Source organism: Xanthomonas melonis (assembly GCF_020783655.1).
GTDB lineage: Bacteria > Pseudomonadota > Gammaproteobacteria > Xanthomonadales > Xanthomonadaceae > Xanthomonas > Xanthomonas melonis.
Genome location: NZ_JAJGQH010000019.1, coordinates 56,726 through 106,048, shown reverse-complemented (window position 1 = coordinate 106,048; position 49,323 = coordinate 56,726). Strand labels below are relative to the sequence as shown.

39 protein-coding genes and 1 other RNA gene (1 of these 40 running past the window's edge) are annotated in these 49,323 nt (G+C 64.8%); 17 read left to right on the top strand and 23 right to left on the bottom strand.

Annotated features, from left to right (window positions below; all coding sequences use genetic code 11):
• Positions 1 to 22: 22 nt before the first annotated feature.
• From LL964_RS18190 to LL964_RS18125, 14 genes are all read right to left on the bottom strand, one after another.
• Positions 23 to 529 carry a hypothetical protein gene (locus LL964_RS18190; RefSeq protein ID WP_146092437.1) on the bottom strand — a complete coding sequence of 169 codons (507 nt, stop codon included), beginning with the start codon at positions 527 to 529 and terminating at the stop codon, positions 23 to 25.
• A 35-nt stretch (positions 530 to 564) separates the two neighbouring features.
• Positions 565 to 1,173: a hypothetical protein gene (locus tag LL964_RS18185; protein WP_146092438.1), complete on the bottom strand. Its 609-nt coding sequence runs from the start codon at positions 1,171 to 1,173 to the stop codon at positions 565 to 567.
• An 80-nt stretch (positions 1,174 to 1,253) separates the two neighbouring features.
• On the bottom strand, positions 1,254 to 1,550 hold the full coding sequence (locus tag LL964_RS18180; protein WP_146092439.1) for a hypothetical protein: 297 nt from the start codon (positions 1,548 to 1,550) through the stop codon (positions 1,254 to 1,256).
• A complete protein-coding gene (locus LL964_RS18175) occupies positions 1,535 to 2,074 on the bottom strand; it encodes a hypothetical protein (protein WP_146092440.1) in 540 nt (179 codons plus the stop codon). Before LL964_RS18175 ends, LL964_RS18180 begins: the two co-directional genes overlap by 16 nt.
• A gap of 75 nt (positions 2,075 to 2,149) precedes the next feature.
• A complete protein-coding gene (locus tag LL964_RS18170; protein WP_146092441.1) occupies positions 2,150 to 2,476 on the bottom strand; it encodes a hypothetical protein in 327 nt (108 codons plus the stop codon).
• A 67-nt stretch (positions 2,477 to 2,543) separates the two neighbouring features.
• On the bottom strand, positions 2,544 to 3,005 hold the full coding sequence (locus LL964_RS18165) for a hypothetical protein (protein ID WP_104588668.1): 462 nt from the start codon (positions 3,003 to 3,005) through the stop codon (positions 2,544 to 2,546).
• Positions 3,006 to 3,101: 96 nt separating this feature from the next.
• Positions 3,102 to 3,296, bottom strand: a complete 195-nt coding sequence (locus LL964_RS18160) for a KTSC domain-containing protein (RefSeq protein ID WP_228329492.1) — start codon at positions 3,294 to 3,296, stop codon at positions 3,102 to 3,104.
• Positions 3,297 to 3,355: 59 nt separating this feature from the next.
• Positions 3,356 to 3,739, bottom strand: coding sequence for a hypothetical protein (locus LL964_RS18155; RefSeq protein WP_228329489.1), 384 nt, complete (start codon positions 3,737 to 3,739; stop codon positions 3,356 to 3,358).
• Between the two features lie 59 nt (positions 3,740 to 3,798).
• A complete protein-coding gene (locus tag LL964_RS18150) occupies positions 3,799 to 4,008 on the bottom strand; it encodes a hypothetical protein (protein ID WP_167395434.1) in 210 nt (69 codons plus the stop codon).
• A 187-nt stretch (positions 4,009 to 4,195) separates the two neighbouring features.
• Positions 4,196 to 8,062, bottom strand: a complete 3,867-nt coding sequence (locus tag LL964_RS18145; protein ID WP_104588670.1) for a LamG-like jellyroll fold domain-containing protein — start codon at positions 8,060 to 8,062, stop codon at positions 4,196 to 4,198.
• A 186-nt stretch (positions 8,063 to 8,248) separates the two neighbouring features.
• A complete protein-coding gene (gene pelA / locus LL964_RS18140; protein WP_104588671.1) occupies positions 8,249 to 9,277 on the bottom strand; it encodes a pectate lyase in 1,029 nt (342 codons plus the stop codon).
• Positions 9,277 to 10,251, bottom strand: a complete 975-nt coding sequence (locus LL964_RS18135; protein WP_104588672.1) for a pectinesterase family protein — start codon at positions 10,249 to 10,251, stop codon at positions 9,277 to 9,279. Before LL964_RS18135 ends, pelA begins: the two co-directional genes overlap by 1 nt.
• A gap of 12 nt (positions 10,252 to 10,263) precedes the next feature.
• Positions 10,264 to 13,458: a TonB-dependent receptor gene (locus tag LL964_RS18130; RefSeq protein WP_104588673.1), complete on the bottom strand. Its 3,195-nt coding sequence runs from the start codon at positions 13,456 to 13,458 to the stop codon at positions 10,264 to 10,266.
• A 245-nt stretch (positions 13,459 to 13,703) separates the two neighbouring features.
• Positions 13,704 to 16,487 (bottom strand): TonB-dependent receptor, encoded by a 2,784-nt coding sequence (locus tag LL964_RS18125; protein ID WP_104588674.1) that lies wholly within the window; start codon positions 16,485 to 16,487, stop codon positions 13,704 to 13,706.
• A 284-nt stretch (positions 16,488 to 16,771) separates the two neighbouring features.
• Here LL964_RS18125 and LL964_RS18120 point away from each other — a divergent pair, with 284 nt between their 5' ends.
• Positions 16,772 to 17,794 carry a sugar kinase gene (locus LL964_RS18120; protein ID WP_104588675.1) on the top strand — a complete coding sequence of 341 codons (1,023 nt, stop codon included), beginning with the start codon at positions 16,772 to 16,774 and terminating at the stop codon, positions 17,792 to 17,794.
• Between the two features lie 365 nt (positions 17,795 to 18,159).
• Here LL964_RS18120 and fabV read toward each other — a convergent pair whose 3' ends face one another.
• Positions 18,160 to 19,368, bottom strand: a complete 1,209-nt coding sequence (gene fabV / locus LL964_RS18115; RefSeq protein ID WP_104588676.1) for an enoyl-ACP reductase FabV — start codon at positions 19,366 to 19,368, stop codon at positions 18,160 to 18,162.
• 283 nt (positions 19,369 to 19,651) lie between these two features.
• Here fabV and LL964_RS18110 point away from each other — a divergent pair, with 283 nt between their 5' ends.
• The 3 genes from LL964_RS18110 to LL964_RS18100 all read left to right on the top strand — a co-directional run bounded on the left by LL964_RS18110 (position 19,652) and on the right by LL964_RS18100 (position 23,547).
• Positions 19,652 to 23,002: an nSTAND1 domain-containing NTPase gene (locus tag LL964_RS18110; protein WP_104588677.1), complete on the top strand. Its 3,351-nt coding sequence runs from the start codon at positions 19,652 to 19,654 to the stop codon at positions 23,000 to 23,002.
• Positions 22,999 to 23,409, top strand: coding sequence for a hypothetical protein (locus tag LL964_RS18105; RefSeq protein WP_104588678.1), 411 nt, complete (start codon positions 22,999 to 23,001; stop codon positions 23,407 to 23,409). The genes LL964_RS18110 and LL964_RS18105 overlap by 4 nt, the downstream gene beginning before the upstream one ends.
• Positions 23,410 to 23,471: 62 nt before the next feature.
• Positions 23,472 to 23,547, top strand: a non-coding RNA gene (locus LL964_RS18100) — sX9 sRNA.
• 733 nt (positions 23,548 to 24,280) lie between these two features.
• On the opposite strand, the gene LL964_RS18095 is transcribed toward LL964_RS18100, so the two are convergent.
• Positions 24,281 to 24,808 (bottom strand): hypothetical protein, encoded by a 528-nt coding sequence (locus LL964_RS18095; RefSeq protein ID WP_104588679.1) that lies wholly within the window; start codon positions 24,806 to 24,808, stop codon positions 24,281 to 24,283.
• A 363-nt stretch (positions 24,809 to 25,171) separates the two neighbouring features.
• On the opposite strand from LL964_RS18095, the gene LL964_RS18090 reads away from it, so the two are divergent.
• Positions 25,172 to 26,542 carry a hypothetical protein gene (locus tag LL964_RS18090; RefSeq protein ID WP_104588680.1) on the top strand — a complete coding sequence of 457 codons (1,371 nt, stop codon included), beginning with the start codon at positions 25,172 to 25,174 and terminating at the stop codon, positions 26,540 to 26,542.
• A 194-nt stretch (positions 26,543 to 26,736) separates the two neighbouring features.
• Positions 26,737 to 27,897 carry an FMN-dependent L-lactate dehydrogenase LldD gene (lldD, locus tag LL964_RS18085; protein WP_104588681.1) on the top strand — a complete coding sequence of 387 codons (1,161 nt, stop codon included), beginning with the start codon at positions 26,737 to 26,739 and terminating at the stop codon, positions 27,895 to 27,897.
• Between the two features lie 213 nt (positions 27,898 to 28,110).
• Here lldD and ligD read toward each other — a convergent pair whose 3' ends face one another.
• The 3 genes from ligD to LL964_RS18070 are packed head-to-tail and all read right to left on the bottom strand — an operon-like array spanning position 28,111 to position 31,658.
• Positions 28,111 to 30,303 (bottom strand): DNA ligase D, encoded by a 2,193-nt coding sequence (gene ligD, locus LL964_RS18080; protein ID WP_104588682.1) that lies wholly within the window; start codon positions 30,301 to 30,303, stop codon positions 28,111 to 28,113.
• A 3-nt stretch (positions 30,304 to 30,306) separates the two neighbouring features.
• Entirely contained in the window at positions 30,307 to 31,260 is a 954-nt protein-coding gene (gene ku / locus LL964_RS18075) for a non-homologous end joining protein Ku (RefSeq protein WP_104588683.1), read from the bottom strand.
• Positions 31,260 to 31,658, bottom strand: coding sequence for a hypothetical protein (locus tag LL964_RS18070; RefSeq protein WP_104588684.1), 399 nt, complete (start codon positions 31,656 to 31,658; stop codon positions 31,260 to 31,262). Before LL964_RS18070 ends, ku begins: the two co-directional genes overlap by 1 nt.
• Before the next feature lie 150 nt (positions 31,659 to 31,808).
• Between LL964_RS18070 and LL964_RS18065 the strand changes: the two genes are divergently transcribed.
• Positions 31,809 to 31,985: a hypothetical protein gene (locus LL964_RS18065; RefSeq protein ID WP_167395435.1), complete on the top strand. Its 177-nt coding sequence runs from the start codon at positions 31,809 to 31,811 to the stop codon at positions 31,983 to 31,985.
• 161 nt (positions 31,986 to 32,146) lie between these two features.
• Here the strand turns inward: LL964_RS18065 and LL964_RS18060 are convergent, their stop codons facing one another.
• Entirely contained in the window at positions 32,147 to 32,542 is a 396-nt protein-coding gene (locus LL964_RS18060; RefSeq protein WP_104588685.1) for a DUF779 domain-containing protein, read from the bottom strand.
• A gap of 301 nt (positions 32,543 to 32,843) precedes the next feature.
• On the opposite strand from LL964_RS18060, the gene LL964_RS18055 reads away from it, so the two are divergent.
• Positions 32,844 to 33,401: a hypothetical protein gene (locus LL964_RS18055; protein WP_104588686.1), complete on the top strand. Its 558-nt coding sequence runs from the start codon at positions 32,844 to 32,846 to the stop codon at positions 33,399 to 33,401.
• 69 nt (positions 33,402 to 33,470) lie between these two features.
• Entirely contained in the window at positions 33,471 to 34,799 is a 1,329-nt protein-coding gene (locus LL964_RS18050; RefSeq protein ID WP_104588687.1) for an XVIPCD domain-containing protein, read from the top strand.
• 145 nt (positions 34,800 to 34,944) lie between these two features.
• Here the strand turns inward: LL964_RS18050 and adh are convergent, their stop codons facing one another.
• From adh to LL964_RS18035, 3 genes are all read right to left on the bottom strand, one after another.
• A complete protein-coding gene (gene adh / locus LL964_RS18045; RefSeq protein WP_104588688.1) occupies positions 34,945 to 36,474 on the bottom strand; it encodes an aldehyde dehydrogenase in 1,530 nt (509 codons plus the stop codon).
• 434 nt (positions 36,475 to 36,908) lie between these two features.
• A complete protein-coding gene (locus LL964_RS18040; RefSeq protein ID WP_167395436.1) occupies positions 36,909 to 37,676 on the bottom strand; it encodes a hypothetical protein in 768 nt (255 codons plus the stop codon).
• Positions 37,677 to 37,830: 154 nt separating this feature from the next.
• Positions 37,831 to 39,957 (bottom strand): TonB-dependent receptor family protein, encoded by a 2,127-nt coding sequence (locus LL964_RS18035; RefSeq protein WP_167395437.1) that lies wholly within the window; start codon positions 39,955 to 39,957, stop codon positions 37,831 to 37,833.
• Between the two features lie 156 nt (positions 39,958 to 40,113).
• Between LL964_RS18035 and LL964_RS18030 the strand changes: the two genes are divergently transcribed.
• The 8 genes from LL964_RS18030 to LL964_RS17995 all read left to right on the top strand — a co-directional run.
• Positions 40,114 to 41,316 (top strand): amino acid aminotransferase, encoded by a 1,203-nt coding sequence (locus LL964_RS18030; RefSeq protein ID WP_104588691.1) that lies wholly within the window; start codon positions 40,114 to 40,116, stop codon positions 41,314 to 41,316.
• 346 nt (positions 41,317 to 41,662) lie between these two features.
• Positions 41,663 to 42,679: a class 1 fructose-bisphosphatase gene (locus LL964_RS18025; protein ID WP_104588692.1), complete on the top strand. Its 1,017-nt coding sequence runs from the start codon at positions 41,663 to 41,665 to the stop codon at positions 42,677 to 42,679.
• Between the two features lie 291 nt (positions 42,680 to 42,970).
• Positions 42,971 to 43,225 (top strand): DUF2164 domain-containing protein, encoded by a 255-nt coding sequence (locus LL964_RS18020; RefSeq protein ID WP_104588693.1) that lies wholly within the window; start codon positions 42,971 to 42,973, stop codon positions 43,223 to 43,225.
• Positions 43,226 to 43,359: 134 nt separating this feature from the next.
• On the top strand, positions 43,360 to 43,749 hold the full coding sequence (locus LL964_RS18015) for a hypothetical protein (protein ID WP_104588694.1): 390 nt from the start codon (positions 43,360 to 43,362) through the stop codon (positions 43,747 to 43,749).
• A gap of 112 nt (positions 43,750 to 43,861) precedes the next feature.
• Complete coding sequence (locus LL964_RS18010) at positions 43,862 to 44,386, top strand: hypothetical protein (RefSeq protein ID WP_228329488.1); 525 nt, start codon at positions 43,862 to 43,864, stop codon at positions 44,384 to 44,386.
• 261 nt (positions 44,387 to 44,647) lie between these two features.
• Positions 44,648 to 46,276: a TldD/PmbA family protein gene (locus tag LL964_RS18005; RefSeq protein ID WP_167395438.1), complete on the top strand. Its 1,629-nt coding sequence runs from the start codon at positions 44,648 to 44,650 to the stop codon at positions 46,274 to 46,276.
• Positions 46,277 to 46,895: 619 nt separating this feature from the next.
• Positions 46,896 to 48,530 carry a TldD/PmbA family protein gene (locus LL964_RS18000; protein WP_167395439.1) on the top strand — a complete coding sequence of 545 codons (1,635 nt, stop codon included), beginning with the start codon at positions 46,896 to 46,898 and terminating at the stop codon, positions 48,528 to 48,530.
• 14 nt (positions 48,531 to 48,544) lie between these two features.
• Positions 48,545 to 49,323: the 5' portion of a TldD/PmbA family protein gene (locus LL964_RS17995; protein WP_104588695.1), read on the top strand. 556 nt of this gene lie beyond the right edge of the window; 779 of the gene's 1,335 nt are visible here — the first part of the coding sequence; its start codon is at positions 48,545 to 48,547; the stop codon falls past the right edge of the window.

The following is a 49,323-nucleotide window of genomic DNA, read 5'->3' as shown; positions in this document are numbered from 1 at the left end:
AAAATCGGGGATTTGAGCGCTCTTAGCGCGGTGGATGTGGCTTGCTTCGTTCTCCGGCCGCGTTGATCAGACCATCCACAAGTATGAGAAGAGCCGCCATTGCGTTGAGAAGATTTACAAGCGTCGCTTGCTCGAAGTGCTTGGAGCGATGATGCTTCACTTTATTCGTTGCGCTCCACCAGAGCGGCGGACTCTGAGGGTTTTCCCAAGTTGACAACGGGTGCAGTTCTATTCCGAATCTTGGAATAATGGTAAGTGCTTTATGTATTGTTGGATACGCAGCAGTCAGTTCTGCTTGATACCTTCCAATGCTTGATGCTTGTGACGAGCTTGAAATGCTCTTACAGACAAGTTTCGCCAGAACATCCACCTCTGAGGAGGCTGCCATCAGTAGTCTTGCAATCTCGGTGGAGTAGCAATGGAAATTTTTCTCTGTGAATTCTACCGAGCGCGAGAGTCTTACTACGTCCTCCTCTAGGCAAAGGAAGTAGGTCCAATGAGGATAGGTCTGAATTTTCGACGGACTCATGAATTATCTCTAGGGGCCTAACGCCTGGATTAAGCCTAGCCGCTAAGCTGCTTCGGCTTGAATGAAATTTTAGGCGCAACTCTACGCATGAAACATTCCATCTCTTGCTCATGCTGAATTATAGCGCCAATGTCATGGCTGACAATTCCAGAGAATTCCAGAGAAGAAGAATCTATTAGTTTTTCCAGATCGCCACGAATACCAAGAACCCAGGTGTTGTCACCTATCGTAGCTGAGTGGTTGACGGGGGCGTCGGTCCAATCAGTAAGCGCCGGGAAGAATGTGGAGTAAGCGTCTAGTGAGTACCGAATGAAAACGGAGAAGGGGGCAAGTTTGGATCCAACTAGCTCATAGAGTGACCTATCTTGGAGGAAGGCTGCTAGAGTGGATAGTCGCTCAGCATTGTGCCCTGCACGGCGAATCAGTTGATAAGTTTCTTCTGGATTTTGGTTAAGACGACCAAGGAAAACATGGCATTTGAGTGCACATTCACAGCCCATGACCAAATCAACAAAGCTTTTGATCCGTCCAGTCTTGTGAAGTTGATTTTCCCAAAGAACGTCAAAGCGCGCCGCAAAATCGCGAGCATCTTTTTGGTAATGATCGGCAACAGAGTGCGGGATAGAAATAGGTAACGTCTTCATGACCTAAGGGTCTAACACCAGTGCTGAGATGCGACGATGCGGCATCGGCTCAAATGAATCATCAGACCTGTAAGCGAGCATCAATTCTTCTCCCAAGTCTTACGGGTCCTAAGGAAACTATCATCGTTTCCGAATCTTGCGAATATCTCGCTAAAGTAAGGAATTTCTTCGCCAGGGACGGCTTGAGCGAGATACTGAAGCTCACGAAGTAATTCTGTCCAATATCGAATCACTTGCAGCACATATAGTTGGCGGCATGGTGCAAAAGCAGAAGCTGCACCGACTAAGCGGCCTACTGTTTCGAGATCATTTATTTCTTTTCCTGTCTCAGATGTTTGGAGAACATGAGAGACGCTACCAATTAGCTCTTCAACCATCTTCGATTGATGTGAAATCTGTGCTTTTTTTTATCACCAACGGACGAGTTGTAGATCTTCTTCTCCACTCCATCGAACCAGTCTGAAATTGGATCGGCTTGTCTTTTTGCTTCTGTTATGAGGTTGATATTTGAGCACCGATCACCTTTTGCAAAATTGCTCAAGGACCTGAGAATTGCTTGGTGAATTGAGGCATCGAGATCCTGAAGATGATCCAGTAAAATTCCACGCTTCTTAATAATATCTTGGGACCTGGCATAGATCTTTTCGATGTTATGGCCGATGTCATTCCTCATCTGCTCATCAGCTGGGAATGTGCCGCGCGATTCGATGTAGTGATCCAAGATCAGGCATAGTTTCCCTATGCGTTCAATTCCGGTTGAGAGACTTGTAAAAGCTTGGAAGTATGTGCCTTTTTCTAAATGGTTGACTTTCCTGATCTGGGTTGCGCCAGACCCAAGTATCTCCAAGGTAAACTGTGCTTCTTTAAGTAGTGCATTGAATTTTTTACTTAGGTACGCCATTGGCTATCCATGCAGGTCTAACGTATGAATTAAGCTAACTGGCGAAGTCAGTTCGGCTTAGATGAATTCTTAGCACTACCTGCCAACTAGTCTGAGGATTTCTTCGGGATCTTTTGACTCGCTCAAAACATGACCAATCTTTATAAATACTTCTGCTGCTTTGTCCGGGTTGTTGGTGTAGCTACCGTCCTTGTCCACATCCCAACCAGCTGCACGCAGAACTTGATTCTTGTACGCGAACCCAGCCCAAGGATTGTTTGGCACTGGCTTTATGCCAAGAACTTGTTGAAGGAAATTTGGCTGAGCTTCAGCCCAAAGGCCAATTTCAGATAGTCTGCTCTCAATCACGGCATATACGGGCACAGGCCCTTCTAGTCTGAAAAAATCATAAGGGTGCTGCATAAAATATCTCCTGTAATGCTATTGCCTAAATAATCCACAGCGAAGCGATGTCGGCTTGAATGGATGACTAAAGCGCACTCGCCTTGATTTTTGGGTACTTGGTGAACGACCGAATGAAAATACGCAAGTCCTCTGACTCCGTCTGGAAGGACAATTGATGCATCTGCGGGAACTGTTGCCTGACCCAAGCTTGGAAAAGATCCTGCGGTTCAGCAGCAGATAGTGAAGCTAAAGCGAGCATATTCTTGTGCACTTCCGGCAGGTCATTGACGTACTCGTTTAGGTGCATCTTAGCTTCGTCGAGCGCCACGTCGGCCATCACATCTTCCGTAATCTGCAACGCGTCACCATCATGCGGAGATTGCTCGAACTTGATCAGTTCTGACCTGGAGTCCGTGGCTTTTCCCGCAAATATCAAATGGAACTCCCCACGCAGGTGTCCGCCTTGGTTTTTGTAGCCCACTACGAAAACAAGTGCGACTATGCCAAGCAAAGGGTGGGATAACTTAGAGGTCTTCACTGCGGCCAAGTGATGTCTCCTACGCGATCAAACGCCTGAATTAAGCCGAACGCGAAGCGGATTCGGCTTGAATTAATTGCTATGACATGCCCCGAAGCCAGGTGGTTAGCACTGATAGCGGTCACGGATGTGATCGTTGTAGTACCCGCCTTTTGAGCCCGCCTTGAGAAGCCCCCGAAACACGTGCGCGGGCACACCACAGAAGTCGTATGTGTGGCCCTGCACGAATTGAATTTTCATACGCATTATATTCGGGTCGTAGCCAATGGCGCTGATGGCTGATGAGTTTACGCGAATCATATCCATCGATTTTCCTAGCGCTTGAATTGAGTGGCACCACGTCGCGGATGCTGTTCGAATCAATTGTCAGTACTAAGCTTCGTCATCTTGCGATGGCGCGCCAGCAGCATGCGGAGTATCAGAAGTGCCGGGAACGCAAGGACGGCGACTCGCAGCTGAAGCGTCGGCATCACACCCTCTTTCGGCCAAAACGGAAGCCAGATCGCGAGTGCGGCAAGGCAGCACAGTGTCAGCATCAGCAATCGCTTGGCAGCGGGTAGGGAAAACGGCATTGCCAGCGCGGGAGCGGCCATCACCAGAAATCCAATTCCGCTGATCAATGCGCCCGTCTGTCCCTCACGTACCTGGCCTGCTGCAACCAGCGCCACCAGCAATGCGCCTGTCGCTGCGAGCATGACACCGGCAAGGCCGGCGAGCAGCCTCAGGAGTTTTTGATAGCGCATTCTTTGCGTCCTAGTTCTTGCATACGCTGCACTTCCGAGTGGCGTTGGCTTGAGGCCTGCTAGGACTTGTGACGCCGATAGTGGTTGTTGGTACTTGTGCTGCGATAGCTGCCACCCTTGTGCGAGGCGCCGTGGCCTGCGCTGTAGTGACCGCCGTGACTGGTGGTGTGGTGCGCGCCAGCGGCCCTGACGCGCGCCTGCGCGGATGCGGTAAACAACCCCAGTGCGGCCACAGTCAGTGCCACGATGCTCCCTGCCTTGCTCAACATTGTTTCTTCCCCCTGAAGAAAGGTGTGGCTTTGCGGCTGCATTACGTACTGCGTGCCTTGATCCTCGCCGAGTTTTTGGGTTGCGTCAATGCGCTTGCAGTATTGATCGTTGGCTTTATCGGCTTTGCCCTCATCCGCCCTTCGGGCACCTTCTCCCGCGTGCGGGAGAAGGGATTGGTGTGTTGGGTTATGGGTTGGTTTTTGTCGTTGGCGCGGTGGTTGGGGTTGGCAGCGGCAGCGTATTGTTGAGGTCGGTAATCTCTGCGACGTTGCCATCGGTGATGACGCGCAGTTGCGCGGCTTTTGTGTTTGCGGCGTTGGTCAGCGGCAGGCGCACCTGGGTGGTGATCGGTTGCAGATCGCGTGGTGCGGCGAGTGACGGGAATTCGGCTCTTGCCAGCTCCTTGCCACGCGCATCTTCCAGCACCACAAACCCGGCCGGTGCATCGGTATGGCCGAGGCTGTGCACGGTGACCTCGATGGCATCTGCAGTCACGCGCACATCGCCGTGGCCGATGCCCAGGTCCGGGCGTAGTTCGACCGGGGTGGTGGCTGCGATGCGTTCGAGCTGCAGGATGGTGGTGCGGCCTGCGGGGAAGTCGATGTCGATGGCCGTGCTTTTTTCGAAGGCCAGCTCACGCGTGGTGCCGGTGCCGTCGATCTTGCCGTCGCCGTCGCGGTCCACGCCCTGGGTGATGCGCCATTGGCCTGGGGCGACGTTCCAGCCGGTCATGCTGGCGCGCTGCGCCTTATTGGAGGTGTTGTAGGCGATGACGGTGAAGCGGTCTTGCTGGGGTGCGGGGATGGCGATGGCCACTTGGGTGGCGGCCTCTGGGTCATTGAAGCGCCAGCTGACGGTATGGCCGGGGTAGGTCTGGTTGCGTTTGAGCGCCACTCCCCCTAAGCGTGCGCGTTGCAGGTTGACCGTGGGGGATTCCACGCGGTCGCTCCACCAGTGGCCTTCGGTGTTCATGTAGAAGTTCTGCAGTTTCTCGCGTGCCTCGCTGCGGTAAATGGCGGCGAGATACTCCAGGTTGCCGGTTTGTTCCCAGGCCACGTGGTGCGGGAAGTCCGGGGCGCTGCCGTCGTCTTTATTTGCGGCGTCGATGAGCTTGGCGCTCCAGTCGTTGCGCTTGCCCATGACATCGAGGAAGTTTTCGTTGAGCAGGGACAGACCATTCGGGCCGCTGTTGGCGACGCGGTAGTTAATCGGCTTGAGATAGCGATCTTCGCCGGTGAAGCGGTAGGCGGCCCAGAAGGTGTGCAAGGTGTCGGCGCCGCCGCTGCCTTCGAACAGTTCGCCGCCGCGGGTCTTGCCGGTTTGCCAGTTGATCTCGTTGGGCAGCGCCCAGTTGCCCTTGGCATTGGTGTAGGCGTGGGCGAGATAGCCATCCGCTAACCCGGTGACGATGCGGCGGCTGTTGGGGTCGGCGTTATAGCCACCCAGCAGGATGGCCGGGTGCACGATGGGGAAGGAGTACGGTTTTTGCCATTGCCAGTTGGGCTCGCGGTAGACCTTGCGGCCGCCGAACCAGTTGCTGGCGAACAGCAGGTGGCCTTGGGGGTTGACCTGGATGACGTTATCGAAGGCCTTGACCGTCTGCATCAGGCGCTCGACGGTGCGCGGGTCGCCCCAGTTGAGGTACAGAAGGGCGCTGTTGAGGTTGATGCCCTCCTCATACGCATGCAGCTCGTCGGTTTCGATGGTGGACAGGCCGTTGGTGAACATGCCGTTGCGGTAGTTGGCATCGGACAGCGCCAGCATGGAGGCGTTGAGCATGTCCGGGTCCACACCCATCAGCGCGACGCCGGGCCATTGCTGCACCAGGTCAGAATCATCCGAGATGCCGCCGCCGAAATCGCCGTAGGCCACCTGGCGCTGCTCGATCCACCAGCGGATGTAGCGGCGGGTGGCGCTGAGGTCCTGCAGCTGCCAGAACGCCCATGCAGGCACGCCCTTGGGCACGGCAGGCATCTCGACAGGCAACGCGCCCTGGTTGGCGTAGCTGATGTCGTTCCAGTACTGGCGGCCGAGGGCGTGGTCCGGGTCCACGCGCAGCAGGTCGGTGATGTCGGCGTCCAGGCGCTTGTAGAGCAGCTGGCGCTTGGAGGTGGTGTGCTCTTCCACCAGAAAGCCCCAGTTGTCCTTGACCTGGTTGAAGCGGTCGGCGACGTGTTCGGTGATGGCCTCATTGCGCGGCTTGAACACCAGCTGCAGCTGGGTGCCGTCGAGCGCGTTGGCATCGAAGCCGGGCGCGGCGGCGGCGATGCTGAGCATCAGGCTGTCGTTGCTCAGGATGCGGTCGCGCAGGTCCAGCCACAGCGTGCGGGCCTGGCCGGGGGCGACCGCGACCGAGACATCGAGCATGTCGCGTGCGGGCCAGATGGGGTCCTTGATGCGGATGTTGAGCGGGATGCTGCCGTTGTGGGTGGCCGGCAGGTTCAGCGCCGGCAGGGTGATGGCGATGCCGTCCAGGCCGTCGTGCATGTTCTCCCAGCCGTAGGACCAGCTGCGCATCAGCGCCTGGTCCGGCGGCGGGTCGCCCAGGCTGGAGGGCACCAGGATGTGCACGATGGGTTGCTGCGCGCTTGCTGCGGCCTTGTCGCTGGGGCGCTTGCGCGCCGGTGCCTTGGTGGGCAGCGCGATGACGGTCTGGCGCTCGCTGGGCGGGTAACGGCCGGCGATGACATCGCGCAGCGGTGCGAGGTTGTCGTAGTCGGGCTGGATGTCGCTGCGCACGGTGTAGCTGAGTTGCGCGCTGCCTTTGGGCACCGCGCCTGGCTGCACGTCGTAGGCCCAGATTTCCTGGATGGGGGTTTCCTGCGCGGTGTTGGCAAAGCGCAGCGTGCCGCCGCGGCGCTCGGGGAACTGGTCCACGCTGCGCACCACGCCCTGGCTGCGTGCGAACAGCGGCTGCGCCTGTGCGTTAGGCGCAGCGTAGGTGGCCTGGCCGTAGGCGGCGCCGCGCAGTTCGATGCGGTTGAAGGGCTCCTCCGGCAGGCTGAGGTCCAGCGCCTTGCCGCCTTCGACGTAGGTGTTCCAGTCCGGCAGCTGGAAGTAGTCGTCGCGGCCGGGCAGGCGCGAGCGGTTGTAGACGCCGGGCCAGGTGGTTTCTGCGATGCCGTCGGTGGCCTTCCACATCCATTGCTTGAGGTCGCGCGTGTCGGTGAATTCCACCTTGCGGATGCGGGTGGTGGGTGCATCCAGCAGTGGCGGTGCGTGGCCATTGTCCCAACCGTAGCGGTGCAGGAAGGCGGCGTGTTGCGATGCCGGTGTGGCCGGCTCGGCGGTAGCGGGCTCCTGCAGGCGTGCCAGCGCGGCCGCGCCGCTGGCGTCGAGCATGCGGTCGTAGATGCGGATCTCGTCGAAGTCGCTGCCGCGCAGGAAGTTGTAGCGGCTCTGTACCTGGTGCGGCGACATCACGCGGCCGGCCAGGCCGAACTGGTCGAGCGCGGCGTCGTAATCGAGCGAGCCGCCGTTGGCGCAAGGCGCGCCGCAGTCTGCGCGCGCGGCTTCCTTGCCGTCCACGTACAGGCGCACGCCGCGGGTTTCGTCCCAGGCGAAGGCGAGGTGGGTCCAGGCGCTGGCAGCGGGATTCTTGTCGAGCTTGAAGGAGACGCGGGTGCGCGCGAGATTGGCGTCGGTGACGAAGGCGTCGAAGCCGTGGCCGTTCCAGTCGATGCGCAGCCAGGCCATGTCCCAGCTGGTGTGGTCGGCGTAGCCGACGCGGAAGATCACGAACGGCGCTTCGCCGACCGGGTAACGCGAACGCCAGAAGAAACCGAGCGTGCCGCGCTGGGTGTAGAGGTTGCCGGGCGCGTTCCACGACAGCACGCCGTCGTCGGCCCATTCGATGGCGTTGCCGCGTTTGCCGGTGGGCACCAGGGCGATCTTGTCGCGGAAATTGGGCACGCGATCGCCACGCGCCACATCGGCCTCCAGGCTGCGATCGGCCGAGGCCCGGAACAGCAACTCCGGAGCCGTGGAAGTGGCCGCACTTGCCGGCAGCGCGATCAGACACAACACACCTATCCAAACCTTCAGCACACGCACCTCGTCTATTTCAAAACCACTGCCGCACTGCAGGGGCGACAGACACTGCAACGTGCCACCGCAACGCGGCACGCGGCGCACGCTTGGCGGCGAGCACGCGGGCCGGCATGTACGAGAGTACATGCCGTGCCTGCGTGCTGCGCGCGCCAGCCTGCGCCGCGTGCGGTGGTGCGATGGCTGCGTCCACTACAGCCCGTTTGCGGCCTTCCACTTGGGAATCTCGTCCTTCAACAACTTGTCCGGCCAGGTGCCGTGCCAGGCATACCCCACGCGGCGCTCGTTCGGCACCTGCATGTACTCGGTCAAGGCCTTGCCGTCGCGGTTGGCATACAAGGGGCGTTGATTCTGCAGGTCGTAGAAGCGCGCCCACAAGGAGGCACCGGGTTGCGCGACCAGGATCACGTCCTTGCCGGTTTCCTGGGTGGGGTCGTCGATCTTCCTGGTGGCCACATCGCGCATGCGGTGGGTGTCGAACCAGGCACCGGCCGCCTGCACTGCGGTCTTGATCTTGGCCGAGGGGTTTGGCTGGCGCATCAAGAAGCGCACGATGCTGACCGACTCGCTCGAAGCCAGCGATGCCAGCTCGTACGCACGCGCCTTGGCGGGCTTGAGCGTGACCTCGTCGTACTGCGCGCCCCAGATGGTGAGCGTGCCGCCGATCTTGACCTGGGTGGCGAGCACGCATTCCACGCCCTTGGCCACCGCCTGGGTGGACTTGGCGCCGTGGCTGCCGCGCAGTTGCGCACCGGTGTCGCCCTTGCCCTCGGCGATGTCCTGCAGCAGGTTGAGCACGCGCACCATCGCATCGTCGTTGTAGGTGATCTGATGGTGATAGGACGACAGATCCGGATAGAACTGTGGCCAGCCGCCGTTGGCGTATTGCGCCTTGAGCAGATAGTCCACACCCCGGCGCGCGGCGGCGATGTACTTGGCGTTCTTCTCGTTCTTGAAGGCAGTGGCCAGATACGCGATTTCGGAGGTAGTGGCCTTGTTGTCGATGGTGGCGTCGTCCTTGCGGCCGGGCTTCTGCAGCTCGGCGATTTCCGCCGCACTGAAGGTGCGGGTGTAGTCGACGGCCACACCCTTGTAGTGCTTGGACCAGCCGCCCGACGCGGTCTGCAGCAGCAGCATGTTGTCGGCGATCTTGTCGGCCATGGCCGAGAGCGGAGCCAGCAGCAGCGCGCCGGTGAAGGCGAGAGTGGAGAACTTGATCATCAGAAAGGCTTCCAGTTGCCGAGGATGGTGGCGCGGTCCAGTGCGGCGGCCTGCGCGGCGGTGAGCTGGCGCGACCACTTCACGCGGCGCGACGGGTTGGCGCCGGCGCCGCTGCTCTGGTATTCGCTGTAGCGGGCAGTGGCTTCGTTGGCGGCGTTGCCCCAGTTGTTCCAACCTTCGGGCACGATGTGCTTGCCCAGCTGGCTGCTGATGAAGCTGACGCTGGCATACGGGCGCCACGGGCGGCCCAGGTGGACGCGCGAGACGCCGCTGGCGGCGGTGACGCGCGCATTACGGAACACGAAGCCACGGGCGGCTTCCTGCGGGGTGGAGGCGGCAGTGAGATAGCCATCGCCCAGCGAATGCAGCTGCACGTTCTCGAACAGCGCGGTGCCGGCGCCGAACACGAAGTCCACCGTGCCTTCGACATAGCAGTCGAGGAAGTACGACAGCTTGGCGCCGCGCAGGTACAGCGTGTCCTGATAACCCAGGAAACGCACGTTGCGGAACGCGGCGCGATCGCCATCCACGCGCACGGCCACCGCCTGGCCCACCGGGCCGGCGTGGTTGCCCAGGCTCAGCTGCTCGGCAGTGAAGTCGTTGCCGGCGATGATGACGCTGGACGAGCCCGAGGTGCCGTACTCCTTGCCGGTGGCCGGATTGATGCGCGAGGCATAGTTGTCGTAGGTGATGACGGTTTGCGTGGCACCGGCGCCGGTCAGCTTCAATGCGGGTGCATTGGCCGGAACCACGATCAGCTCCTGATACACACCGGCGCCCACCTTGATCTGCGCGCGTTTGCCGCCTTGCACGGCGGCATCGATGGCGGCCTGCACGGTGCGGTAGCCGGCATTGCCCTGCTTGGCCACGGTATAGACCGGGTCGGCAGCGAGGGCGATGCCACCGAGGGAGAGCCCCGCCGCCATGGCGGTGGCGGCAAGCGTACGTAACACGATCCTGCGATGCAGTTGCATGCGTTGCTCCTGTCAGAACTTGTAGCGCGCGCCGATGTAGTACTGACGCCCGGTCACGGTGTACTTGTCGGGCAGTTCCAGCGTGGAATCGACGTAGCGGCGGTCGGGGGTGTCGAGCAGGTTGATGGCCTCGAAGGTCAGCGACAGCTGGTCGCTGACCTTGTAGGACATGTTGAAATCGACGTTTTCAACACTGTATTTACCGGTGACATCGGCCGTGGCCAGGCGCCGACCGTCGAGGTCGTAGACGTCTTCCTGGGCCAGGATGTTGTTGATGTAGCCGTCGCGATAGCTGGTGGACACGCGCGCACTGAAGCGGCCGTCGTCGTAATAGACGGTGGCGTTGTAGGACTGCGGCGAGAGATTGAGCAGGTCGCGTTCGGTGGTGGTGGTGGTGATGCTGGTATTGCTGTTGCCGGCGGTGCTGAACAGGTAATCGATCTTGGAATCGACCTGGGTGTAGTTGAGCTGCACGCCGAAGTTGCGCCAGAATCCGGGCAGGAAATCGAAGGCCTGCTGATAGGTCAGCTCGAAGCCCCTGAGCGGGCCGCCGGGGGTATTGAAGTAGCTCTGGACGTTGAAGATGGTGTCCGGGGTGAAGCCTGCGGGCAGCAGGTCCAGCGAATAGCCCATCGCCTCCCAGGTGGTGAGCACGCGGGTGCGCTGCACGTAGCTGTCGATATCCTTGTAGAACACCGCCGCCGACAGCAGCGAGCCTTCGCGGAAATACCATTCGGCGCTGAGGTCGTAGTTCGTCGAGCGGAACGGATCGAGCTTGGGGTTGCCCAGGTTGATCGAGAAGAAGCGCCCGTCGTCGAAGTACTGGGTGGGGCCGCCGCTGACGCTGGGCGACAGATACGCCAGCGTTGGGCGCGCCATGGTCTTGGCCGCACCGAAGCGCAGCACCACCTCGTCGCTGACATCCCAGGACAGGTTCAACGAGGGCAGGATGTCGCGGTAGTTGTGGGTGACGGTGGTGGGCACCAGCAGGCGCTCGCCGGCAGCGGCGGTAGCGCTGGCCACGCCGAAGAACGACTGGCAGTTGGGCGAGATCGCACCGGCCACCGTGGCCGTACACGGCGCATAGCCGCTGGCGGCGATCTGCGTCTGCACATAGCGCACACCCAGGTTGCCGCGCAGCGCGCGGCCCAGCAGGTCGGTGTTGAAATCCAGCTGCAGGTAGGTGCCCAGGCTCTTTTCGTTGACGGCGAAGTTGTTGTTGGACGAGCCGAAGTGACCGACGTCGGCCATGCGGTAGTCACCGCCGGGCACACCGGTGTCGCAGTTGCAGTTGATGTTGAGCAGGTCGGCGACCTTCTGGAAATCCGGAATCACCCAGGTGGTGGGGAAGTTGCCGTTCAAGCTGCGGCCGAAACCGTCCAGTGTCTTGCTCAGATCGCCGACGCCCACCCCGGCCGGCAAGGCCTGCGACAGTCGGCCATAGGAGATGTTGCGCGACTCCGACGTGTCCATGTCGTAGTCCTTGTAGGCCAGGCCGGTGCGGAAGGTGAAGGTGGGATCGATGTTGAATTCCAGATCCACCTTGGCGGTGTCGAAGGTATTGCGCACCGACTGCGGGTTGAGCCGCACTTCGCTGATGTTGCTGCCGCGGGCGGTGCCGTTGCTGTTGACCGGCACCGCGCCGTAGCCCAGCCAGCGCCAGCTGTTGGTGTCGCCGGCGTCGAACGGGAAGCTCATGCTGGGGTAGTCGCCGCCACCGCGGCGGTCGAGCACAAAGCCGTCCAGGTTGGTGTTGTCGAAGCTCACCATCGAGAACTCGGGGCGTTCGTAATCCGAGGTCGAATGGCCGAGCAGCGCGTTGACGCGCACCTGATCGTTGAAGCGGTGCTGCAGGTCCAGGCTGAACTGCTTGAACTCGGTGGATTCCTCGATGTTGCTGGATTCGGTACGGAAGTCGACGTTGTCGAACACGCCGTAGGTGAGGCGGTTCTGCGCGTCCACCTGCGCCTGCCGCACCGCGATCTGGGTCTTGCCGCCGAAGTTGGCGGTGCGGTGCAGGTTGGCGCCGACCGAGTCCTCGCGCTGGTCCTTGTCCAGCTTGGAATACAGCATGTCGACGTTCAGCAGGGTGTCGTCGCTGAACTTGAACTGCAGCGCGCCGGTGACACCCAGCCGCTCCAGCTGGTGATCGGTGCGGATATAGCGCGGGTAACGCGGAATCCAGGCATCGGTGGCGGTTTCGTAGGCCTGGATGTTCTCCGGCGTATTGGCCGGGCGCGGGATGCCGGTACCGCAGGTGGTGGCGCTGATGCCGTAGCTGCCCCAGCCATTGTTGCGGTCCTGGTTGGCCTGCGAGCCGACGCCGGCGCGGGTTTCGTTCGACAACGGGTTGCGCGGGGTCTGCGGGTTGTAGCCCACCGGCGAGCAGAAGCCGTAGGTGCCGTTGTTGGTGGCGGTGCTCTGGTTGGAGTTGCGGTAGTTGCCGTGCTCCCAGCGCACCGGGTTGTAGCCTTCCTCGCGCAGGTGGCGTTCGCTGTAGGACACCGACAGCAGGGCGCCCACACGGCCGTCGGCCCAGATGTTGCTGATCAGGCCGGAGAAACGCGGGTCGTTCTCGCGCGAGAGATCGTTGTAGCCGTACTGCGCGGAAGCGGCGGCCTCGAAACCATCGAAGTCGAACGGGCGCGAGCCGCGCAGGTCGACGGTGGCGCCCAGCGAGCCTTCGTCGGTCTGCGCCGACTGGGTCTTGCTGATGGTGACGCGGCTGAACAGTTCGGAGGCGAAGGTGTTGAAATCGAAACCGCGGCTGCGGTTGACGCCATCGCTGCCGCTGCCGGCAGTGGCCAGCGCTTCCAGCCCGTTGACGCGCACGCGGGTGAAGTCCGAGCCCAGGCCACGCACGGAGATCTGCTTGCCCTCGCCGCCTTCGCGATCGATCGACACGCCGGCGATGCGCTGCATCGATTCGGCCAGGTTCAGATCGGGGAACTTGCCGATGTCTTCGGCGTGGATGGCATCGACCTGCTCCACGCTGTAGCGCTTGGTGTCCAGCGATTGCTGCAGGCTTTCGCGATAGGTGGCCTTGACCTGCACGCGGTCCAGATCCACCGCATCGGTGGCCGCTGCCGGCGCGGTCTGCGCAACGGCGCTGGCCGCCTGCAGGGCCAGCACGATGGCGACCGACAGGCGGGCGGTGGGCAAACGGAGGGCCGCCACACGGGCGGAACGGCGCGAACGGACATGCATGATGCGGCTCTCTCCATGGCACTGCTGCAATGACGCGCGCATGGCCTCCCCCGAGGCCACCGGTAACTGCATGACGCGGGCAGCGAACCTGCTGCGCGTCTGGCGAATGCGCGCGACGTGATGTGGGGCGCTCGAAACGTGTGCCCACCGCGCTGCCTGCGCACGCGGAATCGGGCGCAGGACGCAGACGCGATGGGGGATCGGAATGGGGCCCGCTGCGCATGCGCGCAGCGGGCGGACAACGGTCAGTACTTGTAACGCAGGCCCAGCAGGTACTGGCGGCCGGTTTCGGCGTACTGCAGCGGCAGCTGGCCGGTGCGCGGCGAGGACACCCACTCGTCCTGGGCTTCGTTGGTGAGGTTGATGCCTTCCAGGCTCAGCTCCAGCTGCTTGCTGATCTTGTAGCGCAGCGAGGCATCGATCATGGTGGTGCCGGTCATGCCGTGCACGCCATCGACGTTGAAGCCGGCTTCCGCACCCGGTGCCTGGGTGAGGTAATCGTCGCGGTTGGTGGCCGAGATGCGGCCTGCGAAGGTGTCGCCTTCGTAGAACAGCGTGGCATTCCACGACGAGCGCGACAGACCCAGCAGGTCGTTCTTCATCACCGGCGCGCCGGTGCTGGCCAGATACTGGATCTGCGAATCGACCCAGGTGTAGTTGAGCTGCACGCCCAGGTTGGCCCACTTGCCCGGCAGGAAGGTGAAAGGCTGGGTGTAGTTGGCTTCCACGCCCTTCAGTTCGCCGCCCGGGGTGTTGAGCGGGATGCTGAAGGCGAAGTCGTCGTTGACGCTGGCGCCGGTGCCGTCCAGCAACGAGGCCGGCAGGCCACTGCTGGAGTACGGGCGCACTTCGCGCGCGGTCTGGATGAAGCTTTCGATGTCCTTGTAGAACACGCCAACGCCCAGCATCGCGCCTTCGTTGAAGTACCACTCCAGGCCGAGGTCGACGTTGGTGGCTTCGATCGGGTCCAGATCCGGGTTGCCGCCGGCCACGGTGCGCGCGCCGCCGGCCACCGCCACGGTGACGCCCGGGGTGAGGCTGCCCAGGCCGGGACGGCTCATGACCTTGGCCGCGCCCAGGCGCAGCAGCAGGTCCGGTGCCAGCTCGGCGACCAGGTTGAACGAGGGCAGCGTATTGCTGTACTTGCGGCCCACCGTGGTCAGCGCCGGTGCGTTGTTGATCAGCGCATAGCCGGTGGATTCCTGCTCGGTTTCCACATAGCGCACGCCGAAGTTACCCGACAGCGGAATGGAGCCCAGGTCGGTGGAGAACTCGCCCATCAACCACACGCCGCGATCCTTCTCTTCGACGCTGCGGCTGTTGTTGACGCGCGGCGCCACGGCGAAGGTACCGCTGTTGCTGTAGATGCCGAACTGGTTGGCCACTGCATCCAGGTTCGGTACCACCCAGTCCGCCGGGCTGCCGTTGATGCCCTTCAGACCGGCCTGTTCGGTGAAGCTCACCGGCACGATCGGGGTGCCGCCGGCGAAATTTGGCACGGCCAGCTCGTTGGCGCGGCGCAACTCGACCGTGTTGAAGCTGTAGTTCTTTGCCAGCACGCCACCCTTGAGGCGGAAGCCAGGGCTGATGTTCCAGTTGAAGTCGATCTGGCCGGTATCGAAGTCGTTGTCCACCGACTGCGGACGCAGGCGGATTTCGGCCAGTTCCCAGCCATTGGGATCGGTCGGGTTGATGCCGTAGTTCAGCACCGGCGCGCGGCTGTTGCCGCGGTAGTCGTAGCTGTACCCATCGACATCGTACTTGTCCATGATGATGGTGGTCTGGATCGGGTTCTCGTGCGCCGAGCGCGAAGTACCCACCCGGGCATTCATGCTGAAGGCATCGTTGAAGCGATGCTCCACGTCGAAGCTGATCTGCCTGAACTCGGTGTTCCACTCGTCGTGGCGGTTCTCCGAGCGGATGTCGACGTTGTCGAACTCGCCGTAGACCAGCGCGTTGTTGCGGATCTCGCCATTGCGCACGATGGTGCCCGGCTTGCCGTCGCGCACCGGGCGACGCGGGGTGAGCCCGTCGCGGTTACGGCTGAAGGAGATCGCTTCGATGTAGTGCTCGTCGCGCTTGGCATCGATCTTGGAATACAGCATGTCCAGCGACAGCGTGGTGCGGTCGGAGGGCTTCCATTGCAGTGCCCCGGTCACGCCCAGGCGCTGCTGGTCGTGGATCTGCTGGGTGTAGCGCGGGAAGCGCGGGTGATAGACGTTGGCCGAGCGGGCGGCGGCGAACGGCGAGGCCGCGTTGAAGCCGCCGTTGCTGGTGCCGTTGGCCCAACGGCCGGTGTTGGCGCCTTCTTCCAGCACTTCGCGTTCGGTGAACGCCACCGACAGCAGCGCGCCGAAGGTGTTGTCGGCCCAGGTATTGGCGATCAACGCGGCCACGCGCGGGTTGGCCTTCTCTGCCATGGCGTTGTAGGCGGCCTGGCCGCTGGCGGCGAAAGTGAAGCCGTCGTAGTCGAACGGGCGCGCGGTGCGCAGGTCGACGGTGGCGCCCAGCGAGCCTTCTTCCACATCGGCCGAGGCCGTCTTGCGCGCGATCAGCTGCGAGAACAGGTCAGAGGCGAACACATTGAAGTCGAAGCCGCGGCCGCGGTTGGTGCCGCCGCTCTGGTCGCCGGCGCCCACGGTGGTGAGCGCTTCCATGCCATTGATGCGCACGCGGGTGAACTCCGGGCCCAGGCCACGCACCGAAATGGCGCGGCCTTCACCGGCTTCGCGGGTGATCACCACGCCGGGAATGCGCTGCAGCGACTCGGCCAGGTTGAGATCGGGGAACTTGCCGATGTCTTCGGCGACGATGGCATCGACCACGCCGGCTTCGCCGCGCTTGATGTCCAGGGCCTTTTCCACGCTGGCGCGGTAGCCGGTCACCGTGACGGTGTCCAGGTCCACGGCGGGCTCGGCAGGTGATTGGGCGGCGGCGTCTTGCGCGAGCGCGTGGCCGCTCAGCGCCAGGCCGATCGACAATGCCAGCAAGGTAACCGGTGTCTTCCGGCTGGTGGTCCGAAATTGCATGTCCTCCCCTCCCAAGGGTCCATGAACAATGTGAAATGTGGGGGTGTGCGCGGCTAATGACACCGCTGGTCAAAAAGACGTTACCAGCTGAATCACCGTTCAACATCTTGCAGCGCAGCAGAAATGCGTCCGGATTTCGCCGAAATGGTGCGAAGTCGGTCGCGGCATACCGCATCATGGGTCTCGCCGGCTCCGATCTGCGGGGGCTAGAATGACACCGATGGTCATCGTTATGCATCATGGTCGCCCGGCCGTGACGCTTCACCCAGCCGAGGTATTGCCGCATGAGTCGAGCCCGCATCCTGTGTTTTGGAGAGTTGCTGCTGCGCCTGGGAGCGCCCGGCCACGAATTGCTGCTGCAGCAACCGCGACTGGATGTGCACTGCGGTGGTGCAGAGGCCAACGTCGGCGTGTCGCTCGCGCACTTCGGCCACGAGGTGTCCATGGTGAGCACGGTCGCGGACAACCCGCTGGGTGCGGCGGTGCTGGGCGAACTACGCCGCCATGCGGTGGACACCCGCGACGTGCGGCGCGTGGATGGCCGCATGGGCTTGTACTTTTTGACCACCGGGGCGATCCACCGCCCCAGCGAAGTGGTCTACGACCGCGCCGATTCGGCGTTTGCGCTGGCGCCCGCCGATGCCTACGACTGGCCGCGCCTGCTCGAGGGCGCGCAGTGGCTGCACCTGTCGGGCGTGAGCCCCGCGCTGGGTGCGGAGGTGGCGCAGGCCACGCTGGCAGCCGCGCGCGCGGCGCGTGCGGCCGGGGTCAAGGTTTCCTTCGACGGCAATTACCGGCCCAAGCTGTGGCAACGCTGGCAGGGCGATGCGCGCGGCATCCTGCATCAGCTGTTCGCCTGTGCGGATGTGGTGTTCGCCGATTACCGCGACATCGGCGTGGTGCTGGGTGGCGAGTTCGCGCAGGACACGCTGGAAGCGCGCGTGGAAGCGGCTGCGCAACAGGCCTTCGCTGCCTTCCCGCAGCTGCAGCTGATGGCATGCACGCAACGCGTGGCGCATAACGTGGACCACCACAGCCTGGGCGCGATGCTGGTGCCGCGCGAAGGCGCCGTGGCGCGTGCGCCCAGCGAGGAACTGACCCCGATCATCGACCGTATCGGCGGTGGCGATGCGTTTGCGGCCGGCGTGCTGCACGGCCTGATCGAAGGCTGGCCGCTGGAAGACACGGTGCGCTTCGGCCTGGCCGCCGGTTGCCTGAAGCATTCGATTCCCGGCGATTTCAATCCACTGTCGGTGGCCGATGTGCAGGCCTGCGTGGGCGATGCGCGATTCGATGTGAAGCGCTGACGCGCCGGGAATCGGGAATGGGAAAGCGGCGCGTGCTGCGCGTGTTTCTCCCTTCTCCCCTCGGGAGAAGGTGCCCGAAGGGCGGATGAGGGTACGGAGGCCGCAGCTCTGCAGCCGCCAGGCGCGCGCGGCTGGTGCGGGGAATCCTCCTGGATAACGCAGACGTTGCGCCTCGGCGGGAACCACCACTCCCCCTCCCAGCCTGCGCCATGTCAGCGTATGGTCACACAGCGCGCCGTAGGACCGAGCACCGACACTTATGGAAACGGCCGGTATCTCTACCGGCCGTTCTCGAGTGCATCAGCGCGGAAACTCGCAGCGCCAGGCGCTCGCTCCTGCGAATCCCCAATCCCCAATCCCGGCAGTCAATCCAACTCGATGCAATCGAAGCTGACGTCCGTCGCCACATCGGCGTCGTAATCCACATCGGCGCGTTCGAAGCCGAACAGCTTGAGGAACTCGTGCTTGTAGCCGGCGTAGTCGGTGAGCTGGAACAGGTTTTCGGTGGTGACCTGCGGCCACAACGCCTTGCAGGCGTTCTGCACGTCGTCGCGCAGTTCCCAGTCGTCCAGGCGCAGGCGATTTTCGTCATCCACTTCGGCTGGCTGGCCGTCTTCGCGGTAGAGGCGTTCGCGGAACAGGCGGTCCAGCTGTTCGATGGTGCCTTCGTGCAGGCCCTTTTCCTTCATGATCTTGTAGACCATGGAGATGTACAGCGGCATCACCGGAATAGCCGCACTGGCCTGGGTCACCACCGACTTGAGCACGGCGACATTGGCACCGCCACCGCGCTTGGCCAGGCGCGCGTTCAGGCGCTGCGCGGTGTGGTCCAGATCCACCTTGGCCTTGCCGAGCGCGCCGTGCCAGTAGATCGGCCAGGTGATCTCGGTGCCGATGTAGCTGAAGGCCACGCTGCGTGCGCCATCGGCGAGCACACCCGCGCTGTCGAGCGCATCGATCCACAGTTCCCAGTCCTGCCCGCCCATCACGGTGACCGTGTCTTCGATCTCCTGTTCGGTGGCCGGCTCGATCGAGGCCTGGATGATGGTGTCCTTGTTGGTGTCGATCGCGGTGGCGGTATAGGTCTGGCCGATCGGCTTGAGCGCCGAGCGCTTCACTTCGCCGCTGCCAGGCAGCTTGCGTACCGGCGAGGCCAGCGAATACACCACCAGATCCACCTGGCCGCCCATCTCGGTCTTGATCAGCTCGATGACCTTGGCGCGCGCGGCGTCGGAGAACGCATCGCCGTTGATCGACCTGCTGTACAGGCCGGCGGCCTTGGCATGGGTGTCGAACGCGGCGGAGTTGTACCAGCCGGCGGTGCCGGCCTTGGTGGCGGTGCCGGGCTTTTCGAAGAACACGCCCAGCGTGTCGGCACCGAAGCCGAAGGCGGCGGTGATGCGCGAGGCCAGGCCGTAGCCGCTGGACGCGCCGATCACCAGCACCTTCTTCGGCCCGTCGTTGCGCACGCCGCGCGCGCGCGTGGCGGCGATCTGTTCGAGCACATTGCGCTCGCAACCAAGCGGATGCGTGGTCGTGCAGATGAAACCGCGCACTTTGGGATGGATGATCAACGTGGACTCCTGGTCGGCAAGATGCTGGCGGCATCTTAGTGCGTGTGGCGCGCGCGAAACAGCCTGATGCGCAACACACGCTGCTGTATGGATGCAGGGACAGGCCGCCGGCCGCGGCAGCGTTCGCACCACCATGGCCCAGCCACGCCGCCGGAAACAGCGACCCCAATCGAAGTCCGCCAGCGCCGGCTATGCTACGTTTTCGCCCTGCCGTGCCGTGCCTGGCCGCGCCTGTTGGCGATCGTCGAGGCCCCTTCCAGCTGTACGACCGGTGTTTGACTGCATGTCCCTTCGTAGCGAGCGCGTCACGCAACTTGGCTCGGTGCCACGGTTCCGCCTGGGCGCGTTGCTGGTGGAACCGGAACGGCTGGTGGTGATCGACGGCGGCCAGACCACCGCGCTGGAACCGCGCATGATGGAGGTGCTGATCGCGCTGGCCGAGCGCGCCGGCGAAGTGGTCAGTGCCGAGCAATTGCTGATCGAGGTCTGGCACGGCAGCTTCTACGGCGACAATCCGGTGCACAAGACCATCGCCCAGCTACGCCGCAAGCTCGGCGACGACAGCCGCCAGCCGCGCTTCATCGAAACCATCCGCAAGCGCGGATACCGGCTGCTGCCGAAGGTGGTGTTTCCCGAGGACTATCGCGGCGCGCTGCCGGGCACGCAGAGCTGGAGCCACGGCAGCCCGTATGTGGGGCTGCAGGCGTTCGATCCGGCGCATGCGCAGGTGTTCTTCGGACGCAGCCATGCGATCGCCCAGGTCGCGGCGGCGCTGCGTGCGCAGTTGCACAACCGGCGCGGGCTGGTGCTGCTCAGTGGCGCCAGCGGCTGCGGCAAGACCTCGTTGCTGCGCGCAGGCGTGGTGCCGCTGCTGACCCAGCCGGGCGGGTTGGATGGGTTGGAAGCGCTGGCGGTTGCGTCCTGCAACCTGGCGCAGTGCCGCGGCGGCGATGTGCTGGCCACCGTGGCGCGTGCGCTCGGTGACTGGGAACCGAGCCAGCGCGCGGTGTTTTCGCCAGCGCAGATGGCGCGGCTGCCGGACTGGCTGCAGCACCCCGCTGCCTTGCATGCCGCCATTGCCGAGGCGATGCGTCACGCCGCGCCGGCACGCGAAGGCGCACCGGCACAGCGGCACCTGCTCTTGGTGATCGACCATGCCGAGGCGATGGTGGCCACGCCCGGCATCACCGATGCCGACCGCGCCGCGCTGGCTGCGGCCTTGCGGGCCCTGTGCGGCAGCGCGCACGTGGCGGTGCTGATGCTCGCGCGCAGCGACTTCTACCCGCGCCTGATCGATGTGGTGCCCGACATCGTCGAGCTCAAGCACGGCGATGGGCATGTGGACCTGCTGCCGCCGCGCGATGGCGAGATCGCCCAGATCATCCGCGTGCCCGCCGCAATGGCCGGGCTACGCTTCGAGCAGGACCGCGACAGCGCCAGCCACCTGGACGATGTGCTGCGCGATGCCACCGCGCGCCAGCCCGACGCCCTGCCGCTGCTGCAGCACCTGTTGCATGCGCTGCATGCGCAACGCAGCGACGACGGCCTGCTCACCTTTGCGGCCTACCGCGCGCTGGGCGGGCTGGAAGGCGCACTGGCGCATCACGCCGAGCGCACCTTCGGCGCATTGCCGGCCGATGCCCAGGCGGCGTTGGGCCAGGTGCTGACCCTGCTGAGCGTGATCCACCCCGACAGCGACGCAGTGACCGCGCGGCGTGCGCTGTGGTCGGCGCTGCCCGACGCAAGCGGCGCGCGCGCGCTGGTGGATGCCTTCGTACAGGCGCGCCTGTTCGTCAGCGAGCTGGTGGCCGGCGAGCCCGGGTTCGCGGTGGCGCACGAAGCGCTGCTGCGGCAGTGGCCGCGCGCCACCGAGTGGATCCACGAGAACCGCCGCCTGCTGCAGGCACGCAAGCGGCTGCAACTGGCCGCGCAACGCTGGGCAGCCGAGGGCCGGCGCAACGATCACCTGCTCAACAGCGGGCGCCCGCTGAGCGAGGCGCGCGAGGCGGCACGGCGCATGCCGCAGGATCTGCAGGCCACCGAGCTGGCGTTCCTGCGGGCCTGCGAGCGTTCCCGGCAGCGCCGCAGCGGTCTGTATACCGCCGCTGCCGCGTTGCTGGTGATGCTGGCCAGCGCCTCGCTGCTGCTGGGATGGCGCGCACGGCAGGCACAGCAGGTGGCAGAAGAACGCCGCGACCAGGCGCAGCAGCTGGTGAGCTACATGCTGGGCGATCTGGCCGAGCAGTTGCGTACCGTGGGCAATCTCAAGCTGCTCGACAGCGTGGGCAGCCGTGCGCTGAGGTATCTGGAAGATCTGCCCAGCACGCGCATGCACACCGGCGATCTGATCAACCACGCACGCGCCCTGCGGACCACCGGCGAAGTGTTGATGAATCAGGGCAAGCTGGATGAGGCGCATGCGGCATTTACGCGGGCTGCCGCTGTCGCCGAACAGGCGCGTGCGCGTGCGCCCGATACAGTGGATGCATACGCAGAGACAGGCCAGACGGCGTATTGGCTGGGCAACATGGCCTACCGCACCAAGCGGTTCGCAGTGGCGCGAGCGCAATGGCAGCGGTACCTGGCTGCCAGCGAGTGGCTGGCCCGCAGCAAGCCGGACGATCCGCATTGGCAGCTGGAACTGTCCTACGCGCTGAACAACATGGGCATGCTTGCCACGACCCAGGGCGATACCTCCACGGCGATCGGCTTCTTTGCGCGTGACATCGCGCTCAAACGGGCGCTTACCGCGCGCAGTCCGGATAACGTATCGCTGCGCTACGAATTGGTCGACAGTCTGTCGGGACTGAGCCTGGCACAGGAGAACCAGGGATTGCTGGCACCTGCCGAGCAGGGCTACCGCGAGCAGATTGCGCTGCTGCGCGTGCTGGTGGGCAAGGATCCGCAGGCGCATGCCTGGCAGCGCCGCCTGGCCGGCGCGTTGCTTCGCGCCTCCAACCTGGCGCTGGCACGTGGCCGCCTGCAGCAGGCGCAAGCCGATGCGCAGGACAGCCTGCGCCTGCTGCAGCCATTGGCAGCGCTGCAGCCGGACAATCTCCCCTGGCAGCGCGATCTGGCGCACGCTTATGCACAGGCCGGCTGGGTCGCTGCGCTGGACGGGCACCCCGAGCAGGCCACGCAGCATCTGGCGCAGGCCCACCAGACGATGGCCGAGTTGCTCCAGCAGGCCGAGCCGCTGCCGGAATGGCAATGGCTGGACGCCATCATCGTGTTGCGCCAGCAGCGATTGCGCGCAACACACGCCGCGCCGGGCGCGCAGGATTTCGCTTCGATCATTGCGCGGCTGGATGGCTTGCACCGCGCCAAACCCGATGAAGTGCTCGGGCGTGCAGCATTGGCCCAGGCGCTGGTCTGGGATGGGGAACAGCGCGCTGCGACCGGCGATGACGCTGGCGCACGTGGCGCCTGGCTGCGCGCGGCGGCAGTGCTCGGCAGCGATGCAGTCAACAGCCGCGACAAGACCCTGCTCGACCCCTGGATCCATGCCCAGGTGCACCTGGGTCGACGCACCGCCGTTACGCAACAGCTCGGATGGCTGTATCAAGCGGGCTACCGCCACCCGGAGTTCGTCTCCCTCTATGCCCCGCTTTTCAAGGAAAAGGACAAGTCATGACTGAATTGATCACGAAGGAAAAAGGCAAGGCCAAGTCGACCGTGGTCGTCACCTTGACCGTGGCGCGCGTGGAATTCGGCGGCAATACCGGGAAAGGCGAGTACTTCTACAGCTTTTCGCCGGATCTTCTGCTGGTGGGCAAGGGACAGCAGGACGTGACCCTGCTATACCGCTTCGACGACGAGGTTCCCTATCAGTTCCGCATCCGCAGCCTGCTCAGTTCGGATGCGCATGACCAGATCAAGAAGCCGCACATTGCCGAGGACGGGCGCAGCGTCTCGGTCGTCAACCGCAACAACAAGGCGACCTTGATCTTCTTTACCGTGATCATCGAGGACGAAAAGCGCAAGCTGCTCTTCAGTTGCGACCCACAGGTCGGCAACGATCCGCAAATCTCGCCCAAATAAGAACGGCTGACAAAACGACTGCGCTCCCCGCCAGTCGGGCGCGGCCGGTGCTCGGGATCGGCGTGTACCACACGTACACTCCGGTTCCTGCGCGCCGTCCACACCCACCTGACGACCGCTCGCGACGTTCTGTCAGCCGCTCCAAGTCGACGCGGTATCTGCCTGACGGTTCTCCGCCAGGCAGCCTCCGCGACAGGCAGTGCGACAACAGGGCAACGCTTCTGTCGGTCGTTGCCAGGCAACTTCAGCAGGACATCACTCCGCGACCAGCTCGGGGTTTCGGCTGGAAGCAACACCTGGCCGGAGCCGGTCGGCGTGGTGACTGAAAGTGAGGTCATCTGACCGCGTGCCACTGCAGGGATCGAGACCATCGTCATCACCGCGACCCGTGTCTGTCACGCCCGGGGGGGCACAGGCGCATCGGCATCGGGCGGACCGCGTGATCCAGCTGAAACGCGCGCCGGCCAGGCCCCCCTGCACCGCCGCTCGCCACGACCATCCATAGATCGCGGATCGCGCTCGGCCGCCTCACCCTAGGTCAGCAGCGCGGCCTGGGTCCAGCTGGCGGGCAATTCCGCCTGGGTGGGCGCCACCCAGGCACTGGTGGACAGCACGACGATCAGCACAACGAGGACCCGGATCAGGCGCATGACGAACTCCGCAGCGGACCGGAGCGCCACGCGTCCCCGAGCGGCTCCATCGGCCGCGCAAGGACCATCGTCCAGGGGCCGGGATGTGACCTGACGGCAACCTTACGGTTGTGGGCAGATTACTGCAGGGTGCCAAAAATCCTTGTAAAACAATCAGTTGTTTTTTTATCCAGAAAAACGCAAGACGTCCCTGGCGGACCCCATCCGCCAGGGACTGCCGTTCAGCGCACGATCTTCTTGCAGTCGTTCAAGGTGCTGGTCGCGTTCTTCAGCGCGATCGCATGCCCTGACTGGCCCAGCTTGATCTTGCGGATCACCTCGGCCATCGCGTTCTTGCCCTGCTGCTTCCAGCCCTTGTAGCTCGGCCCCTTCTTGAAGGCGTCCAGATCCTTGAGCGTGTTGTCGAACGCGCCATTGATCAGGGTGCGTCGGTCCACGCAGTTCTGCCATGCCGCCAGGCGCTGGCGGTTGGCTGCTGCGCCCGCCGCCTGCTGGCACGCCAACGCACCGCAGGCGCTCGCGTCATGCAGACCGTCGTTCTGGTCCACGCAGGTGCTGCGCCTGGTGTCGTACGGGATCAGCTGACAGCCTTCCAGTTGGGAACGCCTGATCACATCGGCTTCGGAAACGTCGTTGCCCTTGAACAGCGCCTGCGGCGACGCCGCGGGTGCAGATCGCGGGACGGGCGCACTGCATGCAGCGAACAGCAGCGACAACATCAGCAAGACGCACTTGCGCAATACGTTCATGACGGCAGCCCTGGTCGGAGACCGGAGCGCGCGATGCGGTCTCCGGGCGGCGCGAGGGGCCGCGGCGCCACCCTGCAGCCGGCCCGCCGCGCGGACCTGACGGCCAGCTTACGGTTGCGGCCAGCGCGCACCATCGCGTGTCTGGCATGCCGTCACTGACGCTGCCGCCAGCGCGCGTGCGCCGCGGAAATCCGAGGCGGCGCATGGACTTGCCTTCCGGCAGGTTGCGGTAAGGCGACGCCGCGTGCCGGCGCGGCACGGTGGCTGCCGTCCGGCTCCGTGCCGACCGGACGTCACCGCCGCGCTGCCGGCGGCCCCAAGGCACCTGCCGCGGCGCCCGCTGCGGTCCATCGAGACGCACCCATGCTCACCCATACCGACAACGCTTCCGCTACCCCGGCCGCCGTGGAGCACGATTCCCCGGTGTCGCTGTTCCGCCAGACCGCTGCGCAACGCCGCCAGGACGCCGCCGCACTGCAGGCCGCGGACTACGATCAGAAGCCCTGGGGCCTGCTGTACCGCGCGCTGACCGAGGCCATCGGGGCCAGCCCGGACACCTTCCAGATGGTCTATCCGTTCACGACCTGGGCCTGGCCGTTGCAGCAGCCCGGCTTCATCGGTACCGCGCAGTACGACTTCTGCTCCACGTCGCCGCAATGGAGTGCGGTCGGCGCCTTCGTGTCCAGCGGGGACCGCTTCAATCAGGCCTACCAGGAATTCCTCAACGTGATTCCTGCGGCAACCGACGATGCCACGCTGCGGCAGAGGATCAAGGCCGCCGACGACGCGCTGACCGCGGCCAGCAATGGCTACACCATCGCCTACAACCAGGCGCGGTCGACCTACCAGGACGAGGTCACCGACAACGACCCGACCTTCACCAAATGGCTGGGTTCGCCGGCCGGCGCCGGTTGGCAGACCAAGATCGCCAGCATGCAGACCAAGATGGAGCAGGCGCAGATCACCTACAACGCGCTGGTGGCGCAGGCCAACACGCCGGGCCTGCCCGATGCGCAGAAGCAGATGGCCAATCACGACTTCTACGCCAAGCTCAACGATCCGGCGCTGTCCAAGTTCCCGCTGGTGCCGAACTGGTCGGTGGCGCAGAACGCCAGCGAATGGGTCGATGCGGTGCAGGCCGGCCAGGGCCCGGCGGGGGCCACCATGGGCTTCAACAACCGCGATGCGGCCTACGATTACAGCAAGACCTGGGCCGGCGGTTCGGCCAAGATCCGTCAGCTGTTCTGGGAAGTGCACGTGGACGGCAAGTGGCAGCGCATCGACGCGTTCGAGACCGACAACGAATTGAACGTGTCGGTGGAGTTCGAGGCACTGGACCTGATTCAGATCCAGCCCAGCGACTGGTACAACGGCCCGTTCGTGCGCAGCAAGCGCAACGGCCCGTTCGTGAAGGGCTACAGCGCGTTCGGCGAGGACGGAACCCAGGCAGTGTTCGGCGAGAAGGGCTTCTTCGGCCTGCTCAAGACCGGCATGTACGTGGGCTACAAGCCGACCTTCACCATCACCACCAGCAAAGCGTCCTTCAGCAAATTCTCCGAGAAGTTCAAAGCCTCGACCGGGCTGCGCATCGGGCCGTTCACCTTCGAGGCCGAGGGCGGCAGCGAGAAGGCCGGTTGGAGCCTGAGCGAGTCCGGGCAGAGCTTCACCGGGACCACGACCTCCGACCAGCCGCTGATCATCGGGATCGCGATCTCCAAGCTGCCGCCGGAGTGATCGATCACACGTGGGCCGGCGCGCCTTGCGGGGCGTGCCGGCATTGCGCCGCGGTCCTGCCCCGCCGCCACTGCGCGAAGGTCGCCGCAGCGGTCGTCGCGGTACCGCACGGCGCGGCACCGAGCGCCGGATGACCCACCCGCCGTACCGATCGCCTTACACTCGGCGGCTCCCCCGCCCCCGCCTCGTCTTCGATGATCATTTCCGCCGCTTCCGACTACCGCGCCGCTGCGCAAGCACGCTTGCCGCCCTTCCTGTTCCATTACATCGATGGCGGCGCGTACGCCGAGCACACCTTGCGGCGCAATGTGTCGGACCTGGCCGATATCGCGCTGCGCCAGCGGGTGCTGCGCAACATGTCCGACCTGAGCCTGAGCACCGAGCTGTTCGGCGAAACCCTGGCGATGCCGGTGGCGTTGGCACCGGTGGGGCTGACCGGCATGTACGCACGCCGCGGCGAAGTGCAGGCCGCCCGCGCGGCGGCGGCGCGCGGCATTGCGTTCACCCTGTCCACGGTGTCGGTCTGCCCGATCGAGGAAGTGGCGCCGGCGATCGAACGGCCGATGTGGTTCCAGCTGTACGTGTTGAAGGACCGCGGCTTCATGCGCAATGCGCTGGAGCGCGCCAAGGCGGCGGGTGTGACCACGCTGGTGTTCACCGTGGACATGCCCACGCCGGGCGCGCGCTACCGCGATGCGCATTCGGGCATGAGCGGGCCGAACGCCTCGCTGCGGCGCATGCTGCAGGCGGTGACGCACCCACGCTGGGCCTGGGATGTGGGCCTGCTCGGCAAGCCGCACGACCTGGGCAATATCTCGGCCTATCGTGGCAGCCCCACCGGCCTGCAGGACTACATCGGCTGGCTGGCGGCCAATTTCGATCCGTCGATCTCGTGGAAGGATCTGGAGTGGATTCGCGAGTTCTGGACCGGACCGATGCTGATCAAGGGGATCCTGGACCCGGACGATGCCCGCGATGCGGTGCGCTTCGGTGCCGACGGCATCGTGGTCTCCAACCATGGTGGGCGCCAGCTGGACGGCGTGCTGTCCAGCGCGCGCGCGCTGCCGGCGATTGCCGATGCGGTGAAGGGGCAGCTGAAGATCCTGGCCGACTCGGGCATCCGCAGCGGTCTGGACGTGGTGCGCATGCTCGCGCTCGGCGCCGACGCGGTGTTGCTGGGCCGCGCTTTCGTCTACGCGCTGGCGGCGGGCGGGCAGGCCGGTGTGGAGAACCTGCTGACCCTGATCGAACGCGAGATGCGCGTGGCAATGACGCTGACCGGCGCACGCTCCATCGCCGAGATCAGCGGCGATACCTTGAGCCGGGTGACGCGCGAGGCGGCGGTGTCGCTTTGATTCGGGATTCGGGATTCGGCAGAGCATCGCGCATTCCGGCTGCGAAGTTTGCTGTCTGGGGAAGCCGTTTAGCTGTCTGGGGAAGCCGTTCAACAGACGCAACCCATAGCACGATCGATGCCGCAGTCTGTGTAGCAGCGCGCCAAAGTGCGACCGGACCTTACCGGGAAGGCCGTCGCGTGCAGGCAAGCTTCTACGGGGTATGCGTTGCCATCAGGATGCCGTGTTCCCGGCAGCGCGCTCTGTGCCTGGCAGCTCGCCGGGTAGAGACTGCTTGAGCGTCAGCACGCTGGCCCAGGGATGATTGCGCTGGCGCCTGGCACGCTGCCGGGCCTTGTCCATCGAAAATGCATCCGGCCCGGCGAGCTTGCCCAGCTCTTCCCAGCGCAGCGGCACCGCCACGGTGGCCTTCTCGCGCGCGCGCAGCGACCACGAACACACACTGGTATTGCCGCGCCCGTTGCGCAGCCAGTCGATAAAGATCACGCCTTCGCGCCTGGCCTTGCTCATGGTCGCCACATAGCGCTCCGGCGCCTGCGTGGCAAGCGCCTGCGCAAAGGCTTCGCAAAAATCGCGCGCCTGATCCCAGCTCGCTGCGGGCACGATCGGCACCACCACGTGCAGGCCCTTGCCGCCAGACAGGCGCACCGCGCTTTCCAGCCCGGCTGCACGCAGCTTGCTGCGGATCTCGCGCGCGGCAGCCACGACCTCCTTCCAGGCAACGCCGTCGCCGGGATCCAGATCGAACACCAGCCGGTCCGGATGCTCCGGGTCGTCGATGCCCGCGCCCCACGGATGCAGCTCCAGCGTGTTCATCTGCACCAGCTCGAGCAGGCCGGCTACATCTTCGATGTACAGGTAGTCCTCGCTGCCGCTTTTCTGCCGGAGCGCAATCGCCTCGATATGCGCACCCAGCTGGCGGCCCTGATGCTTCTGGAAGAAGCAGTCGCCGCCGACGCCATCGGGGCAGCGCAGCAGCGACAGCGGCCGCCGTGCGATCTCTGCCAGCACCAGCGGCGCCACTGCGCGGTAGTACCCGGCCACATCGCCCTTGCTGATGCCCAAGGCGGGAAACACCACACGTTCGGGATGGGTGATGGTGACGCCATCGGTCGACGTGGATGTGGATATGGACCCGGCGGACCTGGATGCCTTCGCTTTGGCTGTCGCGATCGTCTTCGATGCCGTCGACCGTACGCGTTGGCTGGTGGTCCTGGTGGATGCTTCCACTGTCGTTCTGGAGGTCTGCTTCGTCGCCGCCTTGCGTGCGAGCGCGGTGGCCTTGGTCACGACACTGCTCCGACGTGCAGCACGCGGCTTGCCCGGCGCGACCCGGTCGCCTCCCAGCTCGTCGATCGGCTTGTCCTCGCGCAGGCGCTTGAATGCGGCCTGCCGCAGCAGGCCCTGACTGGCCCAGCCACGAAAGGCGACCTCGGCGATCAACACCGGCCGCACCCAACGTACATCGCGTGGTTGCCCGTGAACGTGCGCAGGCAGGGAAACGGTGGGGGTGTCGCTGTGCAGGGCCTGCAGTTGTGCGGTGATGTGCGCCAGCAACGCCGCATCGAAGCCGGTGCCGACACGGCCGACGTAGCGCAGCGACTGCCCATCCTTGTCGGCCAGCAGCAATGCGCCGAAGCCGCTGCGCGCGCCCTTCGGTTCGGTATAACCCACCACCACGAACTCGTCGCTGTCGGCGTGCTTGGTCTTGACCCAGTCCGCGCTGCGCCCGCCCTGATGGCGCGCATCGATCCGCTTGCTGACGATGCCCTCCCACCCTTTGCCGGCGCTGGCGGCGAACACGTCCGGGCCGCGCCCGATCACATGGTCGCTATAGGCCAGGATGCCCGGCGCCTCGCCCAGTAGCGCGCGCAGCAACTGCTTGCGTTGCAGCAGCGGTGTCTCGCGCAGATCCACGCCCGCCACGCCGAGCAGATCGAACACGATGTAGCGCAGCGCGCGCCGGGCACTGCCGTCGAGCGCCGCCTGCAATGCCGAAAAATCGCTGCGCCCCTGCGCATCCAGCACCACTAGCTCGCCATCCAGCCGCACATCGCGCACGGGCAACGCCCGGACCGCGTCGGCCACCTCGGAGAACCGGTCGGTCCAGGCCTGATCGTTACGCGAGCGCAACTGCACCTTGCCGTCGATCAGATCGGCCAGCACACGGTATCCGTCCCACTTGATCTCGTGCAGCCATGCATCGCCATCCGGCGCCTGGTCGCGCAACAGCGTCAGCTGCGCACGCAAGCCGCCAGGGCAGACGCGGTCGCGGGCGTTGTCCAGCGCCAGCGCGCGGGCGTGCCAGCGTTGTTCGTCGGTCTTGTGCCCTGCAGGCCGCAGCGGTTCTGCCGTGTCCGCAGGGTGGAGCCCGCGGCGCCGGGCGACTGGCTTACGCGCGGCCATCGGCTACCCGGCCTTGCGGCGCGGTGCGGATTTTGCCGCCGTCTTCTTGGCCGCCTTGCCTGCGGTCTTGCGGGTGGCCTTCTTCGTCGCCTTCTTGGTACCGGCCTTTTTCGCCGCCGGGGCGGAAGGCGCTGCACCGGCCTTCTTGGCTGGCGTGCGCGTGTTGGCCTGCAGGCTCTTCTGCAGCAGCGACATGAAATCCACCACGTTGGTGGTGGCGTCTTCCCGTTGCGGCGGCTCGCTGTCCACCCTGGTGGTGCCGCCTTTTTCCTGGATGCGCTTGCGCAGTATCTTTTCCAGCTTGCCGCGGAATTCGTCGTGATAGTCCTCCGGCTGCCAGGTGCCGGACATCGACTCGATCAACTGCCTGGCCATTTCCTGCTCCTTGGGCGTGATGCGGTAGTCGCCCACCGCGCCGGCCGGCAGTTTGTAGTCCTGCGGGTCCACCACTTCCTGCTGATAGCGCAGCAGCAGCAGGATCAAGGCATCGCCCTGCGGCATCACCGCGGCCAGGTATTCGCGGGTGCGGATGACCACCTTGGCGATGCCGACCTTGGCGGTGTCGCGCAAGGTTTCGCGCAGAAGCACGTAGCCTTTCTCCGCCTTCTTGCCCGGCACCAGGATGTAGGGCTTTTCGAAATAGCGCGGGTCGATGTCGGCAGCATCGACGAAGGTTTCCACCTCCACCGTCTCATGGCTTTCCGGTGCCGCCGAACGGATGTCCTGCTCCTCGACGATGACATAGCTGCCCTTGTCGTATTCGAATGCCTTGACGATCTCCTTCCAGGGCACCTCGTCGCCGGTCTCGGCATTGACGCGCTCGAAGCGGATGGGCTTCTTGTCGCGCGAGTCGAGCATGCGGAAATGCAGGTCGACCTTGCGCTCGCCGGACATCAGCGACACCGGCACGTTCAGCAGGCCAAAGGACAGCGTTCCGGTCCAGATCGGCCGCGCCATCAGTGCGACGCCCCATGAATTGCCGCATCGGGAATATGGTCCAGCGCCAGCCAGGCGTCCTCGACGATGTTGCGCACATGTGCCCAGTCGAGCCGGGAGGCGCCGCGCATGCTTTCCCATTGCGCCGCCAACGCCTGTTCGCAGTAGGCATCGGCGCCACGTGGCCAATCGGCGGCGTGGGTGATGCGCGCGAACGCGTAGGCCGGGCAGAGATCGCGCCAGGTCGGCCCGCCGCGGCGACGGCGGCGCTGATAATCGGCACGGCTGTAGCAGCGGAAATCCTGCGCGATGCCCGCGGTCTCGTGCGCGGCCCGCCGGCGCGGCAACGGTGGCGATGACGTGGGATCGGCATGGGCACGGAACAGGCGTCGATCGGGGCGGCGATCCTGGGGGCGCATGGGTCTGCTCCACGGCAATGCATCGGGGGGCCACAGGAGTAACGCCGGAACCGTGAGCCATGCGTGAGAAATCCGCATGCATTGCGCGATTTGCGTGCCCTTCACCGGTGCGGCGGTGAACTGGGTGCCTGTCCAATCAGGAGTTCTGCCATGTCCCGCGACCCTCTTCGCGACCAGCCCGCACAGCCGGGCGAACAACGCGGCAAGCGCGATGCCGAGCACTACGAAGACCGGGGCGCGGGCGACGCGCCCGACACCCTGATTCCCGCCGACGACACCACCCCTGCCAAGACACCGGGCAGCAAGATGCCAGGCAGCGCGCCCTAGCGGCATCCGCGCGCTGCGGTGTGTGCGCCAATCACGGCACTTGCATCGCGGCGCACTTCGAGCGGACAGCAACGCCGGTGCCATACACGCCGTAGCTACCTGCCGTCTCGGAATGCCGCGCCGGGCGCGCCATCGCCTGAGACCCGGCGCCGGCCCTGCGTTCACACCCGGCCGGCTGCCTCCAGTTGCTGCATCTGCGCATCGCTGAACAAGCGCGAGCGCACCAGGAAGCGCACACCTTCGCCATTTTCCAGCGAGAACATGCCGCCGCGCCCCGGCACCACATCGATGATCAGCTGGGTATGCTTCCAGTACGCGAACTGCGATGGGCTGATGTAGAACGGCGCGCCGCCGATTTCGCCCAGCAGGACATCGCGGTCGCCGACGATGAAATCGCCCACCGCAAAACACATCGGCGAGGAGCCGTCGCAGCATCCGCCGGATTGATGGAACAGCAGATCGCCGTGTCGCGCGCGCAGGGTGTCGATCAGCTGCAAGGCCGCCAGTGTCGCCATCACCTGCGCTGGTGGATCGCTCTGCGCTACGGTGTCGTGCATCGCGTTCTCCTGCGGCGGGCCCGGGTCGGCCCGGCAGGCACGATACGCCTGTGCGCCGCAGCAGCGTGTCTAGGCGTGCGCGGTATGGGTCAGCCTGCACGCACGCCTGGGGTCGGCGGTGGCGGCGCGCCAGGGCGAGGACACTGCCGCGACAGCGCGCCGGCTCGCGCACGCATCGCTCCAGGTGCGCTGCACGCCGTGCGGCCGATGCGGCTACCGATCCATGGTCGCGTTCGGTTTACACGGCGGCGACAAGCCGGTGCTTTACGCTTGCAGACCTCCTGGAAACGGACGCCATCCCATGACCCCACGCCTGTTGACCGCCACCGTGCTCGCGCTGCTGATGCAGGGCTGCAACGCATCGCAGCCTGCTGCCACCGCACAGGCCACCTCGCCTGCCGCGCCCACTGCCGCGGCCGCCACATCGGCGCAGGCGGCGGCCACGCCACCCGCCAACCGCCCGCCGCTTCCGCTGGAAGCCTGCGCCCGCAATGCAGACGGGTTTGCCGCCTTCTTCGAGACCATCGTGAGCGATCCGGCAGTGCGGGCCGCCTACAGCGCTCCCACCATCGAAGAGCGCGATCTGCGCGACCCGTCCAGGCGGGTGGACCGGCCAGCCGAACCGTTCCGCCTGACCCTGATCGACTATCGCTGGTCGTATGACGAACCCGGCAAGGAACCTGGCGAAATGGCGCGGGTAAAGCTCGACCTCAAGCCCGATGGCGAGCGCATGCGCGCGGATTTCGTCAGGGCCGAGTTCTCTGCCGACGACGAGGTCACCCGGACCTTCGGCGCCCCGGAGGCCTATGTGTTCGAGTACACGCAACGGTGCTGGCTGTTGACCCAGCATCTGCGGTGATTGGCCGATCGCCGGCCCGCCGGGGCGCGGCGATCGTTCGCTGCATCGACATCGACAAGGAGATTGCGCATGCCCAAGTACAGCATCCTGGAGTCCGTGGGGGGAGGCGTCCAGCACGTCCACGACTATGAAGATCTCGAACGCCACCATCCCACCCGCGGCAACGAATCCGGACGTGTCTATGCCACCGTCAACGGGGATCGCGAGGAACTGCTCGGCAACTATCGCGGGACGGCTACCGTCTCGGCCGACGGCGACTATTTCGTCTCCAAGGACTTCGTGTTGAAGATCGGCGATTCCAGTGCGGTGCCGGTTCCGGCGATCGCCAGCGGCTACGTCGGGGGGATCGATCCGGGCAACGGCATCGTGCAGATCTACGACAAGCCGGCCTCCGATCCCAGCCGGGAAATGATCGCCCAGTACCGGCATCTGGACCTGCGCAATACCCAACTCGAGGCCGGCGACCGCATCGAGTACGGGCAGCCGATCGGAATCCAGGGCGGCTTCAACAAGGGCAACCCCAGCGCATTCGGCAAGCATGTGCATGTGGACATCAATACCGGCTACCTGCCGCAGGCCGAGCGTTACGTGCGCGATATCGGCAGCGGTGCGATCACCAGCGAGCAGCGCCCGCAGCCGGCGCAACCCAATCTCACCGGCCCGGCCCAGGTCACTCATCTCTCCGGCAACGGCCGCACGGTTGCCGCACCGGTCGGGGCCACTGCGGCGGGCGCGGCGCCGATGGCCGACGGCCTGCTGCGCAACAAGGAGCATGGCCCGGAAGTGAAGGCATTGCAGGAGCGGCTGAATGCCCTGGGCTACACCGATGCCAGCGGCCAGCCGTTGGGCACCGATGGCAAGTTCGGCGACCGGACCGAGCAGGCGGTCAAGGCCTTCCAGCGCGATCATCAGCTGAGCGACGACGGCATCGCCGGCCGCGAGACCTTCAAGGCGCTGGCAGACGCCCAGCCGCGCCGGCCCGCGCAGTCGGCCGCGGTGCCGGAGCAACGCAGCGACACCGCAGGCCCGCTGCTATCGGATCAGGCGCACCCGCGTTACCCGATGTATCAGCAGGCCGTCGGTGCGCTGGAACGGCTCGGCGCTGCGGGCGGATTCAAGGATCGCCGGGAACTGGAGCAGGCGGCGGGTACCCTGGTGCACGATGCCAGCATCAGCGGGCTATCGCGCATCGACCACGTGGTGGCCAACAAGGCCGGCAACGGCCTGTTCGCGGTGGAAGGGGGGGTGGACGACCCGGCGCACCGGCGTGCCTATGTCGACCGCGAGCAGGCAACGCAGCAGACCCTGGCGCACTCCACGCAGAAGCTGCAGCAGGATCTGCCGGCAGGCGTCGAGCAGCCCGTCGCGCGCGAAACCAATCGCGCCATGGCGATGTAGGCGGCCCACGGACGGGGCGTGCCGTGCGGGGCGGCAGGGACCACGCTGCCGCCCCGCATGCCGCCGCGTGTCGAGCCGGTGTGCCACGCTCGCTTGCGCGGACGTGGACGCCGGGATAGCGCGTCCACGCGTCACGCCGCGGCCCTCAGAAGAAGCCCAAGGCCTTCGGCGAATAACTCACCAACAGGTTCTTGGTCTGCTGGTAGTGGTCGAGCATCATCTTGTGGTTCTCGCGGCCGATGCCCGATTGCTTGTAGCCGCCGAACGCAGCATGCGCCGGATAGGCGTGATAGCAGTTGGTCCACACACGGCCGGCCTGGATCGCGCGGCCCATGCGGTACAGCCGCGCGGCATCGCGGCTCCAGACGCCGGCGCCCAGGCCGTACAAGGTGTCGTTGGCAATCGCCAACGCCTCGGCTTCGTCCTTGAAGGTGGTGACCGAGACGACCGGGCCGAAGATTTCTTCCTGGAACACGCGCATCTTGTTGTGGCCCTTGAACACGGTGGGCTTGACGTAGAAGCCCTCGGCCAGCTCGCCATCGAGCGTGTTGCGTTCGCCACCGATCAACACTTGCGCACCTTCCTGCTTGCCGATGTCGATGTAGGAGAGGATCTTTTCCAGCTGCTCGCTCGATGCCTGCGCACCGACCATGGTGTTGGGATCCAGCGGGTTGCCCTGCTTGATCGCGGCCACGCGCTCGAGCGCCTTTTCCATGAACCTGTCGTAGATCGATTCCTGGATCAGCGCGCGCGAAGGGCAGGTGCACACCTCGCCCTGATTGAAGGCGAACAGCACGAAGCCTTCCACCGCCTTGTCGAGAAAGTCGTCGTCTTCGGCCATCACATCGGCAAAGAAGATGTTGGGCGATTTGCCGCCCAGCTCCAGCGTCACCGGAATCAGGTTCTGGCTGGCGTACTGCATGATCAGCCGGCCGGTGGTGGTTTCGCCGGTGAAGGCGATCTTGGCGATACGCGGATTGCTGGCCAGCGGCTTGCCGGCCTCCAGGCCGAACCCGTTGACCACGTTCAACACGCCGGCCGGCAGTAGATCGCCGATCAGCTCCATCAGCACCAGGATGGATGCCGGCGTCTGCTCGGCCGGCTTCATCACCACGCAGTTGCCGGCGGCCAGCGCCGGCGCCAGTTTCCAGCAGGCCATCAACAGCGGGAAATTCCATGGAATGATCTGCCCCACCACACCCAGCGGCTCATGGAAGTGATAGGCGATGGTGTCGCTGTCGATCTCGGAGATGCCGCCTTCCTGCGCGCGGATGGCGCCGGCGAAATAGCGGAAGTGATCCACGCATAGCGGAACGTCGGCATTGAGCGTTTCGCGCACCGGCTTGCCGTTGTCCCAGGTCTCGGCATACGCGAGCAATTCGGTGTTCTGTTCGATGCGGTCGGCGATCCTGAGCAATACATTGGAACGCTCGGTGGTGGAGGTCTTGCCCCACGCGTCCTTGGCTGCATGCGCGGCATCCAGTGCGGCTTCGATGTCCTGTGCGTTGGAACGCGCAATCGAAGTGAACACCTTGCCGCTGATCGGCGTGGTGTTGTCAAAGTACTGGCCACTGTGCGGCGCCACCCACTTGCCACCGATGAAGTTGTCATAGCGCGGCTTGAAGACTGACTGCGGATCGGTGTTGAGCGGCTTGGTTGAGGGCTGCGCGTTCATCGTGGTCTCCGGCGGGGATGGCGGTGCCACGTGTATACCCCCGAATGTGCTAGCGCAATGTCAGTGCACGGGCTGTTGCGCCGCGTCATCGCGAGGTAGGCGGCACGATGCGCGTCCGCTGGAAGATGCGTTGCAGCGCGTCATCGCTGTGGGGATCGGAAATCGCGCGGGTGCGCCCATGCTGCTGCCGCAGCCTCTGCGCTGCGGCAGCGATAGCGATAGCGATAGCGATAGCGATGGCGATAGCGATGGCGATGGCGATGCATCAACGGTGGCCGTCGGCATCGATGCACGCGACAGCGGCGCTCAAGTCTCTTGCCGATACCAGCGAACGTGCACGATCGACGCGCGGATCAGAGCAGGCCATCCGTCGTCCCACGACGCGCATGCACCTGCACGGCCATCCGCGAGACCTTGCCAATCACCTGCAATCGTCAGGAGTCTGCGTCTGTCCCGAACGCAATCGGCAGCTCCGGGAAGGTCTTGCAGTCGGCCACGGTCTGCTGGCGGTAGGCGCGTAGGTGCCAGGCGGGACGTTTGGCGTGCTGCCAGGTGTACACCCAGCGGTAGCGCTGGCCGGCGTTGCAGGCATCGATGGCGATCTCATCGCGCGGGCGGCCGCGCGCCGGCAACGGGACGGCGTCGGACGCCGCGTCCGTGCGCGTACCCAGCGGATTGTCGAAGGACACTCTGCTGACGCGCACGGCGCCCAGGCCGGCAGGCGTGGCCGGTGGCGGCACCTGCCTGGGCTGATCGCTGGCCCTGGATTGCTGCAGCAGCCAGCCGTGGATCTGCGCAATGGCCGGCGCGCCCGCGGGGTAGTCGCGCACGCTGCGCAGATCCACGTGATCGGCCCATGCTGCGTTGCAGACCAGCAGGCCGGCCACCATTGCCGACACAATCGACGTTTGCTTCCAGGCTGCCATCTTCGTGCTCCATGCAGTGAATGAGTGAGCAACGCTATCACGCACATGCGGAGAGACGACAGCCTTCTTCGCATGGCGCGACGCGATTTCAAGCTGCCGTCTTAGATCCTGCGGCGCGTCATGCGCCTCTGCCAACACATCGATGAGCTTGGTCGCGTTCAAAGGCAACAGGAGCAAGAAGCCGGTGACCGACATCGCGCAGTGGATGTCCGGCCAGTCGCGGTTGCCCTCGCGCAGGAGAAGCCAGCCTGCGGGGGCGCGATCGATGACGAGCATGGCGTGATCTGCCGTTTTTTTTATTGGAGATGCACCTGCGCGCTGCCGTGGCGGCCGCGTGGCGGGGCATGTTGTCGGGACGGCTTCGTCGCGCCCGGGTGTGCTCCTTGGGGATGGCGGGCGCGTTGTTGGTCGCGCGCCGCCTGCGGCCTGCTCAGCCGCCAAAATCCCATTGCAGGCCGACCGTATAGGTGCGCTCCGGGCCCGGCTCGTCATAGCGCCCGTTGCCGTCGTTGACGATCACCGAGCCCACGTATTGCCGGTCCAACGCGTTGTCGATACGCGCAAACGTGCGCAGCGCCCCGTGCGCGGTGGTCCAGCGCCTGGAGGCTTCCAGGTTCACCAGCGCATAGCCGGGTGCGCGTTCGGTGGCCAGATCGTTGACCACGGTGGCGGCCGAGGCCACCGATTCGGCGGCGAACTGCCACTGCGCCGGCTGCCACTGCCAGCGTGCGAACAGCTGCTGCCGCGGCACGCCGGGCAGACGCGCGCCACTGGCCACCGGCGCGGCAGGCACGGCGCAGCCGCTGCTGGCGCAGGTCAGATAGCCATCGCGCACCGTGGCATCGACGAAGGTATAGGCCAGCTGCAGCTGCTGGCCCTGCCCGATGGGCTGCTGCCAGCTCAGCTCCGCACCCTGGCGGCGGGTGGCGCCGATGTTGCGGAAGGTGCTACGCCCGTTGGTATTGCTGGCCACCGCCAGTTCGTCGTCGGTGTCGGCGCGGAACAGTGCCAGCTGCAGCGCCGCGCCGCTTTGCGCGCGCCACTTGCTGCCGATCTCGTAGTTACGGCTGGTGGCCGCGCCCAGGTCCAGCGCCAGCCCGGCCGCGCCGTCGTTGCGATACCCCAACTCGTTGAAGGTGGGGGTTTCGAAACCACGCCCGGCCGAGGCGTAAAAGCGTAGATCGTCGGTGGCGCGGAACACGATGCCGGCCACCGGCGTGGTGGCCGAATACGCGCGCCGGCCGCTGTCGTCGGGATTGCGGCCCACGATGTAATGGTCGTCCGACGCGAAGCGCACTTCGCTATGGCGCACACCCAGCAAGGCCGACCAGCGCGCGCTCCACTGCCACCAGGCCTGGGCGAACTGGTCCACGTTCTGCACCCGGTCGCGCTGGTTGCGGCGTAGCGCGCCTCTCACGCCCAGCGTGTCGCCCACGAAGTTCTCGTAGCCGGTGCGGTGCTGGCGCTGGCGATCGACGTTCGCACCCACGGTGAACTGCAGCGGCCGGCCCAGGGCCTCGCCCTGCCAGGCCCAGCGCGCGTCGGCGCCTTCGTAGTTGCTGTCCAGATCGATCACCCCGCCGGCATGCAGCGGATTGCGCTGCACGGCCACCGGCACCGCCAGGAACTGCTCCACGCTGCGGGTGCCACCGTAGGCCATCAGCCGCAGCGTCTGACTGTCGAACTGCTGGGTGAAGATGGCGCCGGCCTGCGACTGGCGCACCGACTTGCGCGTATTGAACTGGCTGGCCACCGCCGTGGCCTGGCGTGGATCGGCATTGAACTGCGCGCGGGTCAGGCCGAGCGGGTCCTGCGCGTCGGGCGCGTCGAGATGGTTGAGCACCAGGTCCAGCCGGCTGCCGGGCGCCAGGTCGAAGCCCAGCTTGACGTTGACCGAATCGCGCTTTGCGCGGCTGTGGTCGCGGAAGCCGTCGGTCTCGAAATGATTGGCGGCCAGGTTGTAATGCACCGCGCCCTGCTGGCCGAGCAACTGCGCGCCCACGTTGACGGTGGCATTGCTGCCGTAGGTGGCGCGCAACCGCCACGGGTCGCCTGCAGCGCCATCGGCACTCCAGAGCTGCAGCACACCGCCGGAGGAATTGCCGTACAGCGCCGAGAACGGCCCACGCAGCACTTCCACCCGCTGCGCACCCAGCACATTGAAATGCGACAACTGGCCCTGGCCGTCCGGCATGCTGGCGGGGATGCCGTCCACCAACAACCGCACCCCACGCACGCCGAAGGTGGAGCGCGCGCCGAAGCCGCGGATCGACAGCTGGGTGTCCTGCGCATAGTTCTGGCGATCGCGCGCCACCAGCCCGGGGATGCCGTCCAGCAGCTCGGACACCTGCGCGCCGCGGCGGTTGTCGTCGTCGGCCGCCACCACGGTAAAGGACGCCGGCAGGTCGAAATCGTCCACCCCGCGCACGCGGGCGGCATCCACCTGGACGGCGGCCAGCCGCTGCGGGGGCGGGGCCGGATCGGCAGCCAAGGCAGGCGCGGCGACACTTGCCATGCACAGGCCGCAGACAGCGGCCAACAGGGAGGGTCTGGGCATGCAGGTAGTGTCCCTTATCCGTCCCTTTGCCGCATCGTTGCGTACGGAACGAAGCATGCCACGCCCGCCGCGCCCTGCTACGATGCGCTGGTTTGGCCCCGCAGCGGGCAACGATCCGGAAGCACCCCACTCTTTCGTCCTTCAGCGAGTCATGCCGTGTCCTTCTTTGCAAACGTGGAACAGGTTCCAGGCGACCCCATCCTGGGCTTGACCGAGGCTTACAACGCCGACAGCCGCCCCAACAAGGTCAACCTGGGCGTGGGCATCTATTACGACGAGAACGGCCGCATCCCGCTGCTGCGCGCCGTGCACAGGATCGAGCAGCAGCTCGCGCAGGACGCCAAGCCGCGCGGCTACCTGCCCATCGACGGCCTGGCCGCCTACGACAAGACCACCCAGGAGCTGCTGTTCGGCGCCGAGTCGGCGCTGCTGGCGGCCGGTCGCGTGGCCACCTCGCAGACCGTCGGCGGCAGTGGCGCGTTGCGCGTGGGTGCGGATCTGCTCAAGAAGCTGTTGCCCACCGCCACCATCGCCATCAGCAACCCCAGTTGGGAAAACCATCGCGCGGTGTTCGGCGCGGCCGGCTTCGAGGTGGTGGATTACACCTACTTCGATGCGGCGACCCACGGCCTGAATTTCGACGGCATGCTCGCCGACCTGGCCAGGCTGGAGCCGGGCACGGTGGTGCTGCTGCACGCCTGCTGCCACAACCCCACCGGCGCGGACCTCAGCAAGGAGCAGTGGAAGCAGGTCGCCGGCCTGTTGAAAGAGCGCAACCTGTTCCCGTTCGTCGACATCGCCTACCAGGGCTTCGACCAGGGCATCGAAGCCGATGCCTATGCGGTACGCCTGCTGGCTGCCGAAGGCATCGATAGCTACGTGGTCGCCAGTTCCTACTCCAAGTCGTTCTCGCTGTATGGCGAGCGCGTGGGCGCGCTGTCGGTGGTCTCGGCCACCGCGGCCGAAGCCAAGGCGGTGCAGTCGCAGGTCAAGCGCATCATCCGCACCATCTACTCCAGCCCGTCCACGCATGGCGCTGCGCTGGTGGCCGGCGTGCTGACCAGCCCGGAGCTACGCGATGTGTGGGAACAGGAACTGACCGAAATGCGCGAGCGCATCCATTCCCTGCGCGCAGGGCTGGTGGAAAAACTCGCCACGCTGGGTGCGCCGGAGTTCGACTTCATCCAGCGCCAGGCCGGCATGTTCTCGTACTCGGGCCTGACCCGGACCCAGGTGGACCGCCTGCGCGACGAGTTCGCGATCTATGCCGTCGGCACCGGCCGCATCTGCGTGGCCGCGCTGAGCCAGCGCAACCTGGACTATGTGGCCCAGGCCGTGGCGACCGTCAGCCGGATGTAAGCGAGCCCGTTGTTGCGTGCAGCCGCATCGACGTACTGCAGACCGGGAGCGCGCAAGCCTCCCGGTTTCTTTTTGCCTGCGCCGCCGAGCGACTGGCGGATCGGTCGCGACCCGCTCCCTTCCCCCCACCCGCCAGCCTTCCCCCGCCGCTTCCCTTCCCCCGCCTGCGGGGGAAGGTGCCCGCAGGGCGGATGGGGGCCCTCGGGCTGGAGGGGAGTACACAACACCCCACCCCCATTCGCACAGATTCGATCAGCCACGATACAAAACGCGCATCAAGTGATCGAAATCTAACGGCGCAATGGCGACAATGGCGGACCACTTCCTACAACAGGCTGCCCGCTCCATGTCGCGTCCCTCGCTGACCCGCTTCCTGATCGAAGAACAACATGCCGGCCGTATCGATGCGGAACTGCGCCAGCTGATCACCATCGTCTCGCGCGCCTGCAAGCGCATCTCCATCGCAGTGAGCAAGGGCGCTCTGGGCGGCGTGCTCGGCGATGCCGGCACCGGCAACGTGCAGGGCGAGGCGCAGAAGAAGCTCGACGTGCTGAGCAACGACATCCTGCTCGAAGCCAACGCCTGGGGCGGCCACCTGGCCGCGTGCGCCTCCGAAGAGATGGACCACAGCCAGCCGGTACCCGACCAATATCCCAGCGGCGACTTCCTGCTGCTGTTCGACCCGCTGGACGGCAGCTCCAATATCGACGTCAACGTCTCGGTCGGCACCATCTTCTCGGTGCTGCGCGCCCCCAAGGGCACCGAAAAGCCCGGCGACGAGCACTTCCTGCAACCAGGCACCCAGCAGGTCGCCGCCGGCTACTGCATCTACGGCCCCAGCACCATGCTGGTGCTCACGCTCGGCCACGGCACCCATGCCTTCACCCTGGAGCGCGAAGAAGGCAGTTTCCTGCTGACCCAGCGCGACATGCGCGTGCCCGAGGACACCGCCGAATTCGCCATCAACATGTCCAACCAGCGCCACTGGGAGCCGGCGATGCAGGCCTATGTCGGCGACCTGCTGGCCGGCAACGAAGGACCGCGCGGCAAGAACTTCAATATGCGCTGGATCGCCAGCATGGTGGCCGATGTGCACCGCATCCTCACCCGCGGCGGCATCTTCATCTATCCCTGGGACAAGAAGGACGCCGCCAAGCCGGGCAAGCTGCGTCTGATGTACGAAGCCAACCCGATGGGCATGCTGGTGGAACAGGCCGGCGGCGCCGCCACCACGGGGCGCGAACGCATCCTGGACATCCTGCCCACGCAACTGCACCAGCGCGTGCCGGTGTTCCTGGGCTCGAAGAACGAAGTGGCCGAGGCGACGCGGTATCACCTGGAGTTTGACAAGGCGCAGGGCTGACATACCCAGGTCCTTTCATCGCCCATGTTGAGCAGATCGGGGGCACCCGCCTTCGCGTGGGTGCTGCGGTCGTGGTGGTGAAATCGACCGTTGTCAGCATCATATTCGAATGGAGTCTTTACGAAGAACGTTCTGGATGGCCTGACGATATCTGAGCAGTTACCCATGCGGGTGGAACTGGAGCCCTGCTATGGCTTGGGCGGGAGCTTTGACTGCACCCACATCGAAGTAACCGACGTGGAGTCCAGCCCCGGGCTCCAGCCAAAATTATCGACTGCTTGCTAGAGCTCCATGGCAGACATTGAATTCAGCGAAGGCGAGCGGGCGGCGATCACGCGCAAGATCCAGCTATATTTCACCGAGGAACCCAAGCAGCAGATCGGCCGCTTCGACGCGGAGTTCCTACTGGACTTCTTCACCGAAGAGGTGGGAGCCTATTTCTACAATAGAGGCGTCTACGATGCGCAGGCCATCGTTGCCAGCAAACTGGATGACCTGAGTGAGGCGATCTACCAGCTGGAACGTCCTACCGACTTCAGGAAGTAGCGGTCGGCACGACCACGATCGAACTCCGCTTCGAGCAATGCCGCCGCGCAGCCAGGGGCGTTGACGGCCGCAACGACATCGACAAGCATTGCGGCGGTCCGCACTATCGCGGTGATGTCAACCGAGCTGAAGCGATGAACATGCGCACCGCCCGACTGCTGCTGGTTCTGGTGGGGGTGGTACTGCCTTATGCAGCGCGCCTGCCGCGTGGGCTGGACTGGCTCGCGCAATACACCGATGTATCGCTCGGCGGCTGGTTGTTCTTCGCGGCATTCAACGCCATCGCGTGGGGCGCATTGGTGGCCATCAGCTTCGCGTATCGGCGGCCGGTCGCCTTGCTGATTCCCTGCGGCCTCGGGTACGGCGCGCTGGCCTGGGCGCACTCCACCCTGGATCTGCGCGCAGACGCGCAGTCGGCGGTGGCGCTGATCTTCATTCCGATCTATGCCTTGCTACCGATCGGGGTGGGCGGTGCGCTCGGCTGCTTGCTGGACCGCAAGCTCCGGCGCATCGCGACGCAGTGAGACTGCGCCGACCTGCCCTCCCACCAACTCCAGGGCAGATGGCCCGCTACTACCCGAAGCGGGCATGCTAACGTGCGCTCCACTGACGCTGCCGACATTTCAGGAAAGTGACGTGGAAGCGATCTGGAACGTATATCCGAACAAGGGCCTGGGGCCGCTGGAATTTGGCATGACGCGGACCCAGGTGGGCGCGTTCGAAGACGTCATGGGGCCGCTTGATGAGGCAACCGAGGAAGTATTGCCGGATGGCAAGCTGGCAATCAACGAATTTCGAAACCGCGACGCACCGCTTTGCTCGTTTCAGGATGGAAAACTCGTCCATCTCTCGATCGGGCAGTCTGCGTTGATCGATATCAGGTTTCAGGATGTCTCCGTGTTCAAGGACGACCCAAAACAGGTCTACTCCACGCTTGGGGAAGCGGCAGGCACGGTCTTCTGGTATCACAACAGTGTCGTCATGCCGGCACTCGGACTGGAGTTGGCCGGGTTCGTGATTGAGTACAGTCCCAAGGGCAGGCCCCCGATTTTCGTCAGCAGGAAGACAGGGTTCACCTGGCCGCAACTGGTACTTTTTCAGCCAGGTTATGCGCATTTCAAGACACAGGATCTGGTCGAGATTTCCAACCAGGCGTTGTGACTGCACGATGAGGTCGCCCGTGCTGCCGGCCGCAACGGAACGTATGCCAAAGCCACCATGGCGCTGCAGTAGGTAAGATAGTTCGAACCTCATTGCTGGACGCTGCTCGCGTTCGCTTATTGCGGTGCTGATTTCGTGTTGTATTGCTGCCTATTCCTCGGAACGGCAAACGACGGCACTTGACCAAAGCCACATGTGCGGTAAGGCTCGGGCGCTGGCGTGCACCTCTTGCGCTGCGCGCATCGATCGGAGAATCCGCACGTGGACCGTCGCACCTTCCTCACCCTGTCCGGCATCGGCGCTGCCGGCTTGCTGCTGCCGCACACCCGCCTGATCGCTGCCGAGCAGTTGCTCGCGCCCGTGGACGCGGCGCGCAATCGCCGCCTGGCCGATAGCGCGCTGACCACGGCCAAGGCCGCTGGCGCCAGCTATTGCGATGTGCGCGTGGGGCGCTATCTGCGCCAGTTCGTGATCACCCGCGAGGCGCAGGTGGAGAACGTGGTCAATGCCGAATCCAGCGGCGTGGGCGTGCGCGTGCTGGCCGATGGCGCCTGGGGCTTTGCCGCGACCAATACGCTGACCAGCGATGGCGTGGCAGGCGCCACCCGGCAGGCGGTTGCCATTGCGAAGGCAAATGCGCGCCTGGGCGGCACACCGGTGCAATTGGCGCCGGTGACGCCAGCCGGGCAGATCAGCTGGAAGACACCGATCAGGAAGAACGCAATGGAAGTGCCCCTGCAGGACAAGGTGGCGCTACTGATGGACGTCAACGCCGCTGCGCTCAATGCCGGCGCCACGTTCGTCGCATCGCGCATGTTTGCGATCAACGAGCAGAAATATTTCGCCAGCAGCGATGGCTCCTACATCGATCAGGACGTGCATCGGCTGTGGCTGCCCTTCACCGTCACCGCGGTAGACAAGGCCAGCGGCAAGTTCCGCACCCGCGATGGATTGTCTTCGCCGATGGGGATGGGCTACGAATACCTGGATGGCGATGCCAGCCAGAAGCATCAACTGCCGGGCGGGCTGGTCGGCTACGGCCACAGCTACGATGCGCGCGAAGACGCCATTGCCGCGGCCAGGCAGGCACGCGCCAAGCTCACCGCACCATCGGTGAAGGCGGGCAAGTACGATCTGGTGATCGACCCGAGCAACCTGTTCCTGACCATCCACGAGTCGGTGGGCCATCCGCTCGAGCTCGATCGCGTGCTCGGTTACGAGGCCAACTACGCCGGCACCAGCTTCGCCACGCTGGGCAAGCGCGATGCGAAGTTCCGCTGGGGCAGCGAGACGGTGACCTTCGTCGCCGACAAGACCCAGCCCGGCAGCCTGGGCGCGGTGGGCTACGACGATGAAGGCGTTAAGACCAAACAGTGGGACCTGGTCAAGGACGGCATCCTGGTCGACTACCAATGCACGCGCGACCAAGCACACCTGTTGGGCAAGACCGCCTCCGACGGTTGCAGCTACGCCGATTCGTGGTCGAACGTGCAGTTCCAGCGCATGCCCAATGTGTCGCTGGCGCCCGGCAAGACGCCGTTGGCGGTTGCGGACATAATCAAGAACGTGGAGCGCGGTCTGTACATCCATGGCCGCGGTTCGTATTCGATCGATCAGCAGCGCTACAACGCGCAGTTCGGCGGGCAGTTGTTCTACGAGATCGAGAACGGCCGGATCACCCGGCTGGTGGAAGACGCTGCCTACCAGATCCGCACGCCCGAGTTCTGGAACGCCTGCAGCGCGGTGTGCGACGAGCGCGACTTTCGCCTGGGCGGCTCGTTCTTCGACGGCAAGGGTCAGCCGAGCCAGGTCTCTGCGGTGTCGCATGGTGCGCCCACCGCGCGCTTCGATGGCATCAATGTGATCAGTACCGCGCGTTCGTTGGGGTGAGGGCTGCGAGCAAACGGTTGGCAGTGTCTTTGGCAGAGCGGTCTTACCTGGAGATAGTCGGAGCGCTACTACCGACGTCCTGCTTGTTTAGATGCGGTCAACAGCCTGGTTGGTCGAGGGTGCGGTGCCCTCACCGCTCGCGGGACACGCCGCAAGTACGTCCGTGTAGGCTCGGTGGCGGCATCCATGCCGCCACACGGTCCCGCAATCGGCAAGGACACCGCACCAGAATGTTGGTCGGTTGCCTCCCCAAAGCTTGTCCGTTGCTCGGCTTGCATCAGTACACTCGTCCGACGCACCGTATTCAAGCAACGCACTTCATGCCTTGCTTGCAACCATGCACACCGACCATCGTGACCGGTCCTTGCCCGCTCACCGTCGCGTGACCATTCCAAGGTACAAGCATGATCATCGAACACCGCCAGCCGCGCTCGCCGCCCATCAACGCAAGCCGGTAGGGCTACCGGCTTCATACGGGCCAACGGTTGAACGCGTACCCCTGCCGAAAGTCATTTGACGGAGCATTCTTCCCCCGGCAAGAATCGGCGACACCGTGCAGATGCGATCTGCGCCTCACCACGCTACCCGCGCACCGCGCGGACCTATTGGGGAGTTGCCCGTGCAGCGACGTGATTTCCTGGCCCTGACCGGGCTGACCATGGGCGGGCTGATCGTGCCTGCCTATTTCGGCAATGCGATTGCCGCCGAGCAATTGCTGACGCCCTTCGATGTGGGCCGCAAGAAACGCCTGGCCGATGCCGGTCTGGCCGCCGCGCGGCAGGCCGGTGCCAGCTACTGCGATGTGCGCATCGGGCGCTATCTGCGCCAGTTCGTGATCACCCGCGAGGACAAGGTGCAGAACGTGGTCAACACCGAGTCCATCGGCACGGGCATCCGCGTGATCGTGGGCGGCGCGTGGGGATTCGCTGCCACCAACGAGCTCACCGAACAGGGCGTGGCCAAGGCCGCGGCGCAGGCGGTGGCCATCGCCAAGGCCAACGCCAAGGTGCAGGGTACGCCGGTGCAGCTGGCGCCCACCCCCGGCGTGGGCGAGGTCAGCTGGAAGACGCCGATCAGGAAGAACGCGATGGAAGTGCCGATCAAGGACAAGGTGGATCTGCTGCTGGGCGTCAATGCCGCCGCCACCGCAGCCGGCGCCAGCTTCGTCAATTCGATGCTGTTCGTGGTCAACGAGCAGAAGTATTTCGCCAGTACCGATGGCTCCTACATCGACCAGGACGTGCACCGCATCTGGGCGCCGATGAGCGTGACCGCCATCGACAAGGCCAGCGGCAAGTTCCGCACCCGCGAGGGGCTGTCTGCGCCGATGGGCATGGGCTACGAATATCTGGACGGCGCTGCCTCCGGCAAGTTCGTCTCGCCCAATGGCGTGGTGAACTACGGCATGTCCTACGACATGAAGGAAGACGCCATCGCCGCGGCCAGGCAGGCGCAGGAAAAACTCAAGGCGCCCTCGGTCAAGCCTGGCAAGTACGACCTGGTGCTGGATCCGTCGCATACCTGGCTCACCATCCACGAATCGGTCGGCCACCCGCTGGAGCTGGACCGCGTGCTCGGCTACGAGGCCAATTACGCCGGCACCAGCTTCGCCACGCTGGACAAGCGTCAGGCCGGCTTCCAGTACGGCAGCGACAAGGTGCACATCCTGGCCGACAAGACCCAGCCCGGCAGCCTGGGCGCGGTGGGGTACGACGACGAGGGCGTGAAGACCAAGCAATGGGACCTGATCCGCGACGGCAAGCTGGTGGATTTCCAGGCCATCCGCGACCAGGCGCATATCCTCGGCAAGACCGCTTCAGACGGATGTTGCTACGCGGACTCGTGGTCCAGCGTGCAGTTCCAGCGCATGGCCAACGTGTCGCTGGCCGCCGGCAAGACGCCGCTGAGCGTGAACGATCTGATCAAGGACGTGGAAAACGGCATCTACATCATCGGCGACGGCTCGTTCTCCATCGACCAGCAACGCTATAACGCGCAATTCGGTGGCCAGCTGTTCTACGAAATCAAGAATGGCGCCATCACCCGCATGCTCGAGGACGTGGCCTACCAGATCCGCACCCCGGAATTCTGGAACGCCTGCAGCGCCGTGGCCGATCAACGCGATTACCGCCTGGGCGGTTCGTTCTTCGACGGCAAGGGCCAGCCGAGCCAGGTCTCGGCGGTTTCGCACGGTTCGTCCACCGCTCGCTTCGATGGCATCAATGTCATCAGCACCGCCCGCTCGCTCGGCTGACAGGAGAAACCCACATGAGCATCCTTACCGAAGCGCAGGCCAAGGCCATCCTGGACAAGGTCATCAAGCTGTCCAAGGCCGACGAGTGCACCGCCACGCTTACCGGCTCGATCGACGGCAACATCCGATTCGCGCTCAACAACGTGTCCACCAGCGGCATCGTCGACAACACCGACCTGCAGGTGCAGGTGGCGTTCGGCAAGCGCGTGGGCGTGGCCACCATCAACGCGTTCGACGACGCATCGCTGGAACGCGTGGTACGCCGTGCCGAAGACCTGGCGCGGCTGGCGCCGGAGAACCCGGAGTTCATGCCGGCAGTCGACAAGCAGACCTACAAACCCAGCCCCACCTTCAGCGACTCCACCGCCGCAGTGGACCCGGCGTTCCGCGCGCAGGTCGCCGCCGATTCGATCGCACCGTGCAAGGGAAAGGGCCTGATCGCGGCCGGTTTTCTGGAAGATGGCCAGAGCTTCACCGCCTTCGCCAACAGCAAGGGCAACTTCGGTTATCAGCGCGGCGCGCGCTTCGATTACACCTGCACCGTGCGCACCGAAGACGGCCGCGGCTCGGGCTGGGTGGGCCGCAACCTGAAGGATGCCGCCGACTTCAAGGCCGAGCAGGACATCCGCATCGCCATGCGCAAGGCCAGCGACTCGGCCGAGGCCAAGGCGCTGGAGCCGGGCAAGTACACCGTGATCCTGGAGCCGGCGGCAGCGGCCGGGCTGATCTCTTTCATGATGCGCTACTTCGATGCGCGCATGGCCGACGAAGGTCGCAGCTTCCTGTCCAAGAA

Excerpts from the sequence above, each read along its gene's own strand:
- LL964_RS18055 (WP_104588686.1), top strand. The coding sequence starts at position 32,844 with ATGACCCCACGCCTGTTGACCGCCACCGTGCTCGCGCTGCTGATGCAG.
- lldD (WP_104588681.1), top strand. The coding sequence starts at position 26,737 with ATGATCATTTCCGCCGCTTCCGACTACCGCGCCGCTGCGCAAGCACGC.
- LL964_RS18040 (WP_167395436.1), bottom strand. The coding sequence starts at position 37,676 with ATGCTCGTCATCGATCGCGCCCCCGCAGGCTGGCTTCTCCTGCGCGAG.
- LL964_RS18090 (WP_104588680.1), top strand. The coding sequence starts at position 25,172 with ATGCTCACCCATACCGACAACGCTTCCGCTACCCCGGCCGCCGTGGAG.
- LL964_RS18125 (WP_104588674.1), bottom strand. The coding sequence starts at position 16,487 with ATGCAATTTCGGACCACCAGCCGGAAGACACCGGTTACCTTGCTGGCA.
- pelA (WP_104588671.1), bottom strand. The coding sequence starts at position 9,277 with ATGATCAAGTTCTCCACTCTCGCCTTCACCGGCGCGCTGCTGCTGGCT.
- LL964_RS18110 (WP_104588677.1), top strand. The coding sequence starts at position 19,652 with ATGTCCCTTCGTAGCGAGCGCGTCACGCAACTTGGCTCGGTGCCACGG.
- LL964_RS18065 (WP_167395435.1), top strand. The coding sequence starts at position 31,809 with ATGTCCCGCGACCCTCTTCGCGACCAGCCCGCACAGCCGGGCGAACAA.
- LL964_RS18120 (WP_104588675.1), top strand. The coding sequence starts at position 16,772 with ATGAGTCGAGCCCGCATCCTGTGTTTTGGAGAGTTGCTGCTGCGCCTG.
- LL964_RS18015 (WP_104588694.1), top strand. The coding sequence starts at position 43,360 with ATGAACATGCGCACCGCCCGACTGCTGCTGGTTCTGGTGGGGGTGGTA.
- LL964_RS18070 (WP_104588684.1), bottom strand. The coding sequence starts at position 31,658 with ATGCGCCCCCAGGATCGCCGCCCCGATCGACGCCTGTTCCGTGCCCAT.
- LL964_RS18150 (WP_167395434.1), bottom strand. The coding sequence starts at position 4,008 with ATGTTGAGCAAGGCAGGGAGCATCGTGGCACTGACTGTGGCCGCACTG.
- LL964_RS18155 (WP_228329489.1), bottom strand. The coding sequence starts at position 3,739 with ATGCGCTATCAAAAACTCCTGAGGCTGCTCGCCGGCCTTGCCGGTGTC.
- ligD (WP_104588682.1), bottom strand. The coding sequence starts at position 30,303 with ATGGCCGCGCGTAAGCCAGTCGCCCGGCGCCGCGGGCTCCACCCTGCG.
- LL964_RS18185 (WP_146092438.1), bottom strand. The coding sequence starts at position 1,173 with ATGAAGACGTTACCTATTTCTATCCCGCACTCTGTTGCCGATCATTAC.
- LL964_RS18175 (WP_146092440.1), bottom strand. The coding sequence starts at position 2,074 with ATGGCGTACCTAAGTAAAAAATTCAATGCACTACTTAAAGAAGCACAG.
- LL964_RS18130 (WP_104588673.1), bottom strand. The coding sequence starts at position 13,458 with ATGCATGTCCGTTCGCGCCGTTCCGCCCGTGTGGCGGCCCTCCGTTTG.
- LL964_RS18095 (WP_104588679.1), bottom strand. The coding sequence starts at position 24,808 with ATGAACGTATTGCGCAAGTGCGTCTTGCTGATGTTGTCGCTGCTGTTC.
- LL964_RS18105 (WP_104588678.1), top strand. The coding sequence starts at position 22,999 with ATGACTGAATTGATCACGAAGGAAAAAGGCAAGGCCAAGTCGACCGTG.
- LL964_RS18020 (WP_104588693.1), top strand. The coding sequence starts at position 42,971 with ATGGCAGACATTGAATTCAGCGAAGGCGAGCGGGCGGCGATCACGCGC.
- LL964_RS18025 (WP_104588692.1), top strand. The coding sequence starts at position 41,663 with ATGTCGCGTCCCTCGCTGACCCGCTTCCTGATCGAAGAACAACATGCC.
- LL964_RS18190 (WP_146092437.1), bottom strand. The coding sequence starts at position 529 with ATGAGTCCGTCGAAAATTCAGACCTATCCTCATTGGACCTACTTCCTT.
- LL964_RS18180 (WP_146092439.1), bottom strand. The coding sequence starts at position 1,550 with ATGGTTGAAGAGCTAATTGGTAGCGTCTCTCATGTTCTCCAAACATCT.
- LL964_RS18160 (WP_228329492.1), bottom strand. The coding sequence starts at position 3,296 with ATGATTCGCGTAAACTCATCAGCCATCAGCGCCATTGGCTACGACCCG.
- LL964_RS18170 (WP_146092441.1), bottom strand. The coding sequence starts at position 2,476 with ATGCAGCACCCTTATGATTTTTTCAGACTAGAAGGGCCTGTGCCCGTA.
- LL964_RS18035 (WP_167395437.1), bottom strand. The coding sequence starts at position 39,957 with ATGCCCAGACCCTCCCTGTTGGCCGCTGTCTGCGGCCTGTGCATGGCA.
- LL964_RS18135 (WP_104588672.1), bottom strand. The coding sequence starts at position 10,251 with ATGCAACTGCATCGCAGGATCGTGTTACGTACGCTTGCCGCCACCGCC.
- LL964_RS18050 (WP_104588687.1), top strand. The coding sequence starts at position 33,471 with ATGCCCAAGTACAGCATCCTGGAGTCCGTGGGGGGAGGCGTCCAGCAC.
- adh (WP_104588688.1), bottom strand. The coding sequence starts at position 36,474 with ATGAACGCGCAGCCCTCAACCAAGCCGCTCAACACCGATCCGCAGTCA.
- LL964_RS18060 (WP_104588685.1), bottom strand. The coding sequence starts at position 32,542 with ATGCACGACACCGTAGCGCAGAGCGATCCACCAGCGCAGGTGATGGCG.
- ku (WP_104588683.1), bottom strand. The coding sequence starts at position 31,260 with ATGGCGCGGCCGATCTGGACCGGAACGCTGTCCTTTGGCCTGCTGAAC.